The sequence below is a fragment of the uncultured Shewanella sp. genome (assembly GCF_947491715.1).
Lineage (GTDB): Bacteria > Pseudomonadota > Gammaproteobacteria > Enterobacterales > Shewanellaceae > Shewanella.
The window spans coordinates 1-57,671 of sequence record NZ_CANLKR010000021.1 but is presented as its reverse complement, the minus strand read 5'-3'; the positions used below and the strand labels follow the sequence as shown (position 1 = coordinate 57,671).

At 41.0% G+C, this 57,671-nt stretch carries 53 protein-coding genes and 1 pseudogene (1 of these 54 running past the window's edge); 29 read left to right on the top strand and 25 right to left on the bottom strand.

From position 1 onward, the window contains the following. On the top strand, positions 1-218 hold the end of the coding sequence (locus tag Q0779_RS14780) for an SMP-30/gluconolactonase/LRE family protein (protein WP_298773648.1). Its footprint begins 634 nt before the window's first position; the window shows 218 of its 852 coding nt (coding positions 635-852); the start codon falls outside the window, past its left edge; its stop codon occupies positions 216-218. 205 nt (positions 219-423) lie between these two features. On the opposite strand, the gene Q0779_RS14775 is transcribed toward Q0779_RS14780, so the two are convergent. From Q0779_RS14775 to ilvY, 5 genes are all read right to left on the bottom strand, one after another. After that, positions 424-2,784: an FUSC family protein gene (locus Q0779_RS14775; protein WP_298773647.1), complete on the bottom strand. Its 2,361-nt coding sequence runs from the start codon at positions 2,782-2,784 to the stop codon at positions 424-426. 23 nt (positions 2,785-2,807) lie between these two features. Then, positions 2,808-3,788, bottom strand: a complete 981-nt coding sequence (locus Q0779_RS14770) for an HlyD family secretion protein (RefSeq protein ID WP_298773646.1) — start codon at positions 3,786-3,788, stop codon at positions 2,808-2,810. Between the two features lie 60 nt (positions 3,789-3,848). Then, positions 3,849-5,315 (bottom strand): sodium:solute symporter family protein, encoded by a 1,467-nt coding sequence (locus Q0779_RS14765; protein WP_298773645.1) that lies wholly within the window; start codon positions 5,313-5,315, stop codon positions 3,849-3,851. A 95-nt stretch (positions 5,316-5,410) separates the two neighbouring features. Further along, complete coding sequence (locus Q0779_RS14760) at positions 5,411-5,590, bottom strand: hypothetical protein (protein ID WP_298773644.1); 180 nt, start codon at positions 5,588-5,590, stop codon at positions 5,411-5,413. Positions 5,591-5,867: 277 nt separating this feature from the next. After that, positions 5,868-6,740 carry an HTH-type transcriptional activator IlvY gene (gene ilvY, locus Q0779_RS14755; RefSeq protein ID WP_298773643.1) on the bottom strand — a complete coding sequence of 291 codons (873 nt, stop codon included), beginning with the start codon at positions 6,738-6,740 and terminating at the stop codon, positions 5,868-5,870. Between the two features lie 203 nt (positions 6,741-6,943). Here ilvY and ilvC point away from each other — a divergent pair, with 203 nt between their 5' ends. The 6 genes from ilvC to ilvA all read left to right on the top strand — a co-directional run bounded on the left by ilvC (position 6,944) and on the right by ilvA (position 15,369). Continuing rightward, positions 6,944-8,425: a ketol-acid reductoisomerase gene (ilvC, locus tag Q0779_RS14750; RefSeq protein ID WP_298773642.1), complete on the top strand. Its 1,482-nt coding sequence runs from the start codon at positions 6,944-6,946 to the stop codon at positions 8,423-8,425. A 522-nt stretch (positions 8,426-8,947) separates the two neighbouring features. After that, the gene (ilvG, locus tag Q0779_RS14745) at positions 8,948-10,621 is read left to right on the top strand and encodes an acetolactate synthase 2 catalytic subunit (RefSeq protein WP_298773639.1); all 1,674 of its coding nucleotides are present in this window, start codon (positions 8,948-8,950) and stop codon (positions 10,619-10,621) included. Continuing rightward, complete coding sequence (gene ilvM / locus Q0779_RS14740; protein ID WP_298773637.1) at positions 10,618-10,875, top strand: acetolactate synthase 2 small subunit; 258 nt, start codon at positions 10,618-10,620, stop codon at positions 10,873-10,875. The genes ilvG and ilvM overlap by 4 nt, the downstream gene beginning before the upstream one ends. An 11-nt stretch (positions 10,876-10,886) precedes the next feature. Then, positions 10,887-11,813, top strand: coding sequence for a branched-chain amino acid transaminase (locus tag Q0779_RS14735; protein ID WP_298773636.1), 927 nt, complete (start codon positions 10,887-10,889; stop codon positions 11,811-11,813). Between the two features lie 117 nt (positions 11,814-11,930). After that, positions 11,931-13,775, top strand: a complete 1,845-nt coding sequence (gene ilvD / locus Q0779_RS14730; RefSeq protein ID WP_298773634.1) for a dihydroxy-acid dehydratase — start codon at positions 11,931-11,933, stop codon at positions 13,773-13,775. 49 nt (positions 13,776-13,824) lie between these two features. Beyond that, on the top strand, positions 13,825-15,369 hold the full coding sequence (gene ilvA / locus Q0779_RS14725; protein WP_298773632.1) for a threonine ammonia-lyase, biosynthetic: 1,545 nt from the start codon (positions 13,825-13,827) through the stop codon (positions 15,367-15,369). Positions 15,370-15,457: 88 nt separating this feature from the next. Here ilvA and Q0779_RS14720 read toward each other — a convergent pair whose 3' ends face one another. Then, on the bottom strand, positions 15,458-15,784 hold the full coding sequence (locus tag Q0779_RS14720; RefSeq protein WP_298773630.1) for a hypothetical protein: 327 nt from the start codon (positions 15,782-15,784) through the stop codon (positions 15,458-15,460). A 204-nt stretch (positions 15,785-15,988) separates the two neighbouring features. On the opposite strand from Q0779_RS14720, the gene Q0779_RS14715 reads away from it, so the two are divergent. Further along, entirely contained in the window at positions 15,989-17,119 is a 1,131-nt protein-coding gene (locus Q0779_RS14715) for an alanine--glyoxylate aminotransferase family protein (protein WP_298773628.1), read from the top strand. 25 nt (positions 17,120-17,144) lie between these two features. Here the strand turns inward: Q0779_RS14715 and Q0779_RS14710 are convergent, their stop codons facing one another. Both Q0779_RS14710 and Q0779_RS14705 read right to left on the bottom strand, forming a co-directional pair. Then, positions 17,145-17,540, bottom strand: coding sequence for a hypothetical protein (locus tag Q0779_RS14710; protein WP_298773627.1), 396 nt, complete (start codon positions 17,538-17,540; stop codon positions 17,145-17,147). Between the two features lie 131 nt (positions 17,541-17,671). Then, positions 17,672-17,980, bottom strand: a complete 309-nt coding sequence (locus Q0779_RS14705) for a hypothetical protein (protein WP_298773625.1) — start codon at positions 17,978-17,980, stop codon at positions 17,672-17,674. Between the two features lie 289 nt (positions 17,981-18,269). On the opposite strand from Q0779_RS14705, the gene Q0779_RS14700 reads away from it, so the two are divergent. Further along, a complete protein-coding gene (locus tag Q0779_RS14700) occupies positions 18,270-19,637 on the top strand; it encodes an MFS transporter (RefSeq protein ID WP_298773624.1) in 1,368 nt (455 codons plus the stop codon). Positions 19,638-19,725: 88 nt separating this feature from the next. Further along, a complete protein-coding gene (locus tag Q0779_RS14695) occupies positions 19,726-20,520 on the top strand; it encodes a single-stranded DNA-binding protein (protein ID WP_298773623.1) in 795 nt (264 codons plus the stop codon). A 472-nt stretch (positions 20,521-20,992) separates the two neighbouring features. Here Q0779_RS14695 and Q0779_RS14690 read toward each other — a convergent pair whose 3' ends face one another. Next, on the bottom strand, positions 20,993-22,069 hold the full coding sequence (locus Q0779_RS14690) for a hypothetical protein (RefSeq protein WP_298773622.1): 1,077 nt from the start codon (positions 22,067-22,069) through the stop codon (positions 20,993-20,995). Between the two features lie 36 nt (positions 22,070-22,105). Then, the gene (locus tag Q0779_RS14685; protein ID WP_298773621.1) at positions 22,106-22,552 is read right to left on the bottom strand and encodes a hypothetical protein; all 447 of its coding nucleotides are present in this window, start codon (positions 22,550-22,552) and stop codon (positions 22,106-22,108) included. Between the two features lie 402 nt (positions 22,553-22,954). Between Q0779_RS14685 and Q0779_RS14680 the strand changes: the two genes are divergently transcribed. The 5 genes from Q0779_RS14680 to Q0779_RS14660 all read left to right on the top strand — a co-directional run bounded on the left by Q0779_RS14680 (position 22,955) and on the right by Q0779_RS14660 (position 29,716). Next, positions 22,955-23,701, top strand: coding sequence for a class I SAM-dependent methyltransferase (locus Q0779_RS14680; RefSeq protein ID WP_298773620.1), 747 nt, complete (start codon positions 22,955-22,957; stop codon positions 23,699-23,701). Between the two features lie 102 nt (positions 23,702-23,803). Next, positions 23,804-24,424: a TetR/AcrR family transcriptional regulator gene (locus Q0779_RS14675; RefSeq protein WP_298773619.1), complete on the top strand. Its 621-nt coding sequence runs from the start codon at positions 23,804-23,806 to the stop codon at positions 24,422-24,424. Between the two features lie 92 nt (positions 24,425-24,516). Beyond that, positions 24,517-25,599, top strand: a complete 1,083-nt coding sequence (locus tag Q0779_RS14670) for an efflux RND transporter periplasmic adaptor subunit (protein ID WP_298773618.1) — start codon at positions 24,517-24,519, stop codon at positions 25,597-25,599. Continuing rightward, entirely contained in the window at positions 25,596-28,649 is a 3,054-nt protein-coding gene (locus Q0779_RS14665) for an efflux RND transporter permease subunit (RefSeq protein ID WP_298773617.1), read from the top strand. Before Q0779_RS14670 ends, Q0779_RS14665 begins: the two co-directional genes overlap by 4 nt. A 122-nt stretch (positions 28,650-28,771) precedes the next feature. Next, complete coding sequence (locus tag Q0779_RS14660) at positions 28,772-29,716, top strand: DUF302 domain-containing protein (protein WP_298773616.1); 945 nt, start codon at positions 28,772-28,774, stop codon at positions 29,714-29,716. 80 nt (positions 29,717-29,796) lie between these two features. Here the strand turns inward: Q0779_RS14660 and Q0779_RS14655 are convergent, their stop codons facing one another. From Q0779_RS14655 to Q0779_RS14640, 4 genes are all read right to left on the bottom strand, one after another. After that, positions 29,797-30,999, bottom strand: a complete 1,203-nt coding sequence (locus Q0779_RS14655; protein WP_298773615.1) for an MFS transporter — start codon at positions 30,997-30,999, stop codon at positions 29,797-29,799. Beyond that, positions 30,992-31,516 (bottom strand): acyloxyacyl hydrolase, encoded by a 525-nt coding sequence (locus tag Q0779_RS14650; RefSeq protein ID WP_298773614.1) that lies wholly within the window; start codon positions 31,514-31,516, stop codon positions 30,992-30,994. Before Q0779_RS14650 ends, Q0779_RS14655 begins: the two co-directional genes overlap by 8 nt. A 120-nt stretch (positions 31,517-31,636) precedes the next feature. Then, positions 31,637-32,947 (bottom strand): HAMP domain-containing sensor histidine kinase, encoded by a 1,311-nt coding sequence (locus tag Q0779_RS14645; protein ID WP_298773613.1) that lies wholly within the window; start codon positions 32,945-32,947, stop codon positions 31,637-31,639. A 62-nt stretch (positions 32,948-33,009) separates the two neighbouring features. Further along, positions 33,010-33,702, bottom strand: a complete 693-nt coding sequence (locus tag Q0779_RS14640) for a response regulator transcription factor (protein ID WP_298773612.1) — start codon at positions 33,700-33,702, stop codon at positions 33,010-33,012. Positions 33,703-33,819: 117 nt separating this feature from the next. Here Q0779_RS14640 and Q0779_RS14635 point away from each other — a divergent pair, with 117 nt between their 5' ends. The 4 genes from Q0779_RS14635 (at position 33,820) to Q0779_RS14620 (ending at position 38,214) form a co-directional block, all read left to right on the top strand. Then, on the top strand, positions 33,820-34,851 hold the full coding sequence (locus Q0779_RS14635; RefSeq protein ID WP_298773611.1) for a glycosyltransferase family 2 protein: 1,032 nt from the start codon (positions 33,820-33,822) through the stop codon (positions 34,849-34,851). Further along, complete coding sequence (locus Q0779_RS14630; RefSeq protein WP_298773609.1) at positions 34,848-36,233, top strand: glycosyltransferase family 39 protein; 1,386 nt, start codon at positions 34,848-34,850, stop codon at positions 36,231-36,233. Before Q0779_RS14635 ends, Q0779_RS14630 begins: the two co-directional genes overlap by 4 nt. Before the next feature lie 23 nt (positions 36,234-36,256). Beyond that, entirely contained in the window at positions 36,257-36,658 is a 402-nt protein-coding gene (locus tag Q0779_RS14625) for a GtrA family protein (protein ID WP_298773607.1), read from the top strand. Between the two features lie 923 nt (positions 36,659-37,581). Continuing rightward, positions 37,582-38,214, top strand: coding sequence for an OmpA family protein (locus tag Q0779_RS14620; protein ID WP_298773701.1), 633 nt, complete (start codon positions 37,582-37,584; stop codon positions 38,212-38,214). A gap of 52 nt (positions 38,215-38,266) precedes the next feature. Here the strand turns inward: Q0779_RS14620 and Q0779_RS14615 are convergent, their stop codons facing one another. The 10 genes and pseudogenes from Q0779_RS14615 to Q0779_RS14570 form a co-directional block, all read right to left on the bottom strand. Further along, positions 38,267-38,542, bottom strand: coding sequence for an HPr family phosphocarrier protein (locus tag Q0779_RS14615; RefSeq protein WP_298773605.1), 276 nt, complete (start codon positions 38,540-38,542; stop codon positions 38,267-38,269). A gap of 3 nt (positions 38,543-38,545) precedes the next feature. Then, a complete protein-coding gene (gene rapZ, locus Q0779_RS14610) occupies positions 38,546-39,388 on the bottom strand; it encodes an RNase adapter RapZ (RefSeq protein WP_298773604.1) in 843 nt (280 codons plus the stop codon). Next, positions 39,385-39,828, bottom strand: coding sequence for a PTS IIA-like nitrogen regulatory protein PtsN (ptsN, locus tag Q0779_RS14605; protein WP_298773700.1), 444 nt, complete (start codon positions 39,826-39,828; stop codon positions 39,385-39,387). The genes rapZ and ptsN overlap by 4 nt, the downstream gene beginning before the upstream one ends. 395 nt (positions 39,829-40,223) lie before the next feature. Next, positions 40,224-41,702: an RNA polymerase factor sigma-54 gene (locus tag Q0779_RS14600; RefSeq protein ID WP_298773603.1), complete on the bottom strand. Its 1,479-nt coding sequence runs from the start codon at positions 41,700-41,702 to the stop codon at positions 40,224-40,226. 217 nt (positions 41,703-41,919) lie between these two features. After that, entirely contained in the window at positions 41,920-42,651 is a 732-nt protein-coding gene (gene lptB, locus Q0779_RS14595; RefSeq protein WP_298773602.1) for an LPS export ABC transporter ATP-binding protein, read from the bottom strand. Positions 42,652-43,214: 563 nt separating this feature from the next. Beyond that, positions 43,215-43,709 (bottom strand): annotated as a pseudogene (gene lptA / locus Q0779_RS14590) (lipopolysaccharide transport periplasmic protein LptA); the annotation flags it as partial. Next, positions 43,696-44,253: an LPS export ABC transporter periplasmic protein LptC gene (lptC, locus tag Q0779_RS14585; protein ID WP_298773601.1), complete on the bottom strand. Its 558-nt coding sequence runs from the start codon at positions 44,251-44,253 to the stop codon at positions 43,696-43,698. The gene lptC and the pseudogene lptA, both read right to left, overlap by 14 nt. Continuing rightward, positions 44,250-44,801, bottom strand: coding sequence for a 3-deoxy-manno-octulosonate-8-phosphatase KdsC (kdsC, locus tag Q0779_RS14580; protein WP_298773600.1), 552 nt, complete (start codon positions 44,799-44,801; stop codon positions 44,250-44,252). Before kdsC ends, lptC begins: the two co-directional genes overlap by 4 nt. A 1-nt stretch (position 44,802) precedes the next feature. Then, positions 44,803-45,780, bottom strand: a complete 978-nt coding sequence (locus Q0779_RS14575) for a KpsF/GutQ family sugar-phosphate isomerase (RefSeq protein WP_298773599.1) — start codon at positions 45,778-45,780, stop codon at positions 44,803-44,805. Positions 45,781-45,822: 42 nt separating this feature from the next. Further along, the gene (locus Q0779_RS14570; RefSeq protein WP_298773598.1) at positions 45,823-46,782 is read right to left on the bottom strand and encodes a calcium/sodium antiporter; all 960 of its coding nucleotides are present in this window, start codon (positions 46,780-46,782) and stop codon (positions 45,823-45,825) included. Positions 46,783-46,961: 179 nt separating this feature from the next. Between Q0779_RS14570 and mlaF the strand changes: the two genes are divergently transcribed. The 7 genes from mlaF (at position 46,962) to murA (ending at position 51,841) form a co-directional block, all read left to right on the top strand. After that, complete coding sequence (gene mlaF / locus Q0779_RS14565) at positions 46,962-47,774, top strand: phospholipid ABC transporter ATP-binding protein MlaF (RefSeq protein WP_298773597.1); 813 nt, start codon at positions 46,962-46,964, stop codon at positions 47,772-47,774. Between the two features lie 46 nt (positions 47,775-47,820). Further along, a complete protein-coding gene (gene mlaE / locus Q0779_RS14560; RefSeq protein ID WP_298773596.1) occupies positions 47,821-48,606 on the top strand; it encodes a lipid asymmetry maintenance ABC transporter permease subunit MlaE in 786 nt (261 codons plus the stop codon). A 176-nt stretch (positions 48,607-48,782) separates the two neighbouring features. Further along, entirely contained in the window at positions 48,783-49,256 is a 474-nt protein-coding gene (gene mlaD, locus Q0779_RS14555; RefSeq protein WP_298773698.1) for an outer membrane lipid asymmetry maintenance protein MlaD, read from the top strand. Positions 49,257-49,270: 14 nt separating this feature from the next. Next, entirely contained in the window at positions 49,271-50,008 is a 738-nt protein-coding gene (locus tag Q0779_RS14550; RefSeq protein ID WP_298773594.1) for an ABC transporter substrate-binding protein, read from the top strand. Beyond that, positions 50,008-50,301 (top strand): STAS domain-containing protein, encoded by a 294-nt coding sequence (locus Q0779_RS14545; RefSeq protein WP_298773592.1) that lies wholly within the window; start codon positions 50,008-50,010, stop codon positions 50,299-50,301. The genes Q0779_RS14550 and Q0779_RS14545 overlap by 1 nt, the downstream gene beginning before the upstream one ends. A gap of 13 nt (positions 50,302-50,314) precedes the next feature. Beyond that, positions 50,315-50,572 carry a BolA family protein gene (locus Q0779_RS14540; RefSeq protein WP_298773591.1) on the top strand — a complete coding sequence of 86 codons (258 nt, stop codon included), beginning with the start codon at positions 50,315-50,317 and terminating at the stop codon, positions 50,570-50,572. Positions 50,573-50,581: 9 nt separating this feature from the next. Then, the gene (gene murA / locus Q0779_RS14535) at positions 50,582-51,841 is read left to right on the top strand and encodes a UDP-N-acetylglucosamine 1-carboxyvinyltransferase (RefSeq protein ID WP_298773589.1); all 1,260 of its coding nucleotides are present in this window, start codon (positions 50,582-50,584) and stop codon (positions 51,839-51,841) included. Positions 51,842-51,894: 53 nt separating this feature from the next. Here the strand turns inward: murA and Q0779_RS14530 are convergent, their stop codons facing one another. Then, positions 51,895-53,214 carry a glycosyltransferase family 4 protein gene (locus tag Q0779_RS14530; RefSeq protein WP_298773587.1) on the bottom strand — a complete coding sequence of 440 codons (1,320 nt, stop codon included), beginning with the start codon at positions 53,212-53,214 and terminating at the stop codon, positions 51,895-51,897. 50 nt (positions 53,215-53,264) lie between these two features. Between Q0779_RS14530 and Q0779_RS14525 the strand changes: the two genes are divergently transcribed. The 3 genes from Q0779_RS14525 (at position 53,265) to cydC (ending at position 57,557) form a co-directional block, all read left to right on the top strand. Beyond that, positions 53,265-53,639: a DOPA 4,5-dioxygenase family protein gene (locus Q0779_RS14525; RefSeq protein ID WP_298773585.1), complete on the top strand. Its 375-nt coding sequence runs from the start codon at positions 53,265-53,267 to the stop codon at positions 53,637-53,639. Between the two features lie 228 nt (positions 53,640-53,867). Continuing rightward, a complete protein-coding gene (gene cydD, locus Q0779_RS14520) occupies positions 53,868-55,769 on the top strand; it encodes a cysteine/glutathione ABC transporter permease/ATP-binding protein CydD (RefSeq protein WP_298773584.1) in 1,902 nt (633 codons plus the stop codon). 3 nt (positions 55,770-55,772) lie between these two features. Further along, positions 55,773-57,557: a cysteine/glutathione ABC transporter ATP-binding protein/permease CydC gene (gene cydC, locus Q0779_RS14515; protein ID WP_298773583.1), complete on the top strand. Its 1,785-nt coding sequence runs from the start codon at positions 55,773-55,775 to the stop codon at positions 57,555-57,557. The last annotated feature ends 114 nt before the right edge of the window (positions 57,558-57,671 follow it).

The following is a 57,671-nucleotide window of genomic DNA, read 5'->3' as shown; positions in this document are numbered from 1 at the left end:
CTTGTTTAGTTTATCGGATCAGTGCACAAGGTGAGTATTTGGATAACATTAGTTTGCCTGATGCAGTGCATCCTTTGGCTTGTGTATTAGGAGGCATTGATCGAAAAACCTTATTTATTATGACGACAAAGACCTTTGATCCTGACGACGCTAAATCCATGCTAACTGGTGCAATATACACTGTTGATGTTCCATATTCTGGAGTCGGTCGACCTTAAACTAGACACACATTTTGTGACAGAATAAAAAGTGATTGAAGTGAATCAATAGTCATTATTGATTATGATATAGAAAGCGGATTTTGAACCTGATGAGAGGTCAGTATGAAGTTATTCACTGGGAGTAAGCAGCAAAAACGGGTTAAAAAGATGCCTACGCATTGTAAAGGTTCTAAATTTGAAGAGGGTCTATTTATTGTGTTTTTTATTTTGTCGGCTCTGTTTGTTTTGACCTAGATTTTAGCGAGTTATCAGATTGACTTAGCGTTTGCTCATGCTGTTTGATGAGATTGTTTTCTTCTATCAATTTATGTTTGTAACGACACAGATTAAGCAGAGACAAGTAAAAAGCATTGGCTTCTATAGGTGAAATTGAAAGGGGTTGTGTAGGGTTACGTCTTGAAGTATGTAGAAGGTATAAATAATTTTTTAATTGGGTTTCAATCTCATTGTATTCTAATGTGTTTTTTTGTGGAGAATCAATATTGATAGGCGCTGCTAATAACACAAAGACTTTCTTTATCAAATTTTTTTTATGGTTATCTTGATCGTTAAAAAATGGGGTGTAGCGGCGATCTTTTGTTATCATTAAAAAATGAAAAATACTGTAGTAAAAACGTAATGGTGTTTGGGTGTTAGTCATGATCCTTAATGCTCTATCTTGATTGTTTTCATTTTCTAAGTTCATAAAATTAATCAGATGTTGTTTCAAATGGTAAAGGCTATATTGGCCTTTAGTGTCCCATAATCCGATGGACTGTGATGTGTTTACATTTGAGAAAATGGCCTCTAAATATTGATTAAAGTGGGTGAGTAATGAAGTGTAGCTGTGCTTTATTTTATCTTGTTGTTGGTAAGGCCAAAATAACGCTTGGAAAATAATGACACTTAACACACCTAGAAAAATACCACTTAACCTTTCAATAGGGATAGCAAGCGAAGTAATAGGTGTTAATTGGTTGACTATGCCTATGATAAAAACAACACTTGCTTGTGTGCCAAGGCTCATAGATTTAGTGTTTGAGAAATGTATGAGTCCAAAATAGAAAGTCACAAAAAATAACAGACTTAATATGAATGTGAAGTTGTCGATGCTTAGGGTAAGTATAAAAATTGCTAGCAGACTACCGATAAGACAGCCTAAGACTCTTAATATACCTTTATTGCGGGAAGTTTCACTGGATAAATTAAAACAAACAGCTATGGATACCGCTATTTGGTAATATCCGGGTAAATTAAAATAGAGCCATATAAAAGGAACAAATAAAATGGCCGTTGCACCTATGAGAGCATGTTTAAAGTAATAGGTGTCGTAATGAAAATAATTTTTTTTAGGGTGATTGAAATGAAGGGGGTTGTCTGTTTTTAGTTTATCCCTATCAAGGTTAAAGATGAGTTGTTTGGCTTCGTTTTGAATTGATTTTAATGAATGAAGCCAATCATAGCGGGTGAGTTGACAATCAGTGTCGTGCTGTTTTTTTATCTGATCGTTTGATCGATGCATATTTTGTTCATTAAATAATTGGTTGTCGAGATCGTTGAGACTATTATCTATCTTAATTATGCTTTGATGAAGCTGTTTTTTTTTCATCTTATCGACATGAGAGATATCTTGTTCATTCTCTAATGTGGTTTTAATGTTTTTCAGTATGGCTGAAAGTTCATCTTGAAATTGAAATAGAATTTTCTGAGTCTGGTGATTATGGTTGCGGGATAATATTTTTTCTAAAGAGTCATTGAGGTAATGGTGATGGGTAATATTCATGAGTAGAGAAATGATATCTCTCATGCTGGTAATCAAGTCCACTTGTTGCGCGTGTTTTATTTTAGATTTCATCTCATGTTGTGCAAAGAGCAGTAATTGATCTTGTTTTATTTGATGATGCCTTATTGCTTCTAGAATAGATTCAACCTTTTGTTGTATTTCTTTTTTTCTTTGCTGAACAGTCTGTGTAATATAGTCTTTGTTGGTTTCATTTAAACTGATCATTAATGTCAGCAGTTCTATTAGTGATTGTGTTAACTGTTTATGGGCATATTGATTAGTCAAAAACAGACTAATTACACAACTACTGAATACACCAATAATGATTTCTAAACTGCGAAAAAAAGCCATATTAATGAAGTTTTCAGGTGTTGGGTTGTTTAACCCCGCTAAAAGTACCATGATCCCTGTGATGTAAAAGAACATCCATGTATAGGTTTTGTTTTCAATGGTTGCAGTGAAATAAATGCCAATAAAGGCGAGCAAAAAAAGACTGATTGAAAAAATAATAGGTTGTGTAATAAACAGTGACACTATGATGAGCGCGGTAATTGCGCCAATGAGGGTACCAATCATTCTTTCTAAACTTTTCGAAAGGGTATTTCCTACTGTAGGTTGAGTTGATATAAAAGCTGAAATACCAGCCCAGTAGGGCTCTTGTGTTTGTAATAATACACTTAAGAAAACCGCAACAATCACAGCAAAACTGGATTGTAAAGCCAGCCGTGTTTGAGGAGAATGGAGAGAGAAATCCTTGATCTGTTGTTCAAGATCTTTTTTTATTTGTGAAATGATTTGCATGGGTAGCTCATATTAAAGGTTCCTCATTGAAAGATGATCACTCTGGCATCAATTCCTACGGGAAGACGCTTGTTATGTGGGAAACTAATGAGCTCTATACGGACGGGGATTCGATATTCATAGCGGATCCAATTAGTGATGGGTTCCACATACGGTAAAGATGGATCGGGCACTGTGCTACTGCGAGAAACACCTCGACCAAGGCTGGTGATTTGTCCTCGATACAGTTTCCATGGATTATTGGATAGGTACACCCAAACAAGCGTGCCTTGTTTAAGTGAGACTAAGTTACTTTCTTTGATATTGGCAATAATGTGTTCACTGCCTTTGGCAATAAAACCGAAAAGAGGAGTGGCTTGATTCGCATAGTCGCCAGCATAGATTTTCAAGTGGTTGATATATCCATCGGAAGGTGCATATAATTTGCTCATTCTAAGATTGTACTTAGCTTGTCTTAAAGCAGCTTGCTGTTGTTGAACAAGGGCTTGCTCTAGTGGGGTTCTTTTTAATAAATCTTGGTAAGTGAGCTGCGATTTTTCAAGTGTGGCGATGGCAATGTTGTATTCTTCTTGTTTTGAGTCGAGATCGTTTTTAGAAACGGAATTCTTTTTTTGAAGGATCTGATAGCGTTCAAATTCGAGTTTGGAAAAGTTGGCCTGAGCTTGGCTAATTTCGATCTCGGCCTGTGCCTCTTTAAGTTGTGTACTGAGTAAATTTTGCTGGGCAACGGCTTGAGATACGAGTGCTTGGGCATTTTCAAGGGCTATATTGAAGGGCTCTTGATCTAATGTAACCAATAAGTCTCCTTTTTTGACTTCTTGGTTATCTTTAATGTGTACTTGGGTAATTAAGCCTGACACACTTGGCGTGATTTTGACGACATTGGCACTAATATAAGCATCGTTATTATAGATAAAAAAATAACCAGAACTGTAATATCCAATAATAAAGAGGAGTAAAGTGCTTGCCAAAAGCAGTAATTTATTTTTAAAAAATGATCGCATTAATCATCATTATTTAATTCAATGTCTTTAGCAGTATAGTTTGATATTTGAAAATTTTGTTTAGGTTTGCTCTTTTTCCATTCGGTAACGATGAATAAACTTATGATGTAAATTAACCACTAGGGTATTGAGCAAGAGGCCAACCACTCCTGCGGGTAACCCAAATGGCTGGTTCAATGAAGGGGTAAACATATACATCAGCGTGAAGCTGACTCCTACTGTTAGACCATAAAGTACTGAGCTGGCTTTAAGTTGTTTCAGATGCAATCCAAGCATGACCGCGGGGGCTATTTGACAAAGAATTTCAAGTTTTAATTGAATTAACCACCAAAGGGTAACGGGGAGGTAAATGGCCAAGCCTGCCATAATGGCTATTAGTACCCAAGTAAAAATCTTCCCCATATAAATTAATTTTCTTTGGCTCGTTTTTGGGCGATAGGCTTGGTAAATGTCTTGTGTAAATAAAGAAGCAATGGCGAGCATAGCCGAGTCCACAGTAGACATAATGGCGGCAATGGCGGCGGCGACGAATAAGGTGATGATGTATTGCATGCCTGCAATGTGATTGAGTTTGGAGAGCATGAGTAAAATTATTTCATCGGAAGTGACTTTATCTAAGTCAGGAAAATGAGCGGCGCCGATTATGGCAATGATGATGATAGGGAGTGTGGTGAGAAATGGCATGACTAACATTAACTGTAAAGAACGTTGTAGGGTTTTTTTGCTTTTTGCGGCATAAATGCGCTGTATGGCCTGAGGGTAGACCGCCGCCCCGAAACACACCATGATTAATGTGCCGACCCAACTCTTTATATCTGTCATTGTCGGTGTTTTAAAGAATTGTTTTTTTGTACTTTCTAATACTGTTTGATTATCGAGCACTGAGCCATATTGTGTCCAGATCACCGTAAAAATAATTAAAATGGTGACTAAAAGCAGAATACCTTGGATGGCATCGGTCCAAGCGACAGAGCGCATGCCTCCTAAGGTTTCATAGATCACCATGATCAGTGCCATGGAGAGGATCCCTTGGGCAAAGCTAATTTGCCCTCCGGTAGCATAATCCATAATATAACCAATGGCTTTTAGGTTACTGAGTATGTATCCCGCCAACACCGTTAAGCAAATAATAACTACAATAGTCGTTAGGCATTTGCTTTGATAACGAAAAGTAATGAAATCACCGACCGTGATGAAATCGTTTTTTTGTGATAGACGAAATAACTTGGGGGCATAAAGCATATAACCGCCAATGACGGACAGCATTAACGTCATGCCGACCAAGAAAAACCAACCATTTCGATAAGCTGATCCGGCAAATCCGATCAGATTATTACCACTGTATTGAGTGGCGTATAAGGTTAAAAATAAAATGCCGACGCCAAAACTTTTTCCGCCTAAATAGAAATCGTTAAGTGTATTTTCTTTGCTTTTTTGCTTGCCTAAAATACCCACGCCAATCAATGAAACTAAATAGAGAACAAGAAATATCATACTAGGATAATTGAGTAAGGCATTATTCATCATGACGGTCATCACTCTATTTAATTTGAGGTTAAGAAAACGGCTCGTTTATTTATTATTAATTATTTATTTTTAATGAGTTATAAATGATAAGGGTTTTACTCATCCCATTCTTTTTCAAGAGCGATAAAGAGTATGAGTGCATAAACTATGCTGAGTACAAGTGAGCCCCATGCCCATAATGGGATCCCCCAGTAGGTCGTTGCATCTAAAAAGGGGGCTGTTAATAATAAACACAAAAAAGAGAGTTTGAGCAAAGGCGTTTTTACGGGAGTCATGTTTTTTCAAAGGTATATAATTTGATGGTAAAGTGTAAATCAGCTTTTCTCCTATTGCCATTTAAAATCAAATCGATAGTAGACATTGGTTGTATATATAAGGCCGTTGATATTAAAAACAAATTAATTATTAATGAGATACACATTAATTAACCTTAATAAGTTAATTAGGCTGAGTACGTGTAATTGAAGATAAATTGTTTTTGTCTTGCGCTTATTTAGAGTATTAAGTTGACTGATTATATATAAACTGCTGGTATGTTTATTAAGTGTAAACTTAAATTGTTTTTAAAAATGCACTGATGACGGGATCACTTTGGCGTTTTATTTTACAGCAACAGCCTAATTCGAAAGGTGCAATAGGGATGGGTGAAGGAAGGAGCTGGATCCTATCACGAACAGGGCTATTTTTTATTACTACTTCAGGGGTAATGCTTACGCCGCAACCCAGCGCCACCATAGAGGCGATTGCTTCATGACCCGATACTTGAGCGTAAATATTCGGTATGAGTCCCAACTTCCTGAACCAATTATCGATGCGAATACGACCGGGCCCATGTTCTGGCACGATAAAAGGTAATCTGTCCCATGGAAGATAGGATTCATTGAGTAATTCTTGTACTTTACAACGGATTGTCGGAGCGATGATGGTTAGAGGAATATTATCAATTTTGGCGAAATGTAAGCTTTCAGGAAAAGGCTCCGGTAAAGCGGTAATGGCGATATCGGTTCGGTTTTGGCTGACTTCATGGATAGCGTTAGCCGCATCGCCTGTAGTCAATGCTATTTCAACCAAGGGGTGTTCTCGCCTAAATCGGTCAAGTAAACCAGGTAAGTGACTGTAAGCGGCTGTAACTGAACAGAATAAGTTCAACCTTCCTCTTAGTAAATCTTGTTTTGGATCGATTTTTGTTTTCAATTTTCCCCAATTATTCAAGGTTTGCTCAGCAAAGTGGCGATATTCAATACCAGCATTGGTGAGTGAGACGCTGCGATTATCTCGCCTGAATAATTGGGCTCCGACTTCTTCTTCTAATCGTTGCATGGTTCGGCTTAACGTCGAAGGACTCACATGCATAGCTTGAGCGGTTTTTGTGAAATGTAAGCTATCACAAAGATGGAGATAGAGTTTGATGGTACGAATATCCATAACATTTAACCTTGAATGAAGCGCATTTTTTAACTTTATATTTACCAATATAAAACATCACACCATGTTGCAAAAAATGCAATACAGTGTTTCGAATATATCATTTTAAGCAATGAAAAGCTTGCGTTATAGTGACGTCAATCGCGATTTGGCTTAAAGAGAGCCAATCGATTTCCTTAGTCCTTTAATGGGGTGGTATACAGATGGCTAACTATTTTAATTCTCTGAGCTTACGTCAACAATTAGAACAGCTGGCCCAGTGCCGCTTCATGGATCGTAGTGAGTTCAGTGAAGGTTGTGATTATATCAAAGACTGGAACATCGTCATATTAGGTTGCGGCGCTCAAGGTTTAAACCAAGGTTTAAATATGCGTGATTCTGGTTTGAATATCTCATTTGCACTACGTCAACAAGCTATCAGTGAAAAGCGAGCCTCATATCAAATGGCCACAGGTAATGGTTTCCGTGTAGGGACCATAGAAGACTTAATTCCAGCGGCGGATTTAGTGCTTAACTTAACACCTGATAAGCAGCACACAGATGCGGTTAATTCTGTTATGCCATTGATGAAGCAGAATGCGACGCTTGCTTATTCTCATGGTTTTAATATTGTTGAAGAAGGCATGCAAATTCGCCCTGACTTAACGGTAATTATGGTTGCCCCTAAGTGCCCTGGTACCGAAGTACGCGAAGAGTATAAGCGTGGATTTGGTGTGCCGACTCTGATTGCTGTTCACCCTGAAAATGATCCTAATGGTGATGGTTTTGATATCGCAAAAGCGTATGCCAGTGCTACGGGCGGTGACAGAGCGGGCGTGTTGCACTCGTCTTTTATTGCGGAAGTGAAGTCAGACTTGATGGGGGAGCAAACCATTTTATGTGGCATGCTACAAACGGGTGCGATTTTAGGTTATGAGAAAATGGTTGCCGATGGTGTTGAACCTGGTTATGCCGCAAAACTCATTCAACAAGGCTGGGAAACGACGACCGAAGCATTGAAGCATGGTGGTATCACTCACATGATGGATAGGCTGTCAAATCCTGCAAAAATCAAAGCATTTGATACCGCTGAAGAGCTCAAAGTGATCCTTAAGCCATTATTTGAAAAACACATGGATGACATCATTGGCGGAGAGTTCTCTAAAACCATGATGGAAGATTGGGCGAATGATGATGCTAACTTGCTAAAATGGCGTAATGAAACCAATGAAACAGCCTTTGAAAATGCGCCTGATTCAGAGGAAAATATTGATGAGCAAGCGTATTTCGATAAAGGTATTTTCCTTGTAGCAATGATCAAAGCGGGCGTAGAGCTTGCTTTCGATACTATGGTCGCTGCGGGCATTATTGAAGAGTCTGCTTATTATGAATCACTTCATGAAACGCCATTAATTGCGAATACGATTGCGCGTAAGCGTTTATATGAAATGAACGTTGTTATTTCTGATACGGCTGAGTACGGGTGTTATTTATTCAATCATGCGGCTGTGCCTATGCTACGCGATTACGTTAATGCAATGTCGTCTGAGCTATTAGGCGCAGGCCTTAGTGATACTAACAACGGTGTTGATAATGTGCGTTTAATTGAAGTTAACCAAGCGATCCGCAATACATCAGTAGAGCAGGTTGGAGCTAAACTACGCGGCTATATGACTGAAATGAAAAGAATTGTAGAAGAAGCTTAAGTGATGGTTTGCACTTAATGTGGTGTATGTTGCCTGATTTGAGTGCAAGTACCAATCCTAAGGGATGTAGAATAGTTGCAATATGGAAGTGAGCAGTATGTTGTCCTTTCATTTGCTTAATGCTATTAAACGAGCATTAGTTAAGAAGACAACGAATGATACAATTTTTTTATTGTCTTTCTTTTTGGCTTTGTGGTAAACCTTAGGTATCGCTTTTATCTTGTAGTGAATACAAAGTAAGATCGAATTAACCAAATTTATGCAAACAAACTGATCAGGAAACATGTTAACGATGCGTCATTTAGCTGCCAAGCTCATTATTGTGATTATTACCGTCGTGGCTCTCAAGTCACAGCGGGGGCAGCGTACGCTAAATCGACAGACCTAAATCAGGTAAAAAGATTGCTACTAACCCCCCGCTCCGAAAGGACTGGGGGGTTTTTTGTTTAGGGCATATGAAGTTTAAGTGGTCATTAAAGCGCACATTTTTGTAATTTATGGCAATTAGAGGTAACGGAATCGATGGGACAAGGGCAGAAAATTCGCGGTGCTGATGCGGTGATTAAAGTATTAGTCGCCCACGGTGTGAATACAATATTTGGTTATCCTGGTGGAGCCATTATGCCGCTCTATGATGCGCTTCATGGCAGTTCTGTTGAGCACCTGTTAAGTCGGCATGAACAAGGGGCGGCTTTTGCGGCATTAGGGTATGCTAGAGCCAGTGGACGAATAGGCGTGTGTTTTGCGACTTCAGGTCCCGGTGCAACAAATCTTGTCACGACTTTAGCGGATGCATTACTCGACTCTGTGCCTATGGTGGCGATAACTGGTCAAGTGCCTAATCACCTGATTGGTACCGATGCCTTTCAAGAGATTGATATGCTCGGCATGTCACTGTCTTGTACGAAACACAGCTTCATGGTGACCCATATAGATGAACTTATTCCGACATTGTATCAAGCATTTGAAATTGCCGCCTCGGGTCGTCCAGGTCCCGTTTTAGTCGATATTCCTAAAGATATTCAAGTGGCTATGCTTGAATATAAAACCCCTCTACATGCCGTTTTGCCAGAGCCTTGGCATCTAGATGCCGATATTCTTGCGGCAAAAGCGTTATTACAAGAGGCAAAAAAGCCTATTATTTATGCTGGTGGTGGTGTGGGCATGGCAAATGCCGTGAGCCAATTACGTGATTTCATCGATGTCACTGGTATGCCTTCCGTTTCGACGTTGAAAGGACTGGGTAGCATTACTATTGATACGCCGGGCTATTTAGGCATGCTGGGTATGCATGGTTCTAAAGAGGCGAATATTGCTGTGCAAGAAAGTGATTTATTGGTGGTGGTTGGTGCAAGGTTTGATGATCGTGTCACAGGACGTTTGTCGTGTTTTGCCAATAAGGCAAAAGTGCTTCATTTAGATATCGATGCAGCAGAATTGGGTAAATTACGGGCAGCGGATGTGGCAATTGCCAGTGATTTACGTGAAGTCTTACCTGCTATTAGTCAACCATTAGCTATTGATGCATGGCGGGATGAAGTTAAGCAGCTGCAAGTGACTCATGAGCGAGATTATGATTGCCCAGGTGAGCTGATTTACGCCCCTGCAATGCTAAGGCGCTTAGCGCAAAAATTGCCTAAAGACAGTGTTGTGAGTTGTGATGTGGGTCAACACCAAATGTGGGTTGCTCAGCATATGTGGTTTGATAGACCTGAGAATCATTTGTCCAGTGGTGGACTTGGCACTATGGGCTTTGGTTTGCCTGCCGCTATTGGCGCCAAAGTCAGTCGCCCGAATGCAACAGTGGTTGCTGTGTCTGGGGATGGCTCTTTTATGATGAATGTGCAAGAGCTAGCAACCCTTAAACGCAAACAAATCCCCGTTAAAATATTGCTTATTGATAATCAAAAGTTGGGCATGGTGAAGCAATGGCAACAACTTTTTTTTGAAGAGCGTTATAGTGAAACCGATTTATCTGATAACCCTGATTTTGTGCGTTTAGCGTCGGCATTTGATATTCCCGGTCGCAGCATTGATAAGGCAAGCGAAGTTGAATCGGGGCTGGATGAAATGTTGAATGCAAAAGGGGCTTTTTTATTACATGTCGCTATTGATGATGCACATAATGTTTGGCCTTTAGTGCCGCCTGGGGCGGCGAATCACAATATGATGGATGGAACGGAGACGCAAATATGATCTACGACATGATTTTAACAGTACACCAACGTGCAGAAGTATTAGAGCGTGTGTTAAGAGTTATTCGTCATCGCGGGTTTAAGGTGATGAGTATGAACATGCAAGTCCATGAAAATGAGACTAGTATGGTGAATGTAGTCGTAGAGAGTGAGCGGGCAATTACATTACTTAGTAATCAACTGGATAAGTTGATTGACGTGCTTGACTGTCAAGCATTGCCGTCTCAGACAGAAAACAAACTTGCTAGGGTATAAGGAAAAAAATAATGGCCGCAAAAACAGCAGAGTATATTTGGTTTAATGGTGCAATCATGCCTTGGGCGAATGCAAAAGTACATGTCATGTCTCATGCGTTGCACTACGGAACCTCTGTATTTGAAGGCATACGTGTTTATGACACGCACTTGGGGCCAGCGGGTTTTCGATTAACGGATCATGTGCAGCGTTTATTTGATTCTGCAAAAATTTATCGTATGCCTATTCCCTATACTTTTGACGAGGTGATGCAAGCTTGTACCGATAGTGTGCTTAAGAATGACTTAACCAGTGCTTATATTCGTCCTTTGGCGTTTTATGGTGATGTGGGCATGGGGATCACACCGCCGAAAGATGCGGTTTGTGATTTGTTGGTTGCTGGTTTTCCGTGGGGTGCCTATTTAGGTGAAGATAGCATGGAAGCCGGCGTTGATGTGGCTGTTACGTCTTGGAATCGCTTAGCGGCCAATACTATTCCGACAGGTGCTAAAGCGGGTGGCAATTATTTGTCATCGCTGCAAATCTCTACAGAAGCCAAGCGTAATGGTTTTGATGAAGGCATTGCGCTGGATACTAACGGTCTAGTGAGTGAAGGGGCGGGTGCCAATTTATTTGTGGTGAAGAAAAACAAAATTTACACCCCACCAGCCACCGCTGCTATTTTGATGGGACTGACTCGCGACACCATTATGGTTCTGGCAAGAGATATGGGTTATGACGTGGTTGAAGAAGCCATGTCCCGTGAGTTTCTCTATCTTGCTGATGAAATCTTTATGACGGGCACAGCTGCTGAAATTGTACCTGTGCGCAGTGTCGATAGAATTGAGATTGGTGAAGGTCATCGTGGGCCCATCACCAAAAAAGTCCAACATAGCTTCTTTGGTTTATTTACTGGAGAGACAAAAGACAAATGGGGCTGGTTAGAGCCTTTGAAATGAGAATGAGTCGTGGCTAAAGTTGGCTGTTTTTAGCATAGCCGTTTTAGCGTTATTGATATAAGAGTTATAGTCCATTAACAATATAGGGCTATTTTTCTCAAAGATAGGACAATCGCAATGCCAAAATTACGTTCAGCTACCAGTACCGAAGGCCGTAACATGGCGGGTGCTCGTGCACTCTGGCGCGCAACGGGTGTAAAAGATAACGATTTCGGTAAGCCGATCATCGCTATTTCTAATTCTTTCACGCAATTTGTTCCAGGGCATGTGCATTTAAAAGACATGGGCTCGTTAGTGGCTGGTGCCATCGAAGAAGCAGGAGGTATTGCTAAGGAATTCAATACGATTGCTGTTGACGATGGTATTGCTATGGGTCATGGCGGCATGCTGTACAGCTTGCCTTCACGGGAATTGATTGCCGATAGTGTCGAGTACATGGTTAATGCGCATTGCGCAGATGCTTTAGTGTGTATTTCAAACTGCGATAAGATCACGCCCGGTATGTTGATGGCTGCTTTAAGGCTTAATATTCCTGTGGTGTTTGTGTCCGGTGGACCGATGGAAGCGGGTAAGACTAAGTTGTCTGATAATATCATCAAACTTGATTTGGTGGATGCGATGGTGGCGGGTGCGGACGATCGTGTGTCAGATGAAGATAGCGAAAAAATCGAACGCAGTGCTTGCCCAACCTGTGGTTCTTGCTCGGGAATGTTTACAGCAAATTCAATGAACTGTTTAACAGAAGCCTTAGGGTTGTCGCTGCCGGGTAATGGCTCTATGTTGGCCACTCACGCCGATCGCCGGGAGTTATTTTTAGAGGCTGGCAGACGGGTGATGGATTTAACGACGCGTTATTACAAACATGATGATGTCTCCGCATTGCCCCGTAATATTGCCAGTTTTAAAGCCTTTGAAAATGCGATGACACTGGATATTGCCATGGGAGGCTCAAGCAATACGGTATTACATTTACTGGCCGCAGCGCGTGAAGCTGAAGTAGACTTTACCATGGATGACATCGATAGATTATCACGTCTTGTGCCTCACCTTTGTAAAGTTGCGCCGTCAACACCTGAATATCATATGGAAGATGTACATCGTGCTGGTGGAGTGATGGGGATTTTAGGTGAGCTTGATAGAGCTGGGTTGCTGCATAATGAAGTACCCCATGTGGCAGGTGATACGTTAAAAGCAGTATTGGCTAAATATGATGTAGCGCAAAGTGAAGATGCGGCCGTACACAAATTCTTCTCAGCAGGCCCTGCTGGGATCCCAACGACGCAAGCTTTCAGTCAAAGTTGTCGCTGGGCAAGCCTTGATATTGACCGTGAAGGGGGCTGTATTCGCACACGGGAATTTGCCTTTAGTCAAGAAGGGGGTCTAGCGGTATTGTCTGGAAATATTGCCCTTGACGGCTGCATTGTGAAAACCGCTGGAGTGGATGAAGAAAACCATACCTTTGTCGGCACGGCACGAGTGTATGAGAGTCAAGACGATGCGGTGGCCGGGATTTTAGGTGGAGAAGTGGTTGCCGGTGATGTGGTGGTCATTCGCTATGAAGGCCCTAAAGGTGGACCTGGCATGCAAGAAATGCTCTATCCTACCAGTTATTTAAAATCTCGCGGTTTGGGTAAGGCTTGTGCACTTATTACCGATGGGCGTTTTTCTGGCGGCACGTCAGGTTTGTCTATTGGTCATGTTTCGCCTGAAGCGGCAGCGGGTGGCACCATAGGGTTAGTGGAAACAGGGGATCGCATTGAAATCGATATTCCTGCACGCTCGATTAAATTAGCCATTAGTGATGATGAGCTTAACGCTCGCCGTGATGCGATGGAAGGTCGAGGAAAAGATGCTTGGAAACCCGTTGGTCGTGTTAGACAGGTTTCGTCAGCGTTAAAAGCTTATGCGTTACTCGCGACCAGTGCCGATAAAGGCGCGGTACGGGATCTCACTAAGCTGTAGTTTTTTATCTGAGATAGGGCAAGTTTAAGCCCTGTCATTGAGGTTTGATATGCTCGCATTAGCTTCACAATCACAACTGGAATTGGCGCAATATTATCTACAGAAAATTTTATTAAGCTCTGTTTATGACGTGGCTAAAGTGACGCCATTATCGAGTTTAAATAAGCTGTCTGCGCGTTTAGGTTGCCAGGTTTTCTTAAAGCGAGAAGATTTACAGCCAGTGCATTCGTTTAAACTACGCGGTGCTTATAACAAGATTGCTGAATTAACCGCAGATGAGTGTCAGTGTGGTGTTGTCTGTGCCTCTGCGGGAAATCATGCTCAAGGCGTGGCTATGTCAGCAGTAGCAAGAGGCATTAGTGCGGTGATTGTGATGCCGGAAACCACGCCAGATATTAAAGTGGATGCGGTGCGCCGTTTAGGGGGAGAGGTTGTATTACATGGTCAAGCTTTTGATATGGCCAATGCTCATGCACAGCATTTAGCAAAAACCCAGGGGCGAGTATACGTGGCACCTTTTGATGATGAAGCGGTCATTGCGGGTCAAGGCACGATTGCGCAAGAAATGTTACAGCAGCAACGAGACTTAGAAACCATTTTTGTGCCTGTGGGCGGTGGTGGATTAATCGCAGGTATTGCCGCTTATTATAAAGCGGTGATGCCACAAGTGAAGATCATCGGTGTTGAACCCGAAGATTCGGCTTGTTTGAAAGCTGCGCTGGATGCTGGTGAGCGTGTGGTGTTAGATAAAGTCGGACTGTTTGCCGATGGCGTGGCGGTTAAGCAGATTGGTGCAGAGCCTTTTAGACTGGCCCGTGAATATGTGGATGAGGTGATCACGGTTTCTTCCGATGAAATTTGCGCCGCATTGAAAGACATTTTCGAAGATACTCGCGCCATTGCCGAGCCTGCGGGGGCGTTATCATTGGCGGGGCTAAAAAAGCATGTCGGTGATAGCGGCAAAGGGGAAAAAGTCGCGGCAATTTTAAGTGGCGCCAATGTGAATTTTCACAGTTTACGTTATGTCTCTGAACGCTGTGAGCTGGGCGAACAAAAAGAAGCGATTTTAGCGGTGCGAGTGCCTGAAAAGCCAGGGATCTTTTTGCGTTTTTGTGAACTCCTTGAAAAACGTGTCATGACCGAATTTAATTACCGTTTCAACAGCCGAGATAAGGCGGTGGTGTTTGCGGGGATTAAACTGTCTTCAGGACAAAGTGAGCTTGATGGTATTGTGGCTAACTTGGAAAATGAAGGCTTTGGTGTGCAAGATCTATCCATGGATGAAACTGCAAAATTGCATGTGCGTTATATGGTGGGCGGTCATCCTTCAGAAAGGCTCACTGAGCGTTTGTTTTGTTTCGAGTTTCCAGAGCATCCAGGCGCTCTGTTTCAATTTCTTACCACACTAAAAAGCCAGTGGAATATTACCCTGTTTCATTATCGCAACCATGGTGCGGCCTTTGGGCGCGTCTTAGCAGGCTTCGAAGTGCCTGAAACGGACAATTTGGCTTTTCAGCAATTTTTGAATAAATTAGGTTTTGAGTATAAAGAAGAAACCCATAACCCCGCTTATCAGTTGTTTTTGACCAATTGAGTGAAGGGATAGGATAGAGAAAAAAAAGCCATGCTGAATATTCAGCATGGCTTTTTTCTCTGATTGTGACTTGGATGAACGAGATAATTTACCAATTACCTGACATTATGATTTTTGAGCCATTAACGCTTTTATCAACCACGCCTATATTATAGGGTTTTCCCATGGCCATTTGTGCTAGCATGGCAGACCAAATGGCCTTACCTTCGTCAGCAGTGATATCGATATAATAGGCGTAACAGCATCCTAGCCATGACTCATTAAACTCATTCACATTTCGTAGCCATACTTGTCCGTCTTTAATTTGGTATTTTAATTGACTCATATCTGTGATTGTAACCCAGTCGCTCGCACCAGCATTGCTGGAGAAGAGTAAACTGAATGCAACCACTGCCAATACCTTTTTGATCTTCATAATTGTTCTAGTTGCCTGTTTAAAAAGTCTTCTTAAAATTATAACAATAATTAACTCTTTAGTGACAAGTTATGGAGGAGAGTGATGATTATTATATGAGTATGATTCTTTTTTAAGCTTATGGTATGTTATTGGCTTGCTATTTTGTGTGTCAGTTATTTTTCTGTTTTAGTGTTTGTTGTTTTGTTTTTATAAGGAAATATCATGTTAGTTGCTCCGACTGTTCAGCCTTTTTTTCCGCCTCAACGTGTGTTGATGGGCCCAGGTCCTTCCGATGTCTCTCCGCAAGTGTTAGCCGCGCAAGCTAAACCGACCATAGGGCACCTTGACCCTTTATTTGTGGCCATGATGGATGAGCTCAAAGCATTAATTCAATATGCCTTTCAGACCACAAACAGTATGACGTTAGCCGTATCGGCGCCGGGCTCAGCAGGCATGGAAACCTGTTTTGTGAATTTGGTGGAGTCCGGTGATAAAGTGATTGTTTGTCGCAATGGTGTGTTTGGCGAACGTATGCGACAAAATGTCGAACGTATTGGTGCTATCGCCGTGCTGGTGGATACTGAGTGGGGGGAAGCGGTTGATGCCGATGCACTTGAGCTTGCACTTAAGGCTCATCCTGATGCCAAGTTTGTTGCTTTTGTGCATGCGGAAACGTCAACGGGGGCCTTGTCTGATGCAAAAACCCTTTGTGCACTTGCTAAACAGTATGATTGTTTAACCATAGTAGATGCGGTCACATCACTTGGTGGAGTGGAGTTGAGAGTCGATGAGTGGGGCATAGATGCTATTTATGCGGGGAGTCAAAAGTGTTTATCTTGTGTGCCAGGCTTGTCACCTGTGTCTTTCTCGGCTGCGGCGGTGGAAAAATTGAAAGCCAGAAAGCGTCCCGTACAAAGTTGGTTTCTCGATCAAAGCTTAGTCATGGGCTATTGGAGTGGCGAAGGGAAACGCAGCTATCACCATACTGCGCCGGTTAATGCCTTGTATGCCCTGCATGAATCTTTGCGTTTACTCGCTGAAGAAGGTTTAGAGAATGCATGGCAACGACATCAAGAGCAGCACTTAGTGTTACGTCAGGGGCTAGAAAACTTAGGCCTTAAGTTTGTGGTGCAAGAAGATGTGAGGTTGCCACAACTCAATACTGTGTTCATTCCTGAGGGCGTTGATGATGCGCAGGTGCGTCAGCGTTTATTGCAAGATTATAACCTTGAAATTGGTGCAGGCTTAGGCGCATTTGCTGGCAAAGCATGGCGCATCGGGTTAATGGGGTATGGCGCACGACGTGAAAATGTCAGTCTTTGTCTTAAAGCCTTGAGTGATGTACTGAATTAAGAGCTGTTATTGTTTACCGAATAGGTTAGAAGAGGGGCTCATACCCTGGATATAAGCGGCAAGTTCTTTGATGTCGCTTTGTGAGAGTTTTTTGGTGATTAATTTCACTGTGGGAATAATCTTGCATAATGCCTTTCATTTCGTCTGTATGACGTTCTCCTGCCTGAAAGGCTAATAACTGACGCATTACATAGTTTACATCTTTCCCAGCTAACCTAGGTGATTGCTTGTTGTATTTATCTGTAATGGGAGGGTTGCCGTCAATTGTGTGACATCCTGCACAGGAATAATGGGCTTGCTCTCGAGTTTGTGTGATTAAGGCTAGTGTATCACTAGATGCCGCATAGGTTAAACTATATACCCAAACCACTTGAAAGTGCATGTTTTCAGAGCCCGTAAAAAGGCTTAATTCAAGGCGCATTAGTGAAAGAATGCTTATTGCCTTGTGAGATCATGCAACGCAGAAGTTAGCGTTTTTACGGACTCCCAACGGGCTGGTTTAAAACACTTTTATTCTGCGTTATTGAATATCAACTTAGAATAACTAAGCCCTCAACTCAATGCCTTGCCTAAACGCGTTTTAATTCCAGCTGAATCCTGCATCTTCAAGTGGTTTGGGTATAGGAGTGACTCAATATGAAATAACTCAGCAATAACTTTTTGATCATACGCAGGTAGCTTTATTGTGGAAGCGAATAAGTTAATGTTTGTATCGCCCTTGGAAGGGAGATCGATATATACCGCAGGTGATGTGTTAGCATCAGCAATTGTGATAAGTGTGGTTTCTTTGGCAAATGAGCTACATGAAATTGACATTAGTAGCCCAATCCAGCTGAGATTAATCATTCTTGTTGTGTGCATGTTATTCCTTAATCATATTTAACTTATGATGCTTTTTTTGATGAGTCATCATTGAAGCAGATGGAATAAAATTAATAGAACTATTATAAAAATAAACCATTAAGCTTTATTTTTATGTTGGTACGGCAGATGAATGTTTGACAGTGTTAAGCACGGTAATGATAAAAAAGTATCAGGTGAACAGGTAACAATCGCTAAACTTTAGCTGACTTTACTTTTGGGTTAATGAAAAACTTCATGATAAACTGCGCGATCTAAATTATTTATGTTTGATGATCAGGGCAGAGTAATGATCGGTACAGGACTTTCAAAGACTGAAAAAACAGTCGCATTTTCTTTAGCCAGTGTGTTTGGTTTACGCATGATGGGCTTGTTTATGATCATGCCAGTATTTGCTCTTTATGGACAAAATTTGACGGGCTTCTCGCCGCTTTGGGTGGGAATTGCCATTGGCGCTTACGGCTTAACGCAAGCCATGTTACAAATTCCTATGGGGATACTATCAGATAAATTTGGCCGAAAGCCGATTATTCTTATTGGACTCTTTGTGTTTGCGCTAGGCAGTTTATTGGCGGCTAATGCTGACAGTATCTATGGGGTGGTTGCGGGGCGAGCATTGCAAGGTGTCGGTGCCATAGCGGCAGCTGTGTTAGCCTTAGCGGCCGATTTAACGCGGGATGAGCAGCGAACGAAAGTTATGGCTGTGATTGGTATGTGTATTGGCTTTTCCTTTGCGCTTTCTTTGCTGGTAGGGCCCATTGTTGCCCAATATATTGGTTTATCCGGCTTGTTTTATATGACCGCAGGGTTAGCCGTTGTCGGCATGTTAATTGTGCATTTATTGGTGCCCAACCCGATTTCTCATGCGCCTAAAGGTGATACGCTTGCGGTGCCTGCTAAGTTAAAAGCTATGCTTAAGGATCGACAGCTTATCAGGCTCGATGCGGGTATTTTTATTTTGCATTTAGTATTAACCGCCGTGTTTGTGGCTCTACCGCTGGATTTAGTGGATGCGGGGCTCGTCAAAGAAAAACATTGGATGTTGTATTTTCCGGCTTTTATTGGCTCATTTATCTTGATGGTGCCGCTCATTATTATCGGCGTAAAGCGTAATAATACCAAAACTATGTTTCAAATTGCTTTGATGATCATGCTCTTGTCACTGGGAGCTATGGCGACATTTTCTCATAACTTAACTGTGTTGATGCTTGCTATTGTCTTGTTCTTTACAGGCTTTAATTATCTTGAAGCATCCTTGCCTAGTTTGATTGCTAAATTCTCTCCTGTGGGTGATAAAGGTTCTGCCATGGGCGTGTATTCCACTAGTCAATTTTTAGGCGCCTTTTGTGGTGGTTTGATTGGCGGTGGGGCTTATCAATATTTGGGGGCGAGTGGCGTGTTTATTGCGGCAGCAGCTTTGATTATTGTTTGGTTGCTGCTGACCATAGGCATGCAAAAGCCTGTGATGTTGAAATCTTATACACTTGAAGCTAATATCGAAAATAAACAAGATGCTAAGAAAATGGCGGGTGAGCTATCTAACCTTAAGGGCGTGGCGGAGGCCATGGTGGTGCTGGAAGAAAAGGTGGCTTATTTGAAAGTAGATGCGCATTTCGATTTAAGAGAAGCTCGAGCTGTGTTAGGCTTCACCCAATGAATATGAGTGTCTAAGTGCACTTGGTTTTACCTAATGAATAACTGGGATCAATGTGATCCGGTTTTATCAGCAATTGCAGGAGAGTTAAATGGCCAGTCGTGGTGTCAATAAAGTAATTTTGGTCGGTAACTTAGGAAAAGATCCTGAAGTACGCTACATGCCGAATGGCAACGCAGTAGCCAACTTTACCGTGGCGACCAGCGAAACGTGGAAAGATCAGCAAGGTCAACAGCAAGAGCGTACTGAATGGCATAACATTGTTATGTATCGTCGTTTGGCTGAAGTGGCGGGTGAGTACCTGAAAAAAGGCTCTAAAGTTTACCTTGAAGGTAAATTGCAAACCAGTAAATGGCAAGATCAACAAACGGGTCAAGATCGTTATAAAACTGAGATTAATGCCAGTGAAATGCAAATGTTAGACAGCCGCGGACAAGGCGGTGGTCAACAAGGTGCTTACGGTCAGCAAAATGGCGGTCAACAAAATAGCGGTCAACAAGGCGCTTATGGCCAACAAAATAGTGGTCAACAAAATGCGCCTCAGCAAGGCGGCTACCAGAGTGCACCACAACACGGTGGCTATGGTCAACAAAATAGTGGTCAACAAAATAGTGGTCAACAAAATAGTGGTCAGCAAAACAGCGGTTTACAAAATAGCGGGCAGCCTCAAGGTCAAGCACCACAACAAGGTATGCCACAGCAGGCTGCTTACGCACCTAAGCCACAAGCTGCGCCTCAACAACAGCGTCCTGCACAAAATGCACCGCAGCAGCGCCCAGCGCCACAACCTGTACAGCAAGCCGCCCAGCCTGCTGGGCAGCCTCAGCAAGCGCAAAACTTCACGCCAGACTTGGATGACGGTTGGGATGATGATATTCCGTTCTAGGCTTTGCGCCTAGATGTCGCTCTTAGCGATTAACTCTTGTGATTAGTCGCTAGACGAATTGATAAAAAGTCCTGCTCACGCAGGACTTTTTTCGTTTTGCGTTAAAAAATGCAGCCTTAGATAAAATGATGGAGATGATGAATTGATTAAATTATGTAAAGTGGCATATCAATCATTTATCTATACTATTTATTCCTAGATCTCAGCAATAAGTGACACACATTTAGCTGTTTGCTTTCATTGGTTTCAGCTTTAACTGTGGTTTAACGATGGGTTAACAGTGCTTTGACTGCGGATAGTGAAGGGATTAGACAATGCATTATGGTTTTTTAGGGATGTTATTGATTGTCGCTTTACCTATGCTAACGCTTGGGCTTATTTTGGATATGAGCCGGATCAGACAGTACTTTATGACTTATTATTTTCGAGAGAAATCGTTCAGGGCTGATGTTCTACAGCCCAAGTAACTGATCTAGGTATTAGGAGTAAAGACTTGCTTCACCAATGATCGCCTCATAGATTCAGAGTTGATGTTTTCGTCCAGAACACGAAGTTGATTTACCCCTTCAGGCATCCCTCTTCCAGAGCCGTGATAGCCTGTGACCTTCATGTTTTTATAACCTAAGCCGCCGAGTGCGTCACTGAGTTCCTGAGCAAAGGGCTGGCGATCAATTGATTTAAAGGTCTTAAAACCCAGACTGAAATTAAAGTTATAGGTAGGTTGGCTTGCTTTTTGTAATTCTTCCTTATTGAAAGAAGTGATGGATCGTGTGTCTGCACTCTCACAACTCACGCTTCTTACGTCATCAAAGCTGGTTTTCAGTCCTCCTTTTTTGAGATCTTTAGCAAGCTGGTTAGATGAAATTTGTGGTGAATCTTTTGACAATGTAGCCTGCAGCGTATCTTTTCCTGCTGTACCATGTGCAACAATGTAGAGTTTGTGTTTTCCTTGTGAGAGTTTTCCAAGCAAATGGCTATCTTGATTACTGTAAACCTCTAATTTTTCATATGTATTGAGTATTTCAAGATTACTTTTTAATAATCCTTGATTTTTGATTATTTGATTTTCTATATTTTTATTTATTTGTTCTCTTAACTGTATCTTTTCATTAGAAGTAAAGTTTATTTGATTATTTGAAAGTATCTTTTGGTTGTTTTTTTGTATTGATGTTTGAAGTCTTTCTACATAGCTAGAGTATTGGTTTATTTTTTGCTGTTTTATGTTTTCAAATTGCATTTTTGCATTATTATCTTTAACGATAACAGGATAGGCTTCTTTACCTTGTCTTAAGCGGGTAATATTTTTTCCCATGCATTGTTTAACAGAGTCTTCAGCGGCAAAGGGGCTATAGATGATACCATCTTTTTGCACCTTTACGGATTGACTTTGGCTTGTATTTTGACTGCTCGATATTCCTGTTAAATTGTCTCTTACACTTGAAGTTGTGTTTGAGTTGATGCTTGTCGATGTTCGTGAACTCTCAATGGAGGTTGATGAAATTGGTGGTGGTGGCGGAGCAGATTTTGGAACCGATAATGTTGTTGGCATAAGAAAATGTCTCTGTTTAATGGTGGTGAATTTAAATTACAGTTCGTGGGAAAAAAGTTTTTCAATACCATCCACTTTTTGGTAGAAATACTCGATAATCATACCGAGATTAGATGCAACATATAGGCAGCTGGGATCGACGAGTGCTTTTAATTCATAACCTTGGTTTGCTTTTACTAATATGGCTTGATCGAGTTCAATATTAGGAATGGGTTGCTGTAAAATGCTGAGTAACTCTGCTGCCTGTTGAGTGATTAATTTGGGGGTTAATTCACTAAAAGCAGACCATAGCCATAACCTGTCATTTTCAATGCTGATGGTGATATTGGGGATACGGTTAAATTCAAGGTGAATGCCGGAATGAGCGTGGAAGTTAGTAAGTTGTTCGGCTGGACACTCCAATGAAATAAGGGCCTGCTCGACTAAAGACTCTAAACTTTGATGATAATGATTTGAAAACGACAGGGGTGTTGATGTCAGCATAGATAACCTCTTTAAATACTCAGTACAGCATTAAGATAAACGCTAGCTTAATGGCTTGAGGACGTGAGCGGATACCGATAATATAAACTTTTTTTAATGTTTTGGTCCGATGAGTTTAAAAAGTAATCTTTTTATGCTTGTGAGTGAAATGTCTTCTACTTATCGAATGTCCTCATACTTTTCTGTGGATTCAGCGTGACTCCTTGTACGGCATCATTGCTTATTGGTGACACTAGGAATGGGAGGAAGATAGAGCGATGTTAGCATTCAAATCGAGAACAACGACATTATATCGGTAGGCGCTGCCTTGTATAAATAACCTGCAAACAACAGTAGGACTCATCACAAAAACTCAACAGATCCTATACTGACAACAGATTCTTTCTAAGTTTGGTGGGTGGCATGATCGATGATGAATGGGTGAGAAGTACGTTGAACAAAAAAGGAGTAATGGTCAAACAGTTTTCTATGGTTAGTCAATCATTTATTCGAGATTCTGCCAGTGCGACACATGCTGTGATCGATATGGGTTGTGCTTATGGTATTGCTACGTTACCTGTGCTTGCAATGAAAAAAAAGATCATTGCTTGTGATTTAGAGCAGCAACACTTAGATATTTTAAAGGCGGAGACGCCTAAAACCTTATTGCCTTTTTTAACGGTAAAGCAAGGGGATTTCCCCAGCGACTTTCACTTTGAACGTCATTCGATTAGTGGGATCCATTGTTCATACTTATTTCACTTTTTAAAAGGTGAAGATGTCATACAGGGCATGAAGAAATCTTATGACTGGCTTATACCCAGTGGTAAATTTTATATCAATGTCGCCACACCTTATCAATATTGGCTTAAGTTTATTCATGAGTTTGAACGACGAGAAAAGTCAGGGGAGCGCTTTCCTGGGCAAATTCAACTTTCCAGTATGGGGGAGTTTATTCATCAAGATAAACTTGAACTCATGCCGGGGGATGCATTGCCGGAATTTGTTCACCTTTTTACGGTTAAAAGTTTATCTGCTTTGTTAGAAGATGTGGGTTTTATCATTGAGGACAGCCATTATTTTGATATTAATTTTCCAGAGCAACTAGACAATTTCTTTGGGGGTAATGGAAGAGGCATTTTAGGGATTATTGCTCGCAAACCGAGTTAATACCAACAGGTGTAAAGTCAATCAATGTAGGGCAATAGCTAGTCTGTAATGACTATGCTAAAATGGTGACATATGTTTGTTTTTGTCACCTAGGTAGGGTCGATGAGTAATAATAAAAAAACACCTCTTCCTCAGCGGGGGCCAGAGTCCCATGAGCGAAGAGAGCAAATTATTCATGTCGCAATAGAGCACTTTAGTCATTATGGGTATAACAAGACATCGGTTGGTGATATTGCAAAAGCAATTGGTGTCTCAAATGCTTATATCTATAAATTCTTTTCATCCAAAAAAGATATTGCTGAAGTGGTTTGCGCTGAAACATTAGCGGCTTTCGATAAAGAGTTGGAAGTCATTACTGATACTGAACATAATGCGGCCCATAAAATTAGACTAATGTTCAAGATGTTGATGTGTAAAAGTTTAGAGCTCATGTCTAAAGAGAAAAAGTTACACGAGATAGCAGCATTAAGTTTTGAAAATAATTGGTGTTCAAATAACAATCATCAAGCTACTCTTTTTAGCCTTATTGAAAAGGTGATAGTTCAAGGGCGTGAAGATGGCATATTTGACCGTAAAGCGCCTTTAGATGAAGTGTGTTTAGCTATTCGCGATACCATGTTGCTCATTTCACACCCCTTATTATTAGAGCAAAAACAGGAGTCAGAGCTTGATGAAAGTTTGATACCGATAACCAATATGGTGCTGCGTAGTCTAGCCATTTAAAAAACTGTAACAAGAAAACAAAGGTTACAAGTTTGACTTTTTGTAACTTGTAACTAATAATGGGCCCATTGAAGTTCAATAGGCCTATTCCCATGTCATATAAATTGTCCACTATCCTATTCGTCTGTGCGCTACTTAATGCGTGTAGTCAGCCATCTCAGCAAGAAATAGACCCTAGAGTGCAACCTCCGGTTATTCGATTCGTGTCGGTTAAGCCAGATATTAGCCAGCACAGGACTTTTAGCGGTACTGTTGAGGCCAAAGTTCAAAGTGATTTAAGTTTTCGTGTTGCTGGTAAGATTTTGCAGAGGGAAGTCAATACGGGGGAATATGTCAAGAAAGGCCAAGTATTGATGAGGCTGGATACCAAAGATTTACATTTAGAATTAACTGCTGCCAATAAAGCCATTGAAGCGGCAAAAGCCGATGTCTTTAAAGCGAAAAGCGATGAAAGTAGAAAACGTAAATTGGTTAATTCAGGTTATGTTTCCAAACAAGATTATGATTATGCTTTGGCGACATTAAGGGCAAGTAAGGCTCAGCTGGCAATGGCAAAAGCGAATGCTACTATTGCCGATCATGCAATGGAATATTCGGCTCTCGTTGCAGATGCTGATGGGGTGATCGCTAATGTGATAGGGGAAGTTGGCCAAGTGGTGACGGCGGGACAATCTATGATGGTTTTAGCGCAAGATGGCCCAAGAGATGCTGTGGTTCGATTGCCTGAAACAATTCATCCAGAACTCGGCACCCAAGCAATCGCACGTTTTTTTAATGCCAACATACCCACGGAAAATGCGTATTTAAGAGAAATTTCAAATGCTGCTGATGTGGCCACACGTACTTATGAAGCGCGCTTTAAATTAGAAGGTAAACAACTGCCTTTATTAGGGTCAACGGTGAGTGTGACACTGCAACTTCCTGCGGCTGAAAATAGTTTTATTGTTCCTATTGATGCGTTATATAACGATGGTCAAGGCAGTGGAGTGTGGGTGCTGGATCCCATTGACTCAACAGTCACTTTTAGGCGAGTCAATATATTGCGAATGAATGCAAAAATGGCCAGTGTGCAAGGATTGCTTACATTGAATGAATTCATTGCCGCAAAAGGATCACACCGTTTATATGAAAACGAGCTGGTAGCTGCCTTGTATGATAAGCAGGAGGCGCAATGAATCAATTAAATTTATCCGCATTAGCAGTACGTGAGCGATCCATTACGTTATTTCTCATTATTGCGATTACACTGGCTGGCGTATTCTCCTTTTTTGAATTGGGTCGAGCTGAAGACCCTATGTTCACGGTTAAAGTCTTAACGGTATCAGTCGCGTGGCCGGGGGCAACACCAAAAGAAATGCAAAATTTAGTGGCTGAACCTCTTGAAAAAAGACTTCAAGAATTACGATGGTATGACAGAGTCGAAACAGTAACACGTCCAGGGATGGCGTTGATGACGCTAACACTTAAATCATCGATGCCGCCGAGTGAGCTGGCGCAGCAATTTTATCAAGCTCGTAAAAAATTAGACGATGAGGCAAAAAGCCTACCTTCTGGTGTGTTAGGTCCTTTCATCAATGATGAATATTCCGATGTGACCTTTGCATTATATGCATTAAAAGCGAACAGCCTGCCAATGCGTTTACTCTCTCGTCAAGCGGAAGGAGTAAGGCAACAACTTCTTCATGTACCCGGCGTTAAGAAAGTGAATATTTTAGGGGAGCAACCGGAACGCATTTTTGTGGAGTTTTCTTATGCTAGATTGGCTAATTTAGGGATTTCTCCTACTGCTATTTTTTCTGCGTTGCAAAGCGCTAACCAACTGACTCCTGCAGGTGCTATCGAGACTGACGATCGTAAAGTGTTTGTGCGTTTGGATGGTGCTTATCATCGCTTAGAGGATATTGGCAATACGGTTATTGCTGGAAAGGGCTTTACGTTTAAATTAAAAGATATTGCATCCATTAAACGGGGTTATGAAGATCCTGCCACATTTAAAATTCGTGATAATGGTGAACCGAGTATTTTATTGGGTGTCGTCATGCGAGAAGGAGGAAATGAACTCGCGCTGGGGGAAGCACTGAATAAAGCGTTCTCTTCGATAAGAGAACAACTTCCTTCTGGCGTTGAGGTGAGTAAAATCTCTGAGCAAGCGGTGAATATTGATAATGCTTTCAGTGAATTTATGCTTAAATTTGTTGTGGCTATCTCAGTGGTGATGCTTGTGAGTTTGCTGAGTATGGGATGGCGAGTTGGGATTATTGTTGTTGCCGCTGTGCCGCTAACTTTGGCTGCTGTATTTACCATCATGCTATTAACCGATAGGCAATTTGATCGTATTACTTTAGGCGCATTAATTCTATCTTTGGGGCTACTTGTAGATGATGCCATTATTGCCATAGAGACTATGGTGGTGAAAATGGAAGAAGGCATGAGCCGAGTAAAAGCCGCGGCTTATTCTTGGAGTCATACTGCATCCCCTATGCTATCTGGGACATTAATTACCATCATTGGCTTTACTCCTGTCGGGTTTGCTCAATCAAGTGCTGGTGAGTATGCAGGCAATATATTTTGGATTGTGGGTTTTGCTTTAATAGCTTCATGGGTTGTCGCAGTGGTGTTCACGCCCTATATCGGCGTGAAGTTACTGCCAAATATTGAGCCAGTCTCGGGTGGCCATGAAGCAATTTATGCGACAAAAAATTATCAAATATTACGCAATGTGGTCCAATGGGTCGTGAAATATAAGCGATTAGTATCCGGTGCAGTTTTGTTACTTTTTGTAGTGTCTGCTTTGGGCATGCTTTTTGTACAGCAACAATTTTTTCCTAATTCCGATAGGCCAGAGTTGTTGGTCGAATTACAAATGCAAGAAGGTTCAAGTTTTGCGTTAACGGATAAAACGGCCCAAAAGGTGGAAAGCTGGTTAAAATTGCAACCTGAAGCCAAAGTCGTCACTGCTTATATCGGTCAAGGTGCGCCTCGATTCTTTTTATCTTATAACCCTGAGCTTCCGGATCCTGCATTTGCAAAAATTATCATACTGACGGCCAACGATAATCAAAGAGATCGTTTAAAATTAAAATTGAGAAAAGCCATTCAGGCTGGATTAGCATTCGAAGCTCAAATTCGTGTTTCTCAACTTGTTTTTGGCCCTTATACACCGTATCCCGTTGAATTTCGTGTTATGGGACCGGATCCGGATAAACTTCGAGTCATTTCCAATCAAGTGGCTGAGATTATGCGTAGTAATAAAAATATGCGCACCGTTAATCATAATTGGGGAGAAAAACAACCGAAAGCTGATTTTGTGGTTGATAAAGAACGTTTACGCCAACTAGGGATGTCAATGTCTGAGGTGTCAGAGCAGCTGCAGCTTCTCATTAGTGGAATGACGATTACGAATATGCGTGAGGATATCCGTAATGTGGGTATTGTGGCTCGTACAGCGGGACATGAAAAGTGGGATCCCACTTTATTTCAAGATTTTAATGTGGTCAATGCTGATGGGAAATCGATTCCTTTGAGTCAAATTGGGCATGTTGAATTTGGCTCAGAGGATCCTGTTTTAATGCGCCGCAATCGTACGCCTATCATTACAGTTCGAGGGGATGTTGCTGAAAATGTGCAACCTCATCAGGTTTCCTCAGAGGTAAAAGAGGCATTATCACCTTTAATCAGTCAATTACCTAATGGCTATGTTATTGAAGAAGGTGGGATTATTGAAGAATCTAATATGGCGAATAACGCACTATTGCCTATTTTTCCTATTATGATTGGGCTGACTTTGCTTATTATCATGTTACAAGTGCGCTCATTTGCAGCTATGTTGATGGTGTATTTAACCGCACCATTAGGGTTAATTGGTGCAGTACCGACTTTGTTGTTATTTAATCAGCCATTTGGCTTTACCGCCATTTTAGGCTTGATAGGTTTATCGGGCATTCTAATGCGTAATACTCTGATTTTAATACAGCAGATTAAGGATAATTTGAGCTCTGGAATGTCGCAACATACCGCATTAATTGAAGCAACGGTGCAACGTTCAAGGCCCGTTATACTGACAGCATTAGCGGCTGTACTGGCATTTATTCCATTAACTTATTCGACATTTTGGGGGCCAATGGCGTATACCTTGATTGGGGGGACGGCAATCGGGACGGTATTAACATTACTCTTTTTACCTGCTTTATATGCCATTTGGTTTAAAGTGGGTAATAGTCAGTAAGGCCACCTTATTTCATCACAATTGATACCTTCATTTATTTGGGGGTCGGTTGTGATGATTTTATCCTGTAGTCAACTATTCTTATTTTTATCGATTGATGGTGGGTATAAAGTAAGGAATGAATGATGATAAGCACATGGATATTTTGTAGATTAACTCTCTTTATACCACTCAAAATATTGACCGCTCTTATTATTTGGTTATTGGTTGTTGTGTGGGGAGGAGGGCTATTAGGATGTTCTAAATTCACACCTATTCCTGAGAGTGATTATCAGCAAACCGATGCCATTATTCAGCGTGTATCAAATAATATAGCCAATGCGCCCTTATTGGATGAGGTGGCGAAGATAGATCATTCTCGCTTGGCCAATCGAGTAGGTAGTCGATTAGCGCCGACTCAAGTGGTTATGTTTCATAATAAGGCATTAGAAGTACAGTTATTACAGCTCAATTCCCTTATTGCAATGGAGTTGCCCATTAAATTGTTAGTTTATCAAGAGGCGACTCATGGTGAGGTGAAATTAGTTTGGAATGATTTTAATTACGTGAGTCAGCGATATCGTTTAGGGCAACAAGTGGAACTGGCACAGCAGTACGAACAAAGCCTTGTCGCGGCAATGAAGGGGGTTGATCAGTCTGTTATGAGCCCATTAACCTTAACTCGAATCGATGAATCTGCTTTGATCACTTTATCCAGTGAAATGGATTTTGAGTCTACATTGAAGCGGGCGGTGAATATTGCTCGAGATAATAAGGATGTGATTGTTTTTGACATTATTGATTTTCAAGATATTGCTCGAGATTATGGTGTGTCGCTTCCAAAAGTGACATTAGTGTTATTTGGTGCGCCAGGTCCGGGGGGGCGTGCAATGAAAGCGTCACAATCACTTGGACTCGATGGTTTTCCACAAAAGGTGTTGGTGTGGAATGATAACCAAGGCAATACTCACGTCACTTATAATGAGTTACTCTTGCTTGCAAATCGTCATAGAGCGCCAATCAATACTGCATTACGAGTGATCCAACGCCGAATGGATAAAGCCTTTAAACGATCTTTTCATCATTAATAGGGAGGCTTAAATTGCAATGGAAATGCGTTATTCAAAGTTAAAAAATACTCATTCATATTATTTGTCTAGTTGTTTTTTCATTGAGATGACTCAGTGCTTTTTTTAATGCATGTTATGAGTAATGCAGTGGTTATTAAAATGAACACTCCCTCTAGGTAGAAATGGTTTAAGGTGATCAACGAGGTAATATAAATGCCTACTCCTCCGGCGGAATAAACTGCAATCGTCAGTAGTCCTGAAGCAGAATTATAATGATCTTTTACGGTATTCAAGGCTCGAAATGATAAAATGGGAATGAGGCATACCATGGAGATACTGCATAGCACTCCGGGTATGACCCACAACCAACTATTGGCCTGTTTCGTGATGTTAAAATTGAGGCTGATAGTAATAGCGATAAGGGCTGCAATGATTAATAATGCAATGTAAAGAGTGATCATGTGCTTCTCACTGATTTTATGATAGATTCTTTGGATAAACAGTGGGATGATCATGCCTGGAAATAATAGTGGAAAGAGGTATAAGGCTAAGTTTTGTATGGCAATGGTATAATGTGACATGAGCCAAAAAATGATAGCGATATAGTAACTTTGTGATATGGAAGAAATGCAGGCAATACCGAGAATGCTAAATAAAAAATTTTTATTTTTTAGATGATTAATCATGGCGTTAATGTTGTCTTTAATTCCCATATTTTTATCAACACTTTGGGTTGAAGGGGGGAGTTTAGTCAGGAGAATAAGTAAGACGATAAGCCAAAAGGGAATAATAAGAAAAGCATAATTCCAACCGAGGTAATTGGCTAGCCAGCCACTGAGATAGGGCATAAAAAAAGCGGCTGAAAATCCTGCAATCATCGGCATGGTGAGTGCTTTTTTGATATCGGCTTCTTCTGTAAGATAAATCATGACAAAACTTCTAGAGCAGACAATCAGTCCCCCCATTAAAATAGCGCTAACAATGTAGCTGATCCCCCAAAACCAAGCATTAGTTGATATCGCAATCGAAGATAAAATAACGATACTGATTATTGTGAGAGAGATCAGAAAACGTTTGATTTCGATTCTATCAATCAGAACTCCCCAAAATACTGAAGATAAACCCGACAGAATAAAGGCCAGTGAAATGAATTGATGCAGTAAAGATTGTGTTGTTTGAAAGCTATTTAGTAAATCTGGTATAACGGGTAAAGCGACTTTCATGTATCCCCAATAACTCAGTAATAAGCACATGGGAATATAAAGGATAATATGGTGCTTATTCTGGATTTTGTCATTCATCAGACTCACTCCCCATGTGATAAGTTAGGGTCAGCTGTACCATATCCATACCATCATTTGGGTTGTTAAAGCCTGCGTTTGAATAATGCAAAAATCTCAGGTTAAGATCATATTTTTTTATTTTAAATCCTATGCTTATTCTATCTTCAAATTGCCAATGGCTAGATAAGTTACGCTGCTTAATCGTGTCATCATAAATATACTTGTTTGAAAGGAAAGTAATGCCCAGACCCAGTTCAATATAAGGTTTAAAAAGAAAATGATTCTCGCAGAAAAAAAATTGCAATACTGGTGATAAGGATACGGTAGTGATGTCTTGATCATGATTATTCCAATAGCCCACAGCAAGCTCACTGTATCCTGATAAATGCATGTTCTCTCCTTGCCATAATCGAGAGGCAAAGGGGTGCTGTACAGCAAACCTGTATGTATCAGCCCCACCATTAGCATGACCTATACCGAGTGATAGACTGTCTATCCAAGGTGTTTCTTTCGCTATGAGTGTAAATGGATACAATACTAAATATGCTATTGACAAATATTTTGATATTTTTACTATATTTATGTCCTCTTTATGCTTATCCCGTCAACTTTTATTTTAGTTAGTCGTTAATGATTTAGCTCAGTTTTTTATTGTTTATTTCTGCTTATCCATAGGTAGTGCAGGAAGAGTCAATGTGGCGGTGCAGCCTTTGGGGAGAGTATTGCTAAGGTCAAATTGCCATTGATAGCGCTGACATAGGCTTTTGACTATGAGTAATCCGAGTTGATGACCTTCAGTATTTTGGTTATTTGGCAGTAACCCAGAGCCTTTATCAATGACTTTAATGTATGAAGGGGTAATGTTTACTGTGATCTTTGATGATTGTGAGGCATTAATCGCATTGGTGATCAGGTTAGTAAGGAGCATACGTAATACAGTATGGCTGGGGTGAATATGGGGCATTTGTGTGTGGGTTACTTCAATTTCAATTTGTTTTTTTTGCGCGATAAGTACCAGTGGATTAATAATTTGTGTTATTTCGTCAAGTGTGATGGTTCGCGAGGATTGCTCTATACTTTTTTCATGTTTGACTAAATTTAACAGCGCATCGATCGTGTATTGCATTTCAAGTGCGGCTCGATTAATGCGCTCCCTTTGCCTTATTTGAAATGATGGACTTGCATCTTGTTCTTGAAGCTTAGCGGCGCCTGTGATGACAGTCAGTGGTGTTCTGAGTTCATGGCTGGCATAGCGTGCAAAGGCTTGCTCTTGTTTAATTAATTGTTCATTCTGTTGTCGGTAATAGTTCAGGCTGTCACTGAGCTCTGTAAATTCTGATGCTGATTCTGGAGAAACACGAAAAGGTTCAGAGTGTTGAAAAGGCTTTAACTGTTTGAGTTGTTGGCTTAATTGTGAAACGGGAGAAATGAGGCGTTTAGAAATACGATTAATGGCGAATCCAAAAGCAATAAATAATAGAATGATGAGTAATAAAACGAGTAAATTAATCATGAGCCATTCATGTTTGCCGAGTTCAACATTGTCTGTGGGCATCGTTAAATAGAGGGGGGTGAGTTTACCGTTGAGTTCAAATTCACCACGATAGAAAAAGAAAGATATAGGCTCTTGGTTGTTCGCTTGCTGTGTGTCGGGTAAATTGATTTCACTTGAAAATCCTAGAGGATATTGATCTAACGAACCGTATTTTTGTGGGATTGCTTCATTTGAAAAGTAAGCCGTTGTGTTTAAGCCTATTTTAAGAGGTTCTTTTGCCCCCTGCCTAAAAGACTCAATCGCATAGGGTGCACTGACTTCGAGTTCATGCTGATTGACTTCATCTTCAATCCATTGCATTAGACTTAATGTGATCAGGTACAAACTTAAGCCTAGAATAATGGCAATAAAGCTAAAATAAACCAATAAACGTTGAGGTAAACTTTTTGCAGAAATTTGTTTTTTTATCACGATTCGAATCTCTAATTTTATTATATTGTTGATTGATCCCTGCGAGTTTCAACTGGCTAAGATTATTCATTAAAGTGCAAACGAAACCCTATTTTGGGGACGGTCGAAAGCATGGGTTTTTCGAAAGGTTTATCCAGTTGGTTTCTCAGCTGATACATATGACTACGTAGCACATCATTGGTGGGGGGAGAACTTCCCCAAATAGTGTCAATGATGTGTTCTCTCTTTACGACTTTAGGTGCTTCTTTTACGAGTAATAAGAGAATTTGATAAGTTGTTGGTGTGAGGATCAGTTTTATGCCTTTGCGGTGTACTTCATGTTTGGTGATATCAATGATGACATCGCCGAAACAAAGATTTTCAGGTGCGACTCGACCTCGATGTCGTTTTATTAGGGCGTGAATACGTGCATTGATGACATCTAAATCAAAAGGTTTGCCTAAATAATCATCGACGCCACATTCAAAGCCTTGTAATTGATCTTCCTTGTTATCTAATGCTGTTAACATCAGTACCGGGGTTGAACACCCTGAGGATCGTAATTGTTTGCATAAACTAAACCCATCTAACTTAGGTAACATAACATCAAGAATAATAGCGTCAAAATCATAGTGTTGAGCTAATGATAGCCCTAGTTCACCATTGTCGGCAAAATCTAATTCAGCATCTTGAGCCTCGAAAAAATCGCATAAAATTCCAGAAACATCCTTGTTATCTTCTATTATTAATAGCTTAAGTGTGTTGCTTTCAGTCATTGTGTGAGCTCGTCTCTGGCTAATTTTTACTCGATTATGTCGAAAAAATGTCAATGACATTTCATTCACTTAGTATGTTGCATAGTGAGGACATAATTGATGCGCAAGGACATAAATATGCCTTCATTTTCACCGCAAGTCACCTCTCAAACCAATGATATTTGTTTATCAATCATCATTCCTATGTTCAATGAAGAAGAAATGGTTGAATCACTCGTTACTCGGATTGGTAATGTGTTATTGAATCTTGAAGACAAGGCTGAAATTGTCTTTGTTGATGACGGTAGCACAGATAGAACATGGGACAAAGTCTGTAGCATAACGTTAGCTCATTGTGAATGCCAATGCATTAAACTGAGCCGTAATTTTGGCAAAGAAGCTGCTATGTCAGCAGGGCTTGAGCAAGCTCGAGGCCTAGCGATTATTATGATGGATGCTGATTTACAAGATCCCCCTGAACTTATTCCTGAAATGTTAGCTTCTTGGCGAGAAGGCTATGATGTAGTGAATATGAAGCGCAAAAAAAGATTAGGTGAAACTTGGTTTAAACGATTTTCGGCCAAGTGTTTTTATCGTTTGATGAACTGGGTGTCTGACTCTTACATTCCTGAAAATGTTGGTGATTTTAGATTAATTAGCCGACAGGTCGTTGATAGTATAAATAGAATGCCAGAGCGTAATCGATTCATGAAGGGATTATTTAGTTGGCCAGGTTTTAAACAAAAGACCTTATTATTCGATAGAGATCCCCGTTTTGTCGGAAAAACAAAATGGAATTATGGCAATTTATTGGGTTTGGCCATGGATGGGATCACGGCTTTCAGTTTTAAACCTCTGAGGCTGGCGACTTGGTGTGGTGTGTTAACGGCTTTGAGCTCATTTGCCTATGGTATCTGGGTGATCACTAAGACGCTATACTTTGGTGAAACAGTGGCAGGGTATCCGTCAATGATGGTGGTGCAATTGGGGCTTGCAGGGGTTCAGTTATTAGCCTTAGGGTTAATTGGAGAATATTTAGGTCGAGTGTTTGTTGAAGTTAAGCAGCGGCCGCTGTACTTAATCGAAGAGGTATCACATCAAGCGCAAAATGCTCAACGCGACGATTCTATTGAATATGAAGCATTGAATAAACAGGAGTCGCTGAAATGAAAAAAAGCGGATTATGGTGTTCATCTGTGCTGGTGCTACTCGGTTTATTGATTGTCAGGTTGGTGACATTAGGCTTGTATCCATTAATGGATACCACAGAATCTCGTTATGGTGAAATGGCGAGGTTAATGGTTGAAACAGGCAATTGGTTAACGCCTCAATTTAGTTATGGGATCCCCTTTTGGGGGAAACCACCATTACAGACCTGGATGAGTGCAGCGTCTATTTTTGTGTTTGAAAATAATGAATTCTTTTTGAGATTACCGCACTTTCTTGCTGGAGTTGCGGTATTGTATTTCATTTATCGATTTGCTAAATATTGTCGAATTCCGGCGATGAGCAGTGTTATTTTACTCACATCCACAGTGGTGTTTTACATCAGTGCTGGTGCCGTGATGACGGATATGGGGCTTACCTTAGGTATAACACTGGCGATGATAGGTTTTTACCTGTCTTGGCAAGGCAAAATAGCTTGGGGTTATGTCGGATTTGTGGGATTGGCTATCGGTATGTTGGCAAAAGGCCCAGTGACTTTAGTTATTTTTGCTGTAGGTGTTGGAGTTTGGCTATTTTGGCAGTACGGTTTTATTAAACCTTGGAAACTCGTTTGGCAACGCACCCCATTATTATCAGGCACTATACTGATGTTGGTGCTATGTTTACCATGGTATATTGCAGCTGAGCATGCAACCCCTGGTTTTTTAAGATATTTTATTGTGGGTGAGCATTGGGACCGCTTCATTGATAGTGGCTGGAAAGGTGATTTATACGGCAGCGCACATGACCGAATACGTGGTACCATTTGGGTGTACTTTGCTGTTGCTGCATTGCCGTGGAGTCTTTATTTACCCAAGGCATTGTATAATTTATATAAAACAGGTAAGAGTGGGTTCGATAGGCTGACGGCTTTTTTACTTTGCTGGATGCTTTCTCCTTTATTATTGTTTACGTTAGCGGGCAATATTTTGCCTGCATATGTATTACCTGGCGTGCCGGCTATGGCTTTATTGATTGCAAAGGCTTGGGCAGAACTGGGTGTACCGAGATTGAAGACTGTGGCATTAAGTATGGCGGTGTTACTTCTTGTAACCTTAGTTGGTTTGAGGGATGGACCGACTAAGGAGAAAAGTGATAAATGGATATTAGCGCAACGAACTCTTTCTTTACCCACTTATTATTGGGGAAAAGCTCCTTTTTCTGCTGAGTATTATAGCCAAGGACAAGTGAAGGTTGTGAAGCCTAAACAGGCATCATCAGTATTGCCTAAGACGCCTTATTATATTGTTGTGAAGAATAATGTATTAGAAAATAATACATTATTTGATCAATGCCAAAGGCAAGCGAATACTGACGAGAAAGTGTTGTTATTATGCAAAAGCTAATATCTAGACTAGTCGCATATCTCATGAGCATCAATCATGAATCTGTTCGTTTTTTGCTGGTGGGGGGAAGTGTTTTTTTTATTGACATGGCTATTTTTATCATGCTGTATCAATGGGAAGGTATTCCCGCTTTTAAAGCGAGATTGATGGCATTTTTCGTGGCGACAGTATTAACTTGGTTGGGAAATCGATGTTTTACTTTTCGTCATCGTATCCAGTTGAATAAGCGGTCACAGTTTTCTATAGCACTGTTGATCTCTTGTCTTGCAGCCGGAGTTAACCTAGGGGTGTTTTACTTTTTAGGTGAATTCTTACCTGCAACGATTATTTTTGCGATTTTATCCTTGGCAATGGGGGTTTTGGCTGGATTAGTGGTGAATTGGTGTGGTTCGACTTGGATCACCTATCGACATATTAAAGATTAAATACTAAGGCTACTTAAAGGCGCAAAGCCACTTCTCTAATCGTTTGGGGCGAATGGGAGAAGTGGCTTTGCTATGAAGTATCACGGGTATAGGTAAAAAGAAAATCTTTCATTACGTTGCGTATTTATTTTTCCACATCCCATTGACTGATGCCGATGTGAGACAAAAAAAACCAATTTTCACGATAGCGTTTGAGCCAGTATTTTATATTTCTCATCATAATCTCCTCTCGGATTGATAGATATCCCATTGACTGAAGCCCACATGAGGCTGTGATAACCAATAGTCAAAATAACGTTTAATGTGCTCTTTCGCTCGATTCATCATGTTTCCCTCTCGGGTTTACATTAACGTTTACAAAATAATATGAATAATTCGTGCCAAATTTAGCGCGTTTATTTAATAAATATTTACAGATACTTACAGAAAATAACTTTGCGTATTTTTTTATTTAAGGGATGAGATGGTGCAAATGCACCTTAATAGTGCGATTTTTCAGTATGAGAGGGGTTAGCATTCTTAAATAACTTGTGGTTATACTAGTGCCAAATTTATCAAGATGGTTAGGGGCTTTTGATCTTTGGTGATGATTTCTGCAGCAGTTTGTGGTGCTTTTATACAAGACAGAGCTTATGCTGTGTAGTGATTCTACATAAATAAGCGATAACGCAGTAAAAAGGTGCCACAAACACTGTCCGTAGGATTCACTAAACGTGTTTTACTCTTTGTTGTAGTGAATTTGCTTAGAGGGCTAGGCAGCCCTCACTACGCCGTGATTAAAACACGTTTAATTCGGACATAATTTAACCACGAAAGATCAACAGCCCCTACGAGTTAATCACACTTTGGTGGTTTTCTTATTTGTATCGTAATGAGGAAAAAAAGTGATAAGAGTAGTGAAGCGGATTTTTGTCCCAATATTAATGGGGAGCGTGGTTGTTGCGATGGCGGGTTGTCAAACCGTTAATCCTTATACTAATGAAACTGAGACGGCTAACGCAACCACTGGTGCTGTTATTGGCGCGATTGCGGGAACGGTGATAGGTGTGGCTTCTTCAAGTAAGAGTGATCGTGGAAAAGGTGCGCTTATTGGGGCTGCTTCTGGTGCTGCTGTCGGTGGTGGTGTTGGATATTACATGGATGTACAAGAAGCTGAGCTAAGAAAGCAGCTGCAATCAACCGGTGTGAGTGTCACTCGTAGTGGTGAGAATATTATCTTGAATATGCCTAATGCAGTGACTTTTGGCGTTGACCAAACCAATTTAAGTCAAGGTGCGAGAAATGTGCTTAATAGCGTTGCGGTCGTTGCCAAAAAATATGATAACACACGTTTAAATGTATTAGGCTATACCGATAGTTCCGGTTCAGCATCGTATAATTTACGTCTGTCTCAGGTGAGAGCCAGTGAAGTTTCTAATTATTTGATGTCTAGACAAATAAAGTCTAGTCGTCTGAGTTCACAAGGCATGGGGGAAGTGGATCCTATTGCGACTAATAGTACTAAAGCTGGACGGGCTCAAAACAGACGAGTTGAAATTGTAATGAGTCCTTTATAATTCATGGGCTATAAGTAAAGGGATTCAATTCGTCATCGCCAAGGACGGCGTTCTAGGACTCTTCGTCAAACTTTTCATTAATGAGTTTACATACCGCATCGAGCGCTTCTTTTGCATCTTTGCCTTTGGCGACAAGTGTAACGGTTTTCCCCATGCCACTTTCTAACATCAGTAATCCTAAAACGCTGGAGGCCGATGCGTGTTTATCGTCTTGGATTACGGTGATTTCAGCATCAAATTCAGAGGCTAAAATTGCAAGTTTTGTTGCGGCTCTTGCATGTAACCCCAGTTTGTTACAGATAGTGATTTCTCTTGTTAGTTTCAACATAAGTTACTTTAGCTCCCTATGCCTTGCTTGTACTTTATGTTTCCCTCCCATAAAGCGTCTCGCTAATTGTTCCGCTACATAAACAGAGCGATGTTGACCGCCTGTACAGCCAATTGCAATGGTGAGATAACTGCGATTGTTGCGTTCTAAGTGAGGTAACCAAGTGTGTAATAAATTCTCTATTTGCCAGATTAGTTTATTGACTAAGGCTTCTTGATTAAGAAAGATTTGCACAGGTTCATCTAAACCTGTCATGGGTCTTAATTCTGGCTTCCAGTGAGGATTAGGTAAGAATCGAACATCAAATAGAAAGTCTGCTTCTTTTGGCATGCCATACTTAAAGCCAAAAGATTCAAAATTAATCACCAACTCTTTATTTGTGCTGCCCAATAAAATTTCTCGAATTTTATCATTTAATGCATAAATATTGAGAGTAGAAGTATCAATATAATAATCAAAACGTTTAGATAGTGGCTCGAGCAGTTTCTGTTCAAGTTGAATGGCTTCTAATAGTGATACTTTACTGCGCGAAAGTGGGTGCAGCCGGCGGGTTTCACTGTAACGTTTTAGCAATACTTTATCATTGGAATTAATGAAAAAGCTGCACAGTTCAATATCGCTGGGTAATTTCCCCAAATGTTCGTTGATTTGTGCTTCGTCTGCGGGCATGTTGCGAATGTCGACACTGATGGCCACGCGTTCTGTACTACCTGCAAGTTGCTCTAGCAATGGGGTGACCATAGGAAGGGGGAGGTTATCGACACAATAATAGCCAAGATCTTCAAGCACCCTTAAAACGACGGATTTTCCTGATCCTGAACGCCCAGAGACCATGACAAGTTTCATTGCGTGATCACCTTATAAAGCTCTGCGTCATCTTGGGTTTTTCTCAGCTGCTTTAATATGGCTTTGTCATTAAGCTTTTCGGCCATTAGTGATAAGGTTGGCAGATGTTGCTCACATTGCTCTGCGGGCACTAATAAAGCAAATAGAATATCGACGGGTTGCTTGTCAATTGCTTCAAAGGCAATGGGTTCCTCACATTTGATTAACACAGCGATAGGTCGAGTGATACTCTTCAATCTGCCATGGGGGATAGCAATGCCATTGCCTATTCCTGTGCTGCCCATTTTTTCTCTTGCGAGAAGACTTTCAAAAATTTCTTGCGCAGAAAGCTCTGGGTACTGTGCAGCAGCGATATCGCTAATGAGCTCCAGTACTTTTTTTTTGCTACCAGGCGTTGCACAAGTTGTGCATTCTGGTTTAAGTATGCTGCTTAATTCCATCATTAACTATTTAATTTCATATTGTTTGTTGGTTATTCTAAAGTTGTTATCTTCAGAAGATGTATGCTTTAATTTTAGTTTATTGAGTACTTTTATGGTAGATATAAAACCAAAGATGAACTGAAAAGGTCATTTCAATATCTTTGGCAAAAATACAGGTGAAACTAAGGCGCACATTATGGATCTGATCGAAATACTGTTCAAGCTTTGTCTGTGTTTCTTATTATAATTCATTTATTCCATGCTAGCCTTACGATTTGATCTGTAAAACAATTGCTTTTGAGTAACTTTTAATCATAGTGTATACGATAAAGAGTTACTCTATATACCAACTTTTATACAAATCACCGTTATTTTAAACATTATGGATAATAACTGAACGATATTTGGTCTATTTATAAACTCTTTCTTTGGTTTGATGGTGGAATTAACATGGCTTCCCGATACTTGGCTATGGTTCTGCGTGCCACTTTGATGCCTTGTTCGGCGAGTAATAAGGCTATTTTACTATCACTTAAAGGCTTCTGTTGATTTTCGTTCGCGACTAACTTTTTAATAAAAGCGCGGATTGCAGTGGATGAACATTCTCCACCATCGTCTGTGCCCACATGGCTTGAGAAAAAATACTTGAGTTCAAAGATGCCTTTGGGAGTATGCATATACTTTTGTGTGGTCACACGTGATATGGTAGATTCATGCATGTCGACGGCCTCTGCAATATCGTTAAGCACCATAGGTTTCATGGCTTCCTCACCAAACTCGAAAAATCCTTGCTGAAATTTAACAATGCAATTTGTGACCTTTAATAGGGTTTCATTACGGCTTTCTAAGCTTTTGATAAACCACTTAGCTTCTTGCAAATGACCACGAATAAATTGTCCGTCAGCTTGATTTTTTGTGCTGCGAGCCATGGAGGCATACTGTTGATTAACATTAATTTTTGGCATGTTGTCAGGGTTTAGTTCCACATGCCAGCGGCCTTTGATTTTTGTGACAGAAACATCAGGGATCACGTATTCTTCTTTATTGGGAGAAATGGATAACCCTGGCCGAGGGTTGAGGGTTTGTATTAAGTTAATGGCTTGCTTTAATTCGTTTTCTTTGAGCTTCGTTTTTCGCATGAGTAAGCGAAAATCACGGCCTGCGATGAGATTTAAGTAGTCTTTTATAAGTAATCTGGCGCTGTCAATATGGGGAGTCTCTGGAGAAAATTGAGCAAGTTGTAGCAATAAGCATTCCCCTAAATCTCTAGCGGCTACACCAATAGGGTCGAAGTGTTGGATCCGTTTTAATACGGCATTGACTTCATCGATTTCGATCTCTTCATTACCCATGGCTTCTAAAATATCTTCACAGCTTTGTGTGAGGTAACCACGATCGTCAATTGCATCAATAATGGCGGTAGCAATGGCGAGATCATTATCTGAAAATGGGGTTAAATTCTTCTGCCACTCCAGATGCTCATATAGGCCTTCACTGGTTTCGCCTTGAAAAGGCATATCATCTCGAATGGAATGACTGCTACCTGAAGAGGCGCTGTAAACTTCATCCCAAGATGTGTCCATGGGGAGTTCATCTGGCATGGAATCTTGAGTCAGGGCTTCGGGGGTTTCAATGGCGGCATTTTCTGGTGAAGTTTGAGGATCGGTATCTTGGTTAAAAGCATCATCTTCTGTTAATGATTTTTGTTCATTATCTAGGGAGTTAAGATCATTTTGGCCTTCATCAAGCTCTAACAAAGGGTTGCTTTCTAGGGCTTGCTGGATCTCTTGTTGTAATTCTAATGATGACAATTGCAACAAGCGTATTGCCTGCTGCAGCTGAGGGGTCATTGTTAAATGTTGACCCATTTTAAGTTGAAGTGATGCTTTCATGTTACCGCTATTCCCTACTTGTCATCATCCTAATTTATTGAGCATGATACGTCTTGGATAAGAAGCTCAAGCTCAATCAGACGGTCAATGGTTTTTATTATCAAGTCGTAACTTAGGATAATACGATATTAAGTATGATTAAATGGAGTGGGAACTTTTACCCGCCGTTTTAATTTTATTTTAATACGTTTTAATGACTTACTCATTAATATCCACACTATAACTTGAATTGCTCGCCTAAGTACACTTCCCTGACTTGCTTATTGTCTAAAACTTCAGCAGGTGTGCCTTCAGCGATTAAATTACCTCGACTCACAATATAGGCATGCTCACAGACATCTAGTGTTTCACGCACATTATGGTCAGTAATTAACACGCCTAGTCCTCTGTCTCTAAGATGCTCAATAATCTTTTTAATATCAATGACTGAGATAGGATCAACACCAGCAAAGGGTTCATCCAGTAAAATAAACTTAGGGTTGGCGGCGAGGGCTCGAGCAATTTCGACTCGTCGGCGTTCTCCACCAGATAGAGCCATACCTTGACTGTCGCGAATATGGGTTATATGAAACTCTTCAAGCAAATGTTCCAATTGTTCTTCTCTATCTTCTTGGCTTAAAGAAGAGCGGGTTTGTAAAACGGCCATAATATTATCTCTGACAGATAATTTACGGAAAATACTGGCTTCTTGTGGTAAATAACCTATGCCTTTACGTGCTCTAAGGTGCATAGGGTTGGACGTGAGATCTTCATTATTAAGATATATTTGCCCTTTATCACTTTGTACTAAACCAACGACCATATAAAAAGTGGTTGTTTTACCCGCCCCATTTGGGCCGAGTAAACCCACGATTTGTCCAGTATTGACTTTTAGGCTCACATTTTGAACAACAGCACGATTCTTATAACTTTTTGCCAAATTTCGAGCTTCTAGTGTAATCGAAGTCATTCTTTTTCCTGCTTCTGTGGCGATGTGCCTGTATCTATATTTTGTGTTGTATTGGATTCAGATGAAGTTAACTGAGAAGTTAATGCTTGTAAGTCTGACGTTTTATTCATGATTTCTGAAGATATGGCTTTCAATTGATTTGTTGATGGCATGAGATCAGAAAGTTGATTTTCTAGTTGCTTCTGTTGAGGTGTTATTTTATCTAATTGTTCCTGTAACTTGACTTTTTTGAAGTCAAATTCAGATGATGAAATATCTTTATTGGTTTTACTGGCAGCTAATGCTGTTAGCTGTGTTTCAAGTTTTCCGCGTTTACTTGTCAATTGAGATAACTTCGTTTCTAGCGTCTTAATTTTTTTGTTTGCTGTTGTATCGACAGGAGCCGTTGCTTTCTCTTGGCTTAAGGATTGTGATTCAGGAACGGGGGTTTCTTCAATAGATTGATCTACTTTTTTTTCTCTAATGTTGTTTTGTGATTGAGGCACTGGAAGCTGTGTTTCAGTATCACCTTCCTTTGAAGGTAACAGATCCGTTGGTGTCGTAACATTGTTTTGTGTTGATTTTTTGTACGTTTCAGGTTGGATCACTGTGATGACTCTATCTTGTCCTTTACCTGTACTTTCCGCTAATAATTTTTGCTGTTTTATATTGTATCGTATTCGGCTGCCGGTAACACGGCTGCCACCTTGTGATAGAGTGGCTTCACCGATTAAAGTTAAGGTTCGCGTAGAGAGTTCGTAGTGAATTTCGTTGGCGCTGGCTTGCGCTGGGCGGCCATCATCCATTATCTGAAAGTAAGTGGCCGGGGAGCCGCTTGCCACGAGAGTTTTGGCTGAGTCATCACCTTTAGAAAATGCTTGTAATTCAGCTGCATTAATTTTAATACTGCCTTGAGTGACAATAACGGGTCCATGAAAGATTAATTGATTATTTTTGATATCCGCTTCTTGACTCGAAGCGGATATTTTTACCTCTTGCTCTAAATCCCCTTCTTTGGCCAGGCTATGAATACTAACAAGGCAAAGTAATGTGGCAATAATGGGTTTATTTAGTTTCATATTTTCCTTCTACTTGACTGGTCAGCTTGACTGTTTGCGTGTTGAGATCGGCATAAAGGCCTTTACCTTCAATGGTAAAATCGACACCAGTAATATAGATGTGCTTATTTGATGTCATAATTTTGGTGTTGAGATCCAGCTCTAAAAAGTCAGTCTTAACAGTCCTTAAGGGTTGATCTGGACTCATGGAGTCGATAATGACATTATTTTCTAATGTCACTTTTCCTGTGATTTTATTCAAGGTGCCTTTTTTGGCTTGTATACGCCATTTCCCTTGTCGATTGTCAGGATAAATCAAATAAACGGGTTGAGTGAAATAGGTCATGTTGGTGTTGTCAAAATGTTCCATGTGCTTGGCAGAAACACGGCTACTGATTTGCCCCAACTTGTTATATTCTATCCCAGAAAGATCCTCAACGATATAATCTGGACGCTGACTGATATCAATGTTGCGTGCTTGATCTTCTTTCTTAGATTGTACCTGCCAATATAAAATCAGCGCAGTACTAAATAAAAGAATGATGGCGATGCTAACACGACTCATATGCTCATTCCATGCGCCGTTTCAAATTTATTTTGGCTCAGTAAAAGTAAATCGGTCAGCTCACGTAATGCACCATGTCCACCTTTGAGTGTCGTGATCATATCTGCATGTTGTTTGACATAGGGGTGCCCGTCTGCAACACAAACTGAGAACCCCACGGCTTTCATTACGGCTAGATCGACCATATCATCTCCAATATATGCGACTTCGTCAGGGTTGACATGATAGTGTTCGAGTAACTCACGATAAGGAACCAATTTGTCGTCTATGCCTTGATAGATTTGAGTAATACCGAGAGCCGTCATTCTGTTTTCGACAATTTGTGATTGGCGGCCAGTGATCACGGCCACATTAATATTCGCAGAGAGTAACGAACGAACCCCGTAGCCATCTCGTGTGTGGAAGGTTTTCAATTCTTCACCACTGTTGCTCATGTAGACGAGTCCGTCGGAAAACACGCCATCAACATCACAGATCAGTAATTTGATGTTTTTTGCTTTTTCCCAAGTATTGTCTTCAATAGGGCCATAAAATCCAGAATGTGACATGTTATATAACTCCTGCTTTGACCATATCAAGCATATTAAGTGCGCCGATAACTTGTTGTTGAGCATTAATGACAATCAAGCCATTAATATTTTCTTCATCCATGAGCTTTAAAGCTTGTGCTGCCAGCATATTTTCATCAACGGTAACACAGCCTTTAGTCATGACATTGTTTATTGGGGTCGTGCGTAAATTGACTTCTGCATCGATGACGCGGCGCAAATCACCATCGGTAAAAATACCCACTAAATTTTGATTATCGTCGACAATGGCAGTCATGCCGAGTCCTTTTTTGGATATTTCATATAAGGCTTCTGAAATACAAATCTGATGACTGACAGAAGGTAAATGTTCCCCCTGATGCATCACATCTTTCACTTTTAATAATAGTTTACGCCCTAAACTACCACCTGGGTGAGATAATGCAAAATCATCTTGGGTAAAGCCCCTTGCTTGTAGCAAGGCGACGGCTAAGGCATCGCCCATCACTAACGTTGCTGTCGTACTTGAAGTGGGGGCTAACCCTAACGGACACGCTTCTTCAGGCACTTGAATGCATAAGTGCAGTTGGGATAATTTTGCCATGTTAGAATGGGGATTGCCCGTGACTGCGATTAAGGGTAAGCCTAATCGTTTGATAACGGGCAATAAGGTTAATATTTCATCCGATTCACCTGAATTTGAGATGGCGAGAATGACATCATTTTGGCCTAATACCCCTAAATCACCGTGGCTGGCTTCTCCTGGATGGACAAAAAAGGCAGGTGTGCCTGTACTGGCAAGAGTGGCAGAGATCTTGTTACCGATATGCCCTGACTTTCCCATGCCCATAACAATGATTTTACCTTTGCAATCAAACATAAGCTGACAAGCTTGGGCAAATTCAATAGAGTCGACATATTGATAAAGATTTTCAAGGGCTTGTTGTTCTATTTGAATAACATTTTTGCCCCATTGGCGTAATTTACTTTCATCTACCATTTTGATCTCTCTATAAAATCTTGCTAGGCCTTTGAATGTCGATTAAGACAGAAAAAGGGCTGTTTGATATAGGATAAAGGTTATTAGGAGTGCAATCCCATGCCAAGGTTTAAGTTGTCTTGCACGCCCACTTAATAAAATTAATACGGCCAATGCGCTACTGGTTCCAAGCACCATATAATAATCACGACTTGCGACTGAAATATCGACAGCTCCGGGTGAAATAAGTGCTGGAAGTGCTAATACTGCCAAAATATTGAAGAGGTTTGAACCGACAATATTGCCAATGGCCAAATCATCTTCTTTTTTGAGTACACCTGCAACACTGGCCGCGAGTTCAGGTAAACTTGTTCCGATAGCGATGATGGTGAGTCCAATCACTAAATCTGATAAATGATAGGCTTTTGCGATACCGACGGCACCTTGCACCATCCAGTCTGCAGACAAGGGGAGCAAGACTAAGCCGACAATGAGCCATAATACCGCTTTAGGGGTGGGAACGTCTGTTGGAATTTCATCACTGTGTTGATTAGCTAGGGGATCGTCAGCTTTATTTTTTACGGCATGCCAAATGAGATAGCCAATAAGAATAAAAAAGACTGCTAATAACATCATGCCTTCCATTCTGTTTAAATGGCCATCATGTAAAAAATAACCGGCGATTGCTGTTGCGCCTAGCATCATAGGTATTTCACGCTTTAGGGTTTGCGACTGGACTGCTATGGCGCCGAGTAATGCTGTGATACCCAAAATTAGGGTGACATTTGCTATGTTTGATCCTAATGCATTACCGATGGCCATATCTGTCATGCCATTGATTGAAGCGGTTGCAGCAACAAACATCTCTGGTGCAGAGCTTCCCATGGCGACAATGGTGAGTCCGATAAGCATTGGCGGTAAGCCAAAATTTCGTGCAAATGCGGCGGCACCATAAACAAATTTGTCAGCACTCCAGACCAAAGTAGCAAGACCTGCAAGTAGTATCAGAATATTAAATAGCATTTGATTATAATTTTTAGAAGTATTGGCGAGCATTTTCGCTGGATTTGACGTAAATTGAAAGTATTGAGGCAAGATAGTCTAGATTATGTTGTTTCTATTTTATCAATTTCGTACAATTTATCACTCTATTTTTGTCAGGGAGACCTGATATTTCATCTTATAAATGCCGGAATTTAAGTATGACTCAAACGCAGAAACCGCTCATTGAGATTCGAAATTTGGGCTTTAGTCGTGGACAACGTGTTATCTATGATGATGTCAGTTTATCGATCCCTAAAGGAAAAGTGACGGCCATCATGGGCCCCAGCGGGATTGGCAAGACAACCTTATTGAAATTAATGGGGGGGCAGTTAACCCCAGATTCAGGCCAAGTGTTGTTTGATGGTCTAGATATTCATAAAGCGAGCCGCGCGGAGCTATTTTCTATACGAAAGCGTATGAGTATGCTTTTTCAAAGTGGGGCACTTTTTACTGATATGAATGTCTTTGATAATGTCGCTTTTGCATTACGGGAACATTCGGGGTTGGCCGAGCCGATAATCGAGCGCATTGTGTTGATGAAACTTGAAGCGGTAGGACTTCGAGGCGTGGCGAAACAGATGCCCACTGAATTATCAGGCGGTATGCAGCGTCGTGCGGCTTTAGCGAGGGCGATTGCATTAGAGCCTGAGATGGTGATGTATGATGAACCGTTTGCGGGACAAGATCCGATTTCAATGGGTGTATTGGTAAAATTGATACGTGAGTTGTCAGATGCGTTAAATCTAACGTCCGTGGTGGTTTCACATGATGTACAAGAAGTATTAAGTATTGCTGATTATGTCTATGTGATGGCGGATAAAACCATTATTGCACATGGTACACCTGAAGCGCTGCGTAATACCGATAGTGAACAATTGAAACAATTTATACAAGGTGCGCCTGATGGGCCCGTGCCTTTTCATTACCCCGCTGCAGATTATCAGCAAGAGTTGTTACAGGGTTTGAAATAGACGTTTCTATAGATAAATAGCAGGTAAATTTAAGGATGGGTGTTGAATGAGTGTGATTGATAAAATCGCCAACGTTGGGCGCTGGGCGATTGATAATGTTATGGGCATGGGTCGTGCCGGCATTATGCTTTATCGTGCAGTGGTGAGAGTACCTCGTGTGAAAAAAGGCACCCCTTTGCTGATAAAGCAGCTTTATGTGGTGGGTGTGCAATCCATGGTGATTATTTTAGTCTCGGGCCTATTCATCGGAATGGTACTAGCGCTTCAAGGCTATACTATTTTAGTAGGTTATGGTGCTGAGCAAAGTTTAGGGCCTATGGTTGCCTTAAGTTTATTGCGAGAGCTAGGACCTGTGGTCACGGCGCTATTATTTGCAGGGCGTGCGGGATCGGCATTGACTGCTGAAATTGGCTTGATGAAAAGTACGGAACAATTATCCAGTTTAGAGATGATGGCTATCGATCCTTTACGGCAAATCATTGCTCCTCGCTTTTGGGCTGGTGTCATCAGTTTACCTCTTTTGGCACTCATGTTTAGCGCTGTGGGGATTTATGGTGGCCATGTAGTGGGCGTCGATTGGAAAGGGATAGATTCAGGAAGTTTTTGGTCGATTTTACAAGCATCAGTTGAATGGCGAAAAGATATTGTTAATTGTTTAATTAAAAGTGTCGTATTTGCCGTAGTAGTGACTTGGATAGCGCTGTATCGTGGCTATCATGTTATTCCTAATCCTGAAGGGATCAGTAAAGCGACAACACAAACAGTGGTTCAGTCTAGCTTAGCCATTTTGGCATTAGATTTCTTAATGACCACTTTAATGTTTGGCCAGTAATGATGAATCTGAGCTGAACATATATTGAATATGTCTATTTAGTTTTAGTCTAACAGTATGATGAGATGATAAATTAATGGGCACATCAAAAGTCGGCGGTGATCATGAGTAAAGGTTACCGTTAATTGATAAATGTAGATACATTGGGTATCGCAAGTGAGAGTGGTAATAAAGGTATGTTGACACGGAAAATTGAAATACTCGTTGGGCTGTTTTTGTTGGCAGGGTTGGCGGCGTTTCTAGTGTTAGTCTTTAATGTGGCTAATGTACAAGTGAGCAGAGGTGATAGTACCTATACCTTGTATGCCAAATTCGGTAATGTTGGCGGGTTAAAAGTGCGCTCTCCAGTTAAAGTGGGTGGGGTTGTTGTCGGGCGTGTGACCGCGATTAAGCTTGATCCGGTGAAACTTGAACCTGTTGTGACCATGGCAATGGATAAGCAATATTCTTCTTTTCCTGATACCAGTAGCTTAGCTATTTTAACGTCAGGCCTGTTGGGCGAGCAGTTTCTTGGTTTAAAACCTGGATTTGTCGATGATGATGTGTCGATGTTGAAAAATGGTGACAGTATTGACGACACGCAGTCTGCGTTAATTCTTGAAGATTTAATTGGTCAACTGTTATATAGCATGTCTTCTAAAGGCAAATAAACGGAGTTGAAATTATGTTGAAAAAACTATTAGCCAGTGCTGTTACGGTTATTTTATTAGGGTCGAGTGCCAATGTTTTTGCCCAAGATACGACTGTGAATGCAGAGAAATCTTCAGCGAGTCAACAGGCAAATCCTGAAGCGAGTAAGAAGGTAGCTGATCCTAGTAGTATTGTTATTGATACTAAAAATCCTTATTTAATGATTGAAGGAGCGGCGAATAAAACCTTTGCCAGCTTTCATAAACAGCAAGCAAAAATTAAAGCCGACCCTAATTACTTAAAAGTGATTATTCAAGATGATTTGATGCCTTATATTGACTCTAAATATGCATCATACAAGGTCATGGGACAGTATTTAAGAGACAGCACGAAAGAGCAGCGCAATAACTTTGTGAAGGCTTTTACTGATTACTTGATCACCACTTATGCGCAAGCGTTTACTGAATATACCGATCAAAAAATTCAATTTTCGCCCGCTGAAAAATTTGCTAATGAAAAAATGGTCAGTGTTGATGTACAAGTTATCGAGAAAGGTCGTCCGCCGATTAAATTGATTTTCAAAGTAAGACGTTTGAAAGATGGTACTTGGAAAGCGTTTGATATGGTTGCTGAAGGTGTGAGTTTATTATCAACGAAACAATCAGAAATTGGTAATCTTATTCGTCAACAAGGGATTGATAAAGTCATAGAAACGTTAAATGAAAAAGCACAGCAATCTATCACCAGTCAATCTAGCGAGAAGAGCAAATAGTGCCGACTTTTACTCAACAAGGCGAGGTTTGCCATATCAGTGGTCATTTGAATCAAAATGATGTGATAGACTTGTGGCCGAAAAAAACGACTTTATTAGCGGCAAATACGCAAGTATTAGATTTAAGTCAATTGGCATTTAGCGACAGTGCTGGTATGGCTTTTATCTTTGAATTAGTGAGTATTAGCGCTAAACAAGGGCAAATACTGACCCTGAAAGCGCCTGCGGACCAAGTTAAAAAATTAATCCAATTATATGATTTAAAAGACTTCTTTTTTAAAGAAGTCATCTGAGGTGAAGAGATCCATGGAATGTAAAGAGATAGAAGGTATACTGCTTGAGGCTCTGTCTTTAGAAGAAGTGCATGTTAGCCAAGAGGGAACTCATTACAAAATTATTGCCGTGGGTGACTGTTTTGATGGGATGAACCGCGTTAAGCAACAGCAAACAATTTATGGGCCATTGATGGGCCATATTACCAGTGGTGAGTTACACGCTATAACAATCAATGCTTTTACTATTGCGCAATGGAAGCGTGAAAAAGTATTCAATATGCCAAGTTAGAGAATCATTGTGGATAAATTAGAAATTACTGCCAGTCCAGCATTGGCGGGTAGCGTTGTGATCTCTGGCGCAAAAAATGCGGCTTTACCCATCTTGATGGCGGGTGTCTTGGCCGAAACTGATTTTATTGTGTCAAATGTGCCTAATTTGCGTGATGTGAATACCAGTTGTGAATTATTACGTTGTCTTGGTGCTAAGGTTACGCAGTCGAGCTCTGGGCGAGTGTGTATTGACACTAAAACGTTAAATGAGTTTTGTGCGCCTTATGATTTGGTTAAAACCATGCGTGCGTCGATTTTGATTTTAGGGCCTTTGCTGGCACGTTTTGGTAAAGCGGATGTGTCACTCCCTGGTGGGTGTGCGATTGGTGCAAGACCTGTCAATTTGCATTTACAGGGCCTTGAACAAATGGGCGCACACATTGAAGTGGATGAAGGCTATATTAAAGCCCGCGTTAATGGCCGCTTGAAAGGGGCGCATATCTTTATGGATATGGTGAGTGTCGGCGCAACTGAAAACTTGCTCATGGCAGCAGCGTTAGCTGACGGCGTGACAGTGATTGAAAATGCGGCACGTGAGCCTGAGATCATCGATTTGGCTAATTGTTTAATTGCAATGGGCGCCAAAATTGAAGGTGCGGGCAGCGATAGCATTTGCATTGAAGGTGTTGAGTCATTGCAAGGCTGTGAATATAGAGTGATGCCTGATCGTATTGAAACAGGTAGCTTTTTAGTTGCTGCGGCCGTGACACGTGGGCGTATTCGTTGTTTAGATGCGGATCCTTCAACCCTTGAAGCGGTGTTGGCAAAGTTGGAAGATACGGGCGCAAGGATCACCACAGGTAAAGACTGGATAGAGTTGGATATGCAAGGTAAACGGCCAAAAGCGGTGAATATTAAAACCGTGCCTTACCCAGGATTTCCAACCGATATGCAAGCGCAATTTTGTGTGTTGAATGTGTTGGCTGAAGGGACGGCCACCATCAGTGAAACGATTTTTGAAAATCGCTTTATGCATGTGCCAGAGCTTATTCGTATGGGCGCTCATATGGAGCTTGAAGGACATACTTGCGTTATTCAAGGGATCGAAAAACTTAATGGTGCCCAAGTGATGGCCACCGATTTACGGGCGTCAGCCAGTCTTGTCATTGCAGGTTTGGTGGCCGATGGTGTGACGACAGTGGATCGCATTTATCATCTTGATCGAGGCTATGAGCACATTGAAGATAAGTTTAAAGGCTTAGGCGGTCAAGTGACTCGTGTGCAGTAATTAACAAAAAAGCCATTCTCTCGAATGGCTTTTTTGTTATCGGTGAAAATGGGCTAGTTTGTGAGTTTGTTTTTTGCTTCAATCCACTGTGACATATACTGAGTGCTTTTCATGCTGTGGTGCAATAACATGGAACCGATAAAATTATTTTGGCGGTGACTGGCTAATGTTTCGTTGATTTCATCAATACGGGCAATCAGCAAGCTTTGATATTTGGACTCATTAAAGCGTTGATTGAGCCAACTGGGCCCGTTTTGTTGCAGTGTATGCCAGAGTGTCTCGTTGCAATAGAGTTCGATGGCTAATTCTGCAAAATGATTAAAATCATCATGGCTTAATAATGTTACTGAGTTTTCCCCCAGCGCGTCATTGGTTACACTATTATTAATCAGACTGTTATCAACAAGACTGTCATTGAAAAGATTATCATTCAAAAATAACCCTTCACGGCCTACAGATGTTGTCACACTGGGAAGGCCGCACTCTGCGGCATCAATAAATTTCCCTTTTAGCCCTGCACCGAACCTGAGAGGAGACAATAATACCTTGGCATCGCTCAGCATGGCTTTTGCATCATCAACCCAGCCTTTAACTAGAAAACCTTGCTTTTCATTATGGAGTTGCGTAGCTTTCTTAGGAGGATAAGCACCGTAAATATGGAGTTGCGCTTGGGGTAACTTTTTGCGAATGAGTGGCCATATGTATTGCTTTAAACATAAAACGGCATCCCAATTGGGTTCATGACGGAAGTTTCCAATCGAAACAAAATGGGCTCTTTGTTCAAAGGGGTTAAAAGTGGGATCCTTTAAAGTGGGCAGCATGAAAGGAATATAAATTAAGACAGACTTTGGCACATTGAAGTGTTCTTGCAACAGCTTTATTTCATATTCGCTGATCATAATACTGAGATCGCAGCGTAAAATGGCGGCAATTTCACGTTTGGCCTGTTCGCTGTATAAATGATGATTATCGACAGCTTGTATGACGGTTTTAGCCTGGGCTTTTGCCATTTTTTGTCTGGCGAAACGTAAGCAATGCAAATCTTCGGTGTCGAGCACTCTCAAGGCTTGAGGACAATGTTTTTCAACTCGCCAAGCAAATTGCTCCTCCATCATGAAACGATCAAACAGCACAATATCAGGCTGAAGCTCAATGATAAAATCATCAAAGCTGCTGTCATTGACATCAATGTGAGTGGCAGTAATCGTTAAATCAGATAAAACAACGGCATGTTCGCTGGCCTGAGCCGGACTGGCATATGTGATCAGGTATCCTTGCAGTAAAAAAGTATTAAGAAGCTGCAACATACGAGATCCGGCAGCACTGGAATTAGGTTCGGGCCAAACATAGCCTATAACGAGAAGTGTTTTCATGGCGTGGATTATATCAGTAAACGCACTAGAAATAGAAAGAAGGCGATGAAATGACCGACAAAAATGTTTTTGTACATAAAGATGCATTGTTACAGGAAAATAGCCATGAGTTTTACCATGCTCATGTTTACTTTGATGAAACGACCCTGCCACTGGCGACACAATTATGTCAGCAAGCAGCGAATTTGTTTAATCTGAAATTAGGCCGTATTCATCAAAAGTTAGTTGGACCACACCCTAAATGGAGCTGTCAGCTTGCTTTCACTCAAGTGGAATATGACGAGTTACTTCATTGGTTGAATAAAAATAGGCAAGGCTTATCAATTTTAATTCATGCCGATACAGGGAAAGATTTCCAAGACCATACTGAATATGCATCATGGTTAGGTGTGCCATTAGTATTGAACTTGGCTGTATTCCGTTAAAATAGGAAAAGAAGTGATGAAAGTAGGAGGCGGATATTGACTCATTAAGGTTAATATTTTGCTGCTTTATCGCATGAATCCTTACATTATTATTGCAAATATTTATTTCATCATGGCTGTTTTGTGCGCCGTGTAGCATTTTTTTCTGCTTAAGTATCTTCTAATGTGAATGCTTGGGATACTCAAGTTCAGCCTTGTATTAACGCATCATCCGTAATTTGGAGCCCCATGGATAAATCTCAAGAAACAGTCTTACTCCAGTGGTTAAAGTCACATAAAAAAGCCTGTGGGCACTATTTATCTTTGAGTATGTTATTGGGCGCCTTAACAGGAGGGGCATTAATTATTCAGGCTTGGTTGTTGGCTAAATGTTTACATGGGCTGATTATTCTTAATATGCCAACGTCTGCCTTTACAGCCGAGTTTGTTGGGTTTATCGCGATTATTGTGCTGAGAGCCTTGCTTGCTTATGCTCGAGAGCGGGTTAGCTTTATGGCGGGTCTTCGCCTTAGGCAGCATATAAGAGATGCGGTGCTCAATAAGCTTTCAACGCTTGGTCCTGTGTTTATTAAAGGTAAACCTGCGGGCAGTTGGGCCACGCTTGTTTTAGAGCAAGTTGAAGACTTACATGATTTTTATGCCAAGTATCTACCGCAGATGATGCTAGCAGGCTTTATTCCTCTTATGATTTTGGTGATCGTTTTTCCGATGAATTGGGCTGCAGGCCTTGTATTGGCATTAACGGCACCTTTAATCCCTTTATTTATGATTTTAGTGGGGATGGGGGCGGCGGACGCGAATCGAAAAAATTTCACGGCGTTATCAAGATTAAGCGGTCATTTTATGGATCGCTTAAAAGGGCTGAGTACTATTAAGTTGTTTTATCGAGGAGAGGAGGAGGCAAAAGCCATAGAAAAAGCCTCGAATGAGTTTAGAGAGCGGACTATGTCTGTGCTAAGGATGGCATTTTTAAGCTCGGCGGTATTAGAGTTTTTTGCTGCCGTGTCTATTGCGGTATTGGCGGTTTATTTTGGGTTTAGTTATTTAGGCCATTTGAACTTTGGCAATTACGGCACACCAGTGACGTTATTTACGGGTTTCTTTGTGTTGATTTTAGCCCCTGAATTTTTTCAGCCGCTCAGAGATTTAGGGGCACATTATCATGCCAAGGCACAAGCCATTGGCGCCGCAGAAGCATTACAAGCCTTATTGTTATATGAAGAGCAAACATCATCAGTCAATCAAGATGAAAAATCGAGTACGGCGATAAAAACAGCTGGCGTAACACGTGATACATCAAATACTGCTTCTATGCTTATTAATGAGCTTGTTGATATAAAAGTAGAAGATTTAGAGGTGATGAGCTTTGACGGTCAACGATTATTAGGCCCAATAAGCTTTGAGTTAAAAGCCAATGAGCATATTGCCATTGTGGGTCCAAGCGGGGCAGGTAAAACCAGTCTGCTCAATGCAATCATGGGCTTTTTACCTTTTCGTGGTGACATTTTTGTGAATGGTATTGGGTTGTCGAGTGTTGATTTAACGCATTGGCGTAAGAGGTTGACGTGGCTTGGCCAAGAACCGCAATTATTTCATGGCACCATACGAGACAATGTGGCCTTGGCTAACCCTGATTTAACGGACACACACGTTATCGCCTTATTAGAAGCAGCAAGGGCAATGGATTTTATCACGCCTCTGACATTAGGTATTTATCATCCTGTTGGAGAGCAATCGGCTGGTGTTTCAGTTGGGCAAGCACAGCGCATTGCCCTTGCTCGTGCTTTAGCTCATAACGCAGATTTGTATTTATTAGATGAACCGACAGCCAGTTTAGATAGCCATAGTGAGCAATCGGTCGTGCTCAGCTTATCAAAGGCAATGCGCTTGAAAACTAGCATCATGGTGACACATCGTTTAGAGCAGCTTAAAGAAAAAGATCGTATTTTGGTATTGGATGAAGGGAAGTTGGTACAGGAGGGGCGTTTTGAGGATATCGCAAGCTGCGATGGCTTATTTCGTCACATGTTAAATGAAGCGATGGAGCCGTCACTGTTTTCTGATCGCACTTTTGATGAAATGTCGGATAAACGTCCTTTAGGACAAAATGGTCCTAAGGAAGAGGGTTAATCAATGAAAGTATTAATACCTTACCTTTATATGTTTAAAAAGCAGTGGTTGATGCTATCAGTGGGACTATTACTGAGTATCGTGACCTTACTGGCCGGTATTGGTTTATTGTCATTGTCGGGATGGTTTTTATCTGCCTCGGCCATAGCAGGTTTAAGCTTAGTGACTGCTCAAGCATTTAATTTTTTTTCTCCCGCAGCAGGTGTGCGCTTTTTTTCGATTACGCGCACAGCCAGCCGCTATGGTGAACGCTTGGCGACACATCAGGCGACGTTTCAATTATTAACCCAATTGAGGTGTTGGGCGTGGGGGAAGTTGTTGCCCTTAAGTGCCCAAGACTTACAAGGGATAAGGCGTGGAGATTTACTCAATCGTTTAGTTGCCGATATTGATACACTGGATCATTTATACCTTCGCTTAGTGACGCCTATTTTTGCTTCTTTATGTGTGCTTTTAGGTTTATTTGTTTTTGTATCGTTTTTTGATGTGTATTTGGCAATGGTATTATCTGGAACGCTGTTGATAATACTGCTTGTGATCCCCGTTCTTTTTTATCAATTAGGCAAAAAACCTGGCCGTACTCTCATTGAAATGAAGCGACAGTATCGCACCATTCTATTAGATTATATTCAAGGTCAGGCAGAGCTAACATTATTTGGTGCTCAAGCGCGCTATCGTGAGCAACTTGCAGCCGTTGCGCTTACGTTTTACAACAGCCAAAAAACAATGGCGAATATCACCGCCCTAAGTCAATCTTTACTCATCATGCTACATGGTGGAACACTGGTGTTATTAATGTACTTAGCGGCGTCTGGCGTTGGTAGCTACAATCCTCCCGGTCCAATGCTAGCCATGATTGTTTTTATGACCATGGCGACGATTGAAATGCTGATGCCAATTGCGGGGGCATTTCAACATTTATCAAGTTGTATTGCATCGGCAACTCGAGTCAGTGAATTAACGGATCAAACACCGAGTATTGTATTTCACGAAGATAGTCGCAGTGAGAGCTGTAATGTAAGCGTGCCGGAAGCATTGAAGATTCGAAATCTGCATTTTGCTTATGAGAATAAACAAGCTGTGCTATCGGGGATTAACCTTTCTATTAAGAAGGGAGACAAAGTGGCGTTACTTGGGAAGACGGGTTGTGGAAAATCCAGTTTATTATCACTGATCACGAGGGATTGGTTAGCAAGAGAAGGCAGTATTCAAATCAATGGCCGAAATATTGATGACTTTACTGAGTCGAAATTGCGGCAAAGCATGACAGTGATGAGTCAACGTGTTTACTTATTAAGTGGCACACTTAGAGATAACTTGCTTCTAGCTATGAATGTTTCCTTCCTCAAAATGAAAAAGCCCGAACGAGATAATCTTGATGATCAGTTAACTCAAGTATTGCATCAAGTGGGGCTAGGTCACTTAGTGACATCGATAGATAAAACCAGTAATGGACTCGAGCAATGGATAGGTGAGGGAGGAAGACAGCTTTCTGGTGGTGAGCAAAGAAGGATTGGTGTGGCTAGAGTGTTATTAAGAGATGCGCCACTATTATTACTGGATGAACCGACTGAAGGATTAGATAAGAGAACAGAGCGAGATATTTTGCATTTATTGTTTGCGTTTGCCAAAGGCAAAACCTTGCTGATGATAAGTCACCGATTAACAGCTATGCCAATTATGGACTCCGTACATATTTTAGAGCATGGGAAAATCAGGACTTCAGGTACGCATCATACCTTATTTGAAACAGATGAGTATTACCGTAGCCTTTACTCGGCGCTATAAAATCTATAGTGACAGTATTTTAGGCAATAACGCGTCATTTTGTGGATAACTTAGGGGGTAAATAGTGGGGAAGTTGTGCTTAATAAATAAAGTGAAAATAAATGCCTTTTTTCT

Excerpts from the sequence above, each read along its gene's own strand:
- Q0779_RS14775 (WP_298773647.1), bottom strand. The coding sequence starts at position 2,784 with ATGCAAATCATTTCACAAATAAAAAAAGATCTTGAACAACAGATCAAG.
- Q0779_RS14770 (WP_298773646.1), bottom strand. The coding sequence starts at position 3,788 with ATGCGATCATTTTTTAAAAATAAATTACTGCTTTTGGCAAGCACTTTA.
- Q0779_RS14765 (WP_298773645.1), bottom strand. The coding sequence starts at position 5,315 with ATGATGAATAATGCCTTACTCAATTATCCTAGTATGATATTTCTTGTT.
- Q0779_RS14760 (WP_298773644.1), bottom strand. The coding sequence starts at position 5,590 with ATGACTCCCGTAAAAACGCCTTTGCTCAAACTCTCTTTTTTGTGTTTA.
- ilvY (WP_298773643.1), bottom strand. The coding sequence starts at position 6,740 with ATGGATATTCGTACCATCAAACTCTATCTCCATCTTTGTGATAGCTTA.
- ilvC (WP_298773642.1), top strand. The coding sequence starts at position 6,944 with ATGGCTAACTATTTTAATTCTCTGAGCTTACGTCAACAATTAGAACAG.
- ilvG (WP_298773639.1), top strand. The coding sequence starts at position 8,948 with ATGGGACAAGGGCAGAAAATTCGCGGTGCTGATGCGGTGATTAAAGTA.
- ilvM (WP_298773637.1), top strand. The coding sequence starts at position 10,618 with ATGATCTACGACATGATTTTAACAGTACACCAACGTGCAGAAGTATTA.
- Q0779_RS14735 (WP_298773636.1), top strand. The coding sequence starts at position 10,887 with ATGGCCGCAAAAACAGCAGAGTATATTTGGTTTAATGGTGCAATCATG.
- ilvD (WP_298773634.1), top strand. The coding sequence starts at position 11,931 with ATGCCAAAATTACGTTCAGCTACCAGTACCGAAGGCCGTAACATGGCG.
- ilvA (WP_298773632.1), top strand. The coding sequence starts at position 13,825 with ATGCTCGCATTAGCTTCACAATCACAACTGGAATTGGCGCAATATTAT.
- Q0779_RS14720 (WP_298773630.1), bottom strand. The coding sequence starts at position 15,784 with ATGAAGATCAAAAAGGTATTGGCAGTGGTTGCATTCAGTTTACTCTTC.
- Q0779_RS14715 (WP_298773628.1), top strand. The coding sequence starts at position 15,989 with ATGTTAGTTGCTCCGACTGTTCAGCCTTTTTTTCCGCCTCAACGTGTG.
- Q0779_RS14710 (WP_298773627.1), bottom strand. The coding sequence starts at position 17,540 with ATGCGCCTTGAATTAAGCCTTTTTACGGGCTCTGAAAACATGCACTTT.
- Q0779_RS14705 (WP_298773625.1), bottom strand. The coding sequence starts at position 17,980 with ATGCACACAACAAGAATGATTAATCTCAGCTGGATTGGGCTACTAATG.
- Q0779_RS14700 (WP_298773624.1), top strand. The coding sequence starts at position 18,270 with ATGATCGGTACAGGACTTTCAAAGACTGAAAAAACAGTCGCATTTTCT.
- Q0779_RS14695 (WP_298773623.1), top strand. The coding sequence starts at position 19,726 with ATGGCCAGTCGTGGTGTCAATAAAGTAATTTTGGTCGGTAACTTAGGA.
- Q0779_RS14690 (WP_298773622.1), bottom strand. The coding sequence starts at position 22,069 with ATGCCAACAACATTATCGGTTCCAAAATCTGCTCCGCCACCACCACCA.
- Q0779_RS14685 (WP_298773621.1), bottom strand. The coding sequence starts at position 22,552 with ATGCTGACATCAACACCCCTGTCGTTTTCAAATCATTATCATCAAAGT.
- Q0779_RS14680 (WP_298773620.1), top strand. The coding sequence starts at position 22,955 with ATGATCGATGATGAATGGGTGAGAAGTACGTTGAACAAAAAAGGAGTA.
- Q0779_RS14675 (WP_298773619.1), top strand. The coding sequence starts at position 23,804 with ATGAGTAATAATAAAAAAACACCTCTTCCTCAGCGGGGGCCAGAGTCC.
- Q0779_RS14670 (WP_298773618.1), top strand. The coding sequence starts at position 24,517 with ATGTCATATAAATTGTCCACTATCCTATTCGTCTGTGCGCTACTTAAT.
- Q0779_RS14665 (WP_298773617.1), top strand. The coding sequence starts at position 25,596 with ATGAATCAATTAAATTTATCCGCATTAGCAGTACGTGAGCGATCCATT.
- Q0779_RS14660 (WP_298773616.1), top strand. The coding sequence starts at position 28,772 with ATGATGATAAGCACATGGATATTTTGTAGATTAACTCTCTTTATACCA.
- Q0779_RS14655 (WP_298773615.1), bottom strand. The coding sequence starts at position 30,999 with ATGAATGACAAAATCCAGAATAAGCACCATATTATCCTTTATATTCCC.
- Q0779_RS14640 (WP_298773612.1), bottom strand. The coding sequence starts at position 33,702 with ATGACTGAAAGCAACACACTTAAGCTATTAATAATAGAAGATAACAAG.
- Q0779_RS14635 (WP_298773611.1), top strand. The coding sequence starts at position 33,820 with ATGCCTTCATTTTCACCGCAAGTCACCTCTCAAACCAATGATATTTGT.
- Q0779_RS14630 (WP_298773609.1), top strand. The coding sequence starts at position 34,848 with ATGAAAAAAAGCGGATTATGGTGTTCATCTGTGCTGGTGCTACTCGGT.
- Q0779_RS14625 (WP_298773607.1), top strand. The coding sequence starts at position 36,257 with ATGAGCATCAATCATGAATCTGTTCGTTTTTTGCTGGTGGGGGGAAGT.
- Q0779_RS14620 (WP_298773701.1), top strand. The coding sequence starts at position 37,582 with ATGGGGAGCGTGGTTGTTGCGATGGCGGGTTGTCAAACCGTTAATCCT.
- Q0779_RS14615 (WP_298773605.1), bottom strand. The coding sequence starts at position 38,542 with ATGTTGAAACTAACAAGAGAAATCACTATCTGTAACAAACTGGGGTTA.
- rapZ (WP_298773604.1), bottom strand. The coding sequence starts at position 39,388 with ATGAAACTTGTCATGGTCTCTGGGCGTTCAGGATCAGGAAAATCCGTC.
- ptsN (WP_298773700.1), bottom strand. The coding sequence starts at position 39,828 with ATGGAATTAAGCAGCATACTTAAACCAGAATGCACAACTTGTGCAACG.
- Q0779_RS14600 (WP_298773603.1), bottom strand. The coding sequence starts at position 41,702 with ATGAAAGCATCACTTCAACTTAAAATGGGTCAACATTTAACAATGACC.
- lptB (WP_298773602.1), bottom strand. The coding sequence starts at position 42,651 with ATGACTTCGATTACACTAGAAGCTCGAAATTTGGCAAAAAGTTATAAG.
- lptC (WP_298773601.1), bottom strand. The coding sequence starts at position 44,253 with ATGAGTCGTGTTAGCATCGCCATCATTCTTTTATTTAGTACTGCGCTG.
- kdsC (WP_298773600.1), bottom strand. The coding sequence starts at position 44,801 with ATGTCACATTCTGGATTTTATGGCCCTATTGAAGACAATACTTGGGAA.
- Q0779_RS14575 (WP_298773599.1), bottom strand. The coding sequence starts at position 45,780 with ATGGTAGATGAAAGTAAATTACGCCAATGGGGCAAAAATGTTATTCAA.
- Q0779_RS14570 (WP_298773598.1), bottom strand. The coding sequence starts at position 46,782 with ATGCTATTTAATATTCTGATACTACTTGCAGGTCTTGCTACTTTGGTC.
- mlaF (WP_298773597.1), top strand. The coding sequence starts at position 46,962 with ATGACTCAAACGCAGAAACCGCTCATTGAGATTCGAAATTTGGGCTTT.
- mlaE (WP_298773596.1), top strand. The coding sequence starts at position 47,821 with ATGAGTGTGATTGATAAAATCGCCAACGTTGGGCGCTGGGCGATTGAT.
- mlaD (WP_298773698.1), top strand. The coding sequence starts at position 48,783 with ATGTTGACACGGAAAATTGAAATACTCGTTGGGCTGTTTTTGTTGGCA.
- Q0779_RS14550 (WP_298773594.1), top strand. The coding sequence starts at position 49,271 with ATGTTGAAAAAACTATTAGCCAGTGCTGTTACGGTTATTTTATTAGGG.
- Q0779_RS14540 (WP_298773591.1), top strand. The coding sequence starts at position 50,315 with ATGGAATGTAAAGAGATAGAAGGTATACTGCTTGAGGCTCTGTCTTTA.
- Q0779_RS14530 (WP_298773587.1), bottom strand. The coding sequence starts at position 53,214 with ATGAAAACACTTCTCGTTATAGGCTATGTTTGGCCCGAACCTAATTCC.
- Q0779_RS14525 (WP_298773585.1), top strand. The coding sequence starts at position 53,265 with ATGACCGACAAAAATGTTTTTGTACATAAAGATGCATTGTTACAGGAA.
- cydD (WP_298773584.1), top strand. The coding sequence starts at position 53,868 with ATGGATAAATCTCAAGAAACAGTCTTACTCCAGTGGTTAAAGTCACAT.
- cydC (WP_298773583.1), top strand. The coding sequence starts at position 55,773 with ATGAAAGTATTAATACCTTACCTTTATATGTTTAAAAAGCAGTGGTTG.